This is a genomic window from Bacillus sp. FSL K6-0073 (assembly GCF_038006085.1).
GTDB lineage: Bacteria > Bacillota > Bacilli > Bacillales > Bacillaceae_G > Bacillus_A > Bacillus_A cereus.
This window is the reverse complement of the sequence record NZ_JBBOUN010000003.1, coordinates 317,698-373,558: the sequence shown is the minus strand read 5'-3', so window position 1 is coordinate 373,558 and position 55,861 is coordinate 317,698. Positions and strand designations below refer to the sequence as shown.

Below are 55,861 nucleotides of genomic sequence, written 5' to 3'. Positions count from 1 at the left end.
GTTGTAGATTTGGAATCAGCTTATTACACATTAACTCTAATAATTCCTTTGTTGTACCAATGTATAATTCAAATTCATTATCGAAACCATCCAATAAAGAATCTACGGCTGTAAAACGAACAATGTCTTTTCTACTTTCAATCTTCTCTGTATTATCAATTAAAAATAATACAATAATCTTTTTATCTTTATCTTTATAGTAATACTCGCTTGATTGTAAAAAAGAACGGTAATGATTCCACTTTTCTTTCAGTTGCTTTTTACTCTCTGTAGCCATATCCATTTCTAAGAAAAAATCAGTATCAAATATTTGAATAAGCCCATCTGGTCGAATGTTTTTATATTGAGATACATATTTCTCATCGAAATATCTCCATTTAATATCACTTTCTTTTGTCTTTTCTTTAAAATCTAAAACAAATTGATTTAAATGAATTTGATGATTGATTAAACGTGGATTCATCTTTAGTTCTCCTGCACGGTAGTAACCTCTTTTAATTATTTTTCGTTTAGGGTCTAAGATATCGGTTGGAAGGTCAAACTGATAACGAACAATTTCAACACCTTGAGAAGTTAAGAAAACAGCTTGATTTGTTAAATTAAATTCAACACAATCAATAACCTCTAATTCGATTAAATCTAAAAACTTTGTCTCCATAAACAATTCAAAAGAATCAATTGTGTCAGAGAAAAAATATTTATAAGCTTGACGTATTGTTAAGCATCTCAATAGATAGACATTATAAAGAAAATCTAAATCTTGAGTCTTTAGCTCTTTTGCTATTTCGTAAGTTGAAGGTTTCAAAATCATGCACCTCTTTCATTTTGTTCTATATACTATTTATACTAAAAAAAGCCCTATCTCATAACAGAGACAAGACCTAATTCATTAACTAAAGTTTGTTAAAAATTTAAATTAAGTTTTCAATGAATTTAATGAAAGCTGATTGACATCAACATTAGTCAATGATAAGATATTTATGAATCACAGGTGAAAAATAATGAAAAAATCAAGAGTTTTTTACATATTTGTAAAAGTACATATCAATTTTTTCGAGGATACTTTTCGTTGTTTCTAAACCCATCCTCTTTAATTGGTAGTCTAAATTAAAACCTTCATATCGTTTTTCGACAATCTCAGCGATTTTTTCACAGATTGCATAACGATTATTTTCATAACCAGGCTCGACTTCATCTATTGCAGTCTGAATTAATTTTTTTGTACCTCTTGTTAATTTTTCTTGTTCCATAACTTCCATTTTTCCATTCTCCCTTCAAAATGAATGGAAATGCGTTATGGATGAACTAAATCCTACAAATAAATTATAACTTTTTCATAGACTAAAGTCAATGAAATTTCTCTAAAAATTAAGGGGGTTATTTGAATGGCTATTCAAGACCAATGGAAAGAATTAAATAACGAAATACAAAATGATGAAAATCATATTCTAAAAGATATTGTTGAAACAATTAATGACTCTTTAAGGGACCCTAAAGAAGAAGATGTTCAGTCTTTAAATGATAAATTCGATGAAATAGAAGAAGAATTAAAAAAACTATATAAAAAGACAAAATACTCTCAAGTAGAAAAAACAATCAAAACATATATAAATGACATAAGAGATACTGTATATAGAAAGAAAGGTATAAAACTATCTAAATGGGATGCTTTTGTACTGGAAGCGAAAAGGTATAATTGGGAATGTGTATTAGAATTAATAGACTTAGTAAATATAATAGATAATAGTTCAGATGAAAAAGTGGAAGACTATGTAAAGAGGTTCGAACAAAAATATAAAGAAGATGTAATGCCGTTTATAGAGAGAAATTTATCTCCATTTAATAAAGATTTAGTGAAAAGGGAATTCAATAAAAAACAAAAAGGTTATGCAAATCTAACTAAGAAAAATGACCAAGAGAACTTTGGAGCATTACTTAAACATCTAAGATTATCAAAAGGATATGCTTTAGAAGATGTGGGAAGACTTTCAGGAGTATCTGCTTCTTATATACATTTGCTTGAAAAAGGACAAAGACAAAGCCCTACACTTGAAACTGTTGAAAAACTGGCTGAAGGTCTTGAGGTACCTGTACAGTATTTCTTCAAAAACAGAGGACAAGGTAACGGTGCAAACGATACTGCTATGACAGGTTTTGCTGAAATGGTTATTCTGCAAAACTTCACCTTAAATGGAAAGAAAGCATCGAAAAAACAAAAAGAAGCTATAGTTTCCTTGTTTAATGGAATCATGAAAGCGGAATGGACACCTGAAACGAAACTTGCAGAAAGCATGGAATTGATTCAAAAAATTGAGGAATTCATTTCTCTAATGGACTAATAATCTCTGCATGGTTTTTTACGAAACTTTTATTTTGTAAATCTAATTAACATGTTTTTAAAATGGATTCTTAAACAAAAGTGTTGAAATTTGAATACTGAAACATGAGAAGTATTGGCATTTGCCGATACTTCTTTTTTTTATTCCATATAGAACATACCTCAATCAATAATCCTCAATAAATTTTCTTCTTTTTAAATAGTATGTTAATAAAAGTATGAAAGTTGGTGAAATCCATGGAAAAGGTTTTATTAGCGATTGGACATAGACAAGTTGAAGATTTTATAAAGGCAAAGTCAAACGGTGAGTATGCAATTGTAGGTACAACTGTGTATCGTGGAGGGATTATAAAAGCGATAAAAGAAAACAAACCTGATGTTATTGTGTTATTTGAATCATTAAAAGGGAATGAAAATATTTCAGACATTATTTATGAAATTAGAGCAAATTACAAGAATGTAAGAATTATTTTCGGTTCCAACAAACGTGAGCCAGGGGATGTACTGTTAGCAACAATTGTAGGGTATGGTATTTATGACATTTTATATGGAGAAAAAATAAATGCGAATGAGATTATCCGATTAATAAAAGAAAAGAACGAGTTTTCGGATGTGTTTCATTTACGCCCTAAAACAACAGTAGACGAAAAAACAAATCAAAAATTATATGATGCACCTACAAAAGTAATAGAAAAGCCAGTAATCAAAGAAATATATTTGGACAAAACGAATCCAAATGAATATGGGAAAGAAGAGGATGAAGCTCCTAAAGAAACAAATCTGAAAGTCGAAACGGAACAAACTATGGAAAAAATCACTGAAGATGAAAGTGTGAATCTTGAAGAAACGAAATCAGAATTAATCGGTGATGAAGTGATTGACATTGAAGGTGAGGTTATAAATCTTGAAGAGGAAGTTTTCAATCTTGAAGACGTTGAAAAGAAAGAAGAAAACATTAATCTTGAAGAAAAGGTAGTGGAAGAACATGAAATAATAGAAGAACCTCTTCCAGAAAGAAATCCAGAATTAGATAAAAAAGTGGATGAGAAACTTCAGAATATCAATGAAAACCTAAAGGAAATGAAAAAAGAAAAGCCCGAAAAAATTGGATTTTTCGCAAGGTTAATGGGTGCAAAAGAAAATACAGAAAAAAATACTGAGCACGAAGTTCAAACAATACAGGAACCAATCATTGAACAAAAACCAACTGAACCTGAAGTGGAAGTTAAACCTGAAATCATTCCAGAGCCTAAAATCGAAGTGCCAATTCCAGAACCTAAAATCGTTACAGAAACGATAATTAAGGAAACAATTATGCCAGTTCATATGAAACAAAAAATCCTAACATTCTTAGGAAGTGAACAAGGTGTAGGAAATTCTCAAATCGCCTTTAATACAGCACTACATTTGGCGAAAAGTGGCTTTAGAACAATGTACATTGATTTTAAAGAAACAGGCTCAACAGTGGAGTACTTATATCAATTAGGTACATTCGAAAAAGGTTTAGATATTGCTTTGCGTGGCATGGAGAATCAAAACTATACACAAGTTGAAGATTCTATTATTTCAATGAGTAGCATTATCAGTAATACACCGAAAAACTCTATGATGCTGAAAAACTACAAACAGTTTCCAGACTTGTTAGATTTACTCTTTTACTCAGAAGATTATGTTACAAAAAAAGATAAAGAAAAGGAACAAATCAATAGTGCTTGCTTAAAAGATTTATTCATGTATTTCATTATTCAGAAAAACTATGATTTCATCATTTTAGATGTTCCTTCTGATTTAAAGAATGAATTCACGAAGATAGCCATGGCCTATAGTACAAAAATATTCTTAACACTAACACAAGATGTATCACACATTGGAGGATGGTTAAGAAAATTGCCCGAACTTACTAAACGAATAAATTTAGATAAAAAAATATATTATATTATCAACAAATACGAAAAAGCAGAATTAAACCAAAGGGATATTTCAGAGTGGATGAAAGTAGACATCCCTATTACCATTCCTTCTCTGAATAAAGATTTTATTAATGCAAATTATATTGGTCTTCCTGTTTTATTGTATTCAAAGAACAAAGAACTTAAAAAAGCTTTTGCTTCTATTGAGAAGATAATATTCGAATAAAGTTAAAAGGGGGAAGGATATATGAAAACTAAACAAGTAGCAATTACGATTGCTCAAATGGGAGCGGTTATTCTATTTGCAGGAGGGTTTTATTACTTCACACAAAAACAAATGGAGCCAACAACAGTATGGCAATTTAATCGAGATATCCCTGCTAATACGCAGATTACAGAGGGTGATTTAGTAAAAACAACTATTCCTGCTCAAGCAGTAACAAAAGGATTTGCTCTTTCACCAAAAGATATCGTTGGTAAATACAATAATTCAAAATTAGTTACGGGTGAATATGCATTGAAGAAAAAATTAGTTGATAAAAAGAATATCGACCCATTTGAAAGTATGGATTTAACAAAATATCGAAAAATTTCACTTCCTATTACTTATATTGATGGATTAGGTGGAAATGTGAAACGAGGAGATAAAGTAGACCTTGTATTTGTTGGAGAAGGTGAAAAGGCAGGAGAAGGTTCAGGAAAAGGATTTAAATATTCAAAAGCTTTCTTACAAGATATTCTTGTCTATAATGTCACAACAGATGATGGTTTCCGTTACACGGATAGAAGTGAGGGTGTGAAAGGAGACGAAGCAGGAGATATGCAAGATGGTAAAGACATTCAATCTGGTGGAGAAGGTGGTAAATTATCCACTGTAACATTAGCTGTAACGCTTGACCAAGCTGAACAAATTTCTGCTCGATTAAAATCTGGAAACATTCGCATTGTGGGACGATTTGACGATAGTCAAAACTATGACACAGCAGGATTTATTGTGGGTGAATATGACAAAGTATTCTCTGGAGAAGGTTTAGCTGAAAGCAATAAATAGTTAACAAATTTAATAACGGAGAGTCATTGTATTCTCCGTTATGTTTTTAATACAAAGGGGGAAGTAAATTATGAATAAAGTTCTATTAGCTACAGGTCATGAAGCTCTTGATAATGTAATTAAAAAAATAAAAGAGTATGAATTTGTCGGAAGCATTGAATATAAAAGGGACTTAGTAGAAGCGTGTTCTTTCTATAATCCTGATATTGTTCTTATCTCAGATTTTCTAACGGGAAAAGAATCTCTGTTAGAAGAAATGATTATGGTAAAACAAAAACACCCGCAAATTCGAATTGTTTACGTGACAAAAACATTAGACATGAAAAATGTAGAACGAGTAAATCAATTAGGAATGTTAGTACTATCTGGTATTTATGATATCTTAACAGAGAGCAAGTTAAATGCAGTGTTAATTAAACAATTATTAGATAATCCTCGAAATAAAGAGAGTGTAGATTATTTACTTCGTAATATCAGAAGTGCATCAACAGGTAATACAGAAGATATAGAAGTAGAAGCGATTGAAGAAACAGAAGAATACGATATTGAAAAATACGGATATAAAAATGTATATCTTGTTTCATCTATCAAACCTGGAACTGGTAAGTCATTTGCTTCTACGAACCTTGCAACGACAATTGCAAAGTACGGAAAGAAAAAAGATGGGAAACCACCAAAAGTTGGATTGATTGAAGCAGATTTACAAAACTTATCTGTAGGTACATTACTTCAAATTGAAGACGATAAACACAATTTAAAAACTGTAATGGATAAAATAGCGACTATTATGACAAGTGATGGAAGGCTCATTGAAGATGAAGCAAGAATTGAAGAAGTAAATAAATATATTAAAAGTTGTTTTAAATCCTATTACCCTTGCAAAAACTTAGAGGCATTAGTAGGGTCACAATTAACAATGAGTGAAATCGAAGATATTAAACCATTCCATTATGTTTATTTAATTGAAGCCATCGTGGATGAGTATGATGTTATTATTCTCGACACAAACTCCTCATTAGCTCATGTCACTACATATCCGTTGTTAAGATTGTCGAATACTGCTTACTACATCATTAATCTGGACTTTAATAACGTTCGAAATAATGCTCGTTATAAAGAAACCCTAAAAGATTTAGATGTGTTAGATAGAGTGAAATACATTCTTAATGAAGATATTGAAGACACTGGAGCATCTAACGAGAATGAAGGAGAGAAATTAATCTTCACTTCTGAGCATTTAAGTCAAACTGGTTTTGATGTAGATGTGAAAATACCATTGCTACCAAAGAATATTTTCTTAAATAGATTATATGAAGGGACACCAGTAGTATTAGATAATAACGCAAATACATTAAAGGCACGATTAGAATTTGCAAAATTAGCTAACCAGATTTGGGAAATGGAAAATTTACAATTCTTAGAACAAGAATATGAAAACTTAGACAAATCGAAAGAACGAAAAAAGCGTTTCTAATTGAAACGTCTTTTTTTTATGTCAAATAAGGTAAACCCACTTGTTTGTTATATTTCATCCCCTTTTTATCTACAACAACAATAGCAAATAGAAAAAAGGGGGAATTTGAAATGGCAATGGAAACAGATTTCAAATCACTAAGAAAAGACTTACAACGGGTAAAAGGTACAAAATATACTTCGGGAGTGTTAGGATTTGAAGATGCTTTAGAACTCGTTAGGGGGGAAGTAGCGAAGAAATTAACAACTGAGATGGATGAACAAAAAGAAGAAACAAAAGAAGATGCCATAATTAAAGACAAGAAATATCTAAGAAAGCGAAAAGAAGATTATAAAAAAAGAATTGAATCTATTGTATATGGTCAAAACATAAAAGTTAGAGGTTATGAAAATAACATAGAGTTATTCATTGCAGAAATGGTTGAGGAATTTTCGGGATACTCAATTTTAGCTGATGCTCAGAACAACCCTGGTGTATCGGATATATTCTGCCTTCAATGGAATAAAATCTATGTAGAGCAAAATGGTGTCAATGTTAAATATCATAAGACATTTAGAAGTGCAGAACATTATAAAGCGTTTGTTGATAGATTGGTTCGAGAATCAGGAAACGAGATTAACAATGGTAATAAGAAAATTGTTAACTTTGAGCTATATGGTGATAGATATACTGCTACATCTAAGGCGGTTTCGCCTAAAGATTTCTCGTTAACAATTCGTAAACATAAAGAAGACCAACTGCAATTGAAAGATATTATTGCTTTCAATGTAATGAGTCAAGAAATTGCAGACTTATTAGGTACGATAATTTTAGGTGAATGTAACGTTATTTATGGTGGATTAACAGGTTCAGGGAAAACAACATCTATTCGTGCTTTATTAGACCACTATGTATCACAAGCAAATAAAAGAATGTTAGTTTGTGAAGATACGCAAGAGCTATTCCCAAAAAATGACCATACATTAGAGTTAGTATCCGTAAGAAATGATGACCCTAAATTAGAAATTACATTGCAAGAAATTATCTATACTGCATTACGTTTAAAACCAAAATATATTTGCGTTGGTGAGGTTCGTGGCTTAGAAGCGGAAAGTGCGGTAGAGGCTATGGAAACAGGTCACAGTACAATATTTACCATGCATGGAGGTAAACCTATGAACATTGTAAATAGGCTTGTAACAAAATATCTGAGCGCTATGCCAACGTTAGGCATTGATGTAGTAGAGCGTATTATAGGTAGTGCAGTTGATTATATCGTATTACAAGATGACATTCCTGACATCGGAAGAAAAGTAACAAGTATTACAGAGGTTAGCTTTGACTTCGAAAAAGGTAGAGTCGCTTTAAAAACGATTTTTGAATATGACTTCTTAAAAGGAGACTTTGAAATGGTCAATAAAATCTCTCAAGAAAAAGCAAAAAATATGCTACGAAGAGGGGTGAAAATTGAGACGTTGAAACCACTTGTTGAGGGATGGTCTGAAGAGTTAAAAATTGCATAAACATGTCTTACTAAAAGAGAGCTTGTTCTTTATGACAAGCTCTTTTTGTAGAACGATATTCGCCAATGAAAGACTATTAAATAATTTTCAAAATGTAATAATAAAATAAAGAGATGCTGAAAAGGAACATGAGCATAAAAAATAAAAGGTGGTGTTGTATATATGGGATATGCGATAGTTGTATTTACAGTTTTTATGTTAGCCATTATTTTCATTTCTACCAAAGAAAAAATGAAAGAAGATAAATCAGTGTTAACAATGAGAAAATCTCAAGCATCTTCAAAGTTAAGGGAAAATGCATTGAAATTAAAGTTAGAAAGAATGGTAGAAACAAAAGCGAAAGTTTCCACAAAGAATACAGTAGAAACGATGTGTTTACAAGCGGGGTATAAATTGACATATGGTGAATTTAAATTAATGTCGTTCACATCTGCTATTGTACTACCAATCCTTGTACTGGTGATGACATCAAACCCAATTTTAGCTTGCTTATTTATTATGGTAGGGTATATGATTCCTGGTCAAATTATTGCGTTTATTAAAAATAGACGATTGAACATGATTGAAGAACAAGTTGGTTCATTTATGAATTTAGTCGTAGAACGTTATAAAGCCCAAAATGATTTCCCTAAGTCAATAAAAGAAAGTCTATATGATTTCAAGGGGCAAGAACCTATGTACAGTGAAATTAGACAAACTGTATTAGATATTGAGTTAGGGATACCAACAACAGATGCAATGGATAACTTAGCAAGACGTACAGGAAATAAATATTTAGAAAGATTATCTAATTATTATCAAATTGCTATGACATTAGGGACAGAGGATGCAAGAGAAAACTTATTAGGTGAAGCATTCCAACAATTTGAAGAGAATCGAAAAATGAAATCTACTCTAAGAAAAGAAATAGCAGGACCTGTACGAGAAGCTTATATTATGGTTGCGGCCATTCCTCTGCTTATTAGCTATCAAATTGCAACCTCTGATAGTTATGTAGATTTTATGTTAAACACGACACCAGGGAAAATTGGTTCAACTGTAATTTGTGCAATCATTATGGGGTCTATTTGGTTCATTAATAAAAAAATTGGTGCACCATTAGAGTAAGAAGGGAGATGTTTTCGATATGGTAATAATGAAGTATATTTTTATGATTTTGGGGACGATATGTTTTCTGTTTTTTATTCGAAATGTTTTCATGTTCCTTTTTCTAAATGAAAACCATTCAACACATAAAAAACGGTTAAAACAACTACAATTCAATAATAAGGAAGAGTTAACAAATGATGAGCAAACAAGAGCGTTTATTGACAAAGTAACCAGACCTGTATTGAAATACGTTGTACCTAAAATGAAAGTTAGAGATAGTCAAGAATTAGAAAAAGATTTAAAGTTAACGAAATGGGATAAATACTTTAATGCGAGTCAATATATCGCAATGAATATTACTTTGAAAATTATAGGTGTAGTTGCTCTTATTGTACTAATACCTGTATCCGTTCCATTCGCATTAATATGGTTCTCTGCCTTTTTCTTCTTATTTGGATTTCTGTTTAATAATTCAGTTACAGAAGCGAAAGAGAAATTGCTTGGAGGATTTCCAGATTTCATCCGTATTACAAGAGGATATTTAACAGCAGATATTTCATTTACAAAAGCTGTTGAGGGTAGTATTCCATATGTAGGTGACGCATGGAGACCGCTTCTTCAGGAGTTTATTGTAAATTGCGATATCCATTCTGTAGAAAAAGCAATTGATAGATTAAAAGACCAAGTTGATGTGTTTGCGGTAAAAGAATTATTATCTCTTGTACGCTTAAACTTAGAACAAGGTGTTGACGTTAGAGAAAGTTTCGAAAGACAGATTGATAAAGTAAGAGAAATGCAACTGGAAGCCATTATGAATAAAATTGCGAAACGACAATTGTTAGCGATGGTATTACAGGGACCCCTATTACTTACATTAATTGGTGCTTTTGGATTACCAACATTCTATTCTATGACAACTCTATCATCTATGTAAGTTATGTATTAGACAAGGTTCGGACAATAGTTCGACCTTTTTTTGTTATAGATGTTATCTATTTACAGTAAGATGCATTAGTAAAAAATAATTAAGGTTATAAACGATGGTAAACAGGTATTGAACAAGTTTCAGACGGTTTAATCGTTATAAACAAGATATAACTTTAATACAATAAGATAATAAATTTGAGAGGGGATGTTGCAATGAATAACTTAATGAATCGAGCAAAATTTGTATTAAATGGAGAAGATGGTGCGTCAAACGTAGAGATTATCGTTTGGATTTCAGTAGTATTAGTATTAGCAACTGCATTATTTATCTTTAAAGATAAAATCGTTGGCTTCTTAGGAAAAGCAGGTGGAACTGTAGATAAACTACAAGTTAAGTAGTTTAATATAAGCCATAAAAATCACAAAGAAGAAACAGAGGTGATAGAATGAACAATTTAATGAATCGAGCAAAATTTGTATTAAATGGGGAAGACGGTGCATCTAACGTAGAGATTATCGTTTGGATTTCGGTAGTATTAGTATTAGCAACTGCATTGTTCTTATTTAAAGACCAAATCGTTGGCTTCTTAGGTAAAGCGGGCGGAACTGTAGATGGCTTAAAAGTAGCTTAATACAACGTAAAAGGAGCGTATAGGTATAACGCTCCTTTTTTTATAGGAAAAACGGAAAGGGGTGCGAATATGAGTAGATTGAAAGAGAAGTTAAAAGAACAAAAAGGATTTGGTTTGTTTGAATATGTAATAGGCTTATTAATTTTTGTTGCTCTTATATGTTTCTTATTTGATGTTGTTACGATTACCTATAAACAGTATGTTGTATCACAACAAACAAATGTCATAGCACGTCAGTTAGGTGTACAAGGAGGAATTACGAATCAAGTACCAAAAGGCTTCCCAGGTGGAGATAAAGCGTATGTAGACTCAAGAGAGCTTGTACAACAAGTGAATGACCATCTTGAAGGAGCTGGTATAAAAAGCAATGAATGGGACCTAAATTTAATTCGATATGATAAAAATGGAAGAGTTGTAGAGACAAAGAAATTAACAACAGCCACAAATTTTAAAGTAGATTATCAATCTGCAATGGATATTGAGTTGACTTATAAATATAAATGGAACGTTTGGGGTCAAATCATTCCTGGTACATCAGATGAAAAAGAAGCAATACAAAAAAGATACGTAACATCCGAATTTAAGTATAACTACGATGTTTGGGAAGGTGAAAGAAATGAGACGAATTAAAAAAACATTAAAAAATACAAAAGGTGTCTTCTCTATCCTAATTGTAATAACTGTATTTATTGTTCTTTTAGCGATTACAGCCTTTTCAGATATAGCATCTAAATCGTGGGCTGTGAATGAAATCCAGTCTATTATGGATACATCAGGGATGAATGCATTACAAACAACTGTAGATACAAATAAATTACGTGATGAGATATTCTCCATTGATAAGGAAAATGAAATAGACACTGAAATCAATTCTGTAAACTTAACAGATTATGAAAGAAAAATATCTGCTAAATATAAAGAAGAAATTCGAAAACACGTAAAAACAAACAAAAACATTGTTGCTTTAAACGTTGAGCAAGTAAAAGTGGATTGGGGCAATGATACTTGGGGATTAGGAGAAACAAAAAAGAAACGTCCTCAAATTGTTTTAGATACAGTGAGTAAAGTCAGAATTAAAAATAGTTCATATTTCGATGATTTAGGTGGCTTATCAAAAGATATGTATAATGCACGTAATGGTTCAAACTTCACAGTAACATATAATGGTCAAAAGGAAGATGGTACTGTGGAATTAATTATTAGAAGTGTTACAAGAATGGTATACAGATAAAAACATCATGTGAAATGGTGTTTTTTTTATTAGACAGAATCAAACAAAAATTAGGTATGTACTTACTTCTAAAAATCTACTATAAAATAAAAGTTTTAAGGAGGGGATTTTGTGCCTGAGATACAACAATTCTTATTAAATATTAAAAATGAAATATTATATGTAAACAGTCATATATTTATTGTAGCCATATTGTTCTTATTTTTATTTATAGCGACTTATACGGATTTAAAAAACATGAAGATTTATGATAAGTTTAATGCAGTGTTTTTTGCAACTCGATTATTAATAATTATTCTACCGTTTGGAATTACTTATCAATGGACCCATTTAATTGGTGGTCTGATAGGAGGTTTGTTCCTATTAATACCTGCAATGGTATTAATGCATAAAATGGGTGGAGATATCAAGTTCATGTTTATATTCGGGATGTATTTAGGGGGCTACTACACAATCGTCTTATTATTGTTATCTTGTCTCATTCACTTTATTTATTCTATTGTATCTATATTTATATTTAAGAAACAGAACAAGAAAACAATGGTACCATTCGCACCGTTCTTCTGTATTTCGTATAGTATCTTAACTTTAGTAGGCTTTCTATATCTCTAATATATAGCATTCGGTTGTACTTTTTTTACAAAAGTCATCGGATGCTTTTTTTATGAAATGTAGTCTATATAAATTACAAAATTTTTATTTTTTATATTTGAATAAAACGATTACATACTGTAAAATAATCCCTATATATAAATATAATGTTTTAGAACATGGGGGAGAAAAATGAATAAAAATGAACTCTTAGAAAAAATGAAGGAAAGGAATAGATTGTCAAAATCGGAGAATCAATTAGCTGTAGATACATTTATTAATATTATCTATGAAGCATTGCAAAATGGAGAAAAGGTATCTTTAAAAGGGTTTGGACAATTTGTAACAAAAGAAAGAAAAAGTAGGAGCATTAGAATCCCCTCTTCAGAAAAACAAGTAAGAGTTCCTGCAAAGGAAATCCCTGCGTTTGAGCCAGGTGAAGAATTTAAAAGTAAGGTGGAAAGAATAATTGAATGAAGCGTAATAGAACTTAATAGAGCATGAAACGCCTCTTTTTCTTATTGACTATATGATATGATTTTTATATAAAAAAAGAAGGGCGTGAAATTCATGATTAATATTGTGATTAGTAAAATGAGTTTGAAAGATAAAACATATATAAAAGTTTTTTATGTTATGAATGAACATCTTATCCATATTAAAGTTTTGGAGAAAAAAGATGATACCTATAAATCGGTTAGTGTGGAAAGTTTAGGTAAGACGACAGCATTAAAATTGTTAACAGAACCAAAAGATGATGTTCATGTAGACCCAGAAGAGTTAATAGATGTGTATGAGTACATGGATTATGCTTTTGAAAAGGCAAAGAGCGAAATAATTCACTATGTAAACAAATCTGATTCATTAGAGTTACTATCGTTTCATGAAATTGGAGGGAAATATTTTGCATTAATTGATGACCAAAACACACCAGTTCATAAAATCTGGGAAATTGGAATTGATGCATCTGGGAAATTCGATAGAATTTCACCCGTTCCTTATTCTCATATTCATGTTCTGACTGAATTGTTATTACCTGAATTACTACAATATGACAAGAGAGTTGTATTACATGTTTCAGATAATATATACTTAGGAATCATGAAAGAGGGAAAAGACGTAGTGGCATGTATTTACTCTGTTAAAAACAATCCGACAGACGATAAAAATAAAATGATTTTTGCAGATGGTGGGTTTGCCTTTAAGGAAACTTCAGAGGGATTCATGAGATATACAGAATTCCCTGAGAAAATCGAGAAGAAAATTGAAAAGAGCTCTAAAACATTAATGAATTTCTTAATTGAATTATTTGAAAGAAAATAAGAGCAAGGTATTTCCCTTGCTCTTTTACTTATTAATCATATCTCTTACATCAAAATAATCTATTCCAAAAGAAGCTAATTCTTCCTTCGAGATAATATAATTTGTAGTCGTATTTACATCAACACCACTTTTTTTAAATGAACGAGTTGCGATTCTTCTTGGTTGCCGAGATAGAGATGCAACGAATTTTTTTAAATTAATTACATGATATTTGTGCATGGTGTTTCGATATTCCTTAAGTAACGCTTGTCGCTCCTCTTTATCTGTTAAAGAAAAGATATAAGCTTCTAATGGGATTGCTTTTACTTTCTCCACTATGTATCAGTCTCCTCTCAAGTAAAAAGTGCTCTATAAAAGAGTACTACTTATTTACTTTCTTTGTTTTCTTTATTAGCTTCTTCTTTTTTCGGTTCGACTTTTTCTTCTACGACTTTACCATTCTTGTCTACTTTTTCTGTTTTAACAAGGTCATATAGTTTGTTTTTACCGAATGCTGTATCCATTGTATCCTTGAAGATTTTCTCATCAGTTGAACCAATCCATGTATATGAAATTTTTCCTGATTCATCAATGAATACAAAGCTTGGAACGAGTTTTAAGTTGTAATTTTTAACAATAGATAAATTATCTCCGTTATCTTTTCCTGCAATAGAATTTTCGTTTACTTCGATATTCAAATCTTTAAAGAACTTCTCAACATCTTCTTTTGAATCTTTTGGGAAGATAGGTAGGAATACTACATCTTTATAAGATTCTTTTACTTTTGCTACAGTAGGTGAACTCTCTTTACATACTGGACAATCATCTCTCATAAAATCAAGAACAACTTTTTTTCCTTTTAATTCGGATAACTTAACCGTTTCCCCTTTGATGTTCTTATATTCAAAGTCAGGAGCAGTCTTACCAATAGACGTCAAAGCAAAGTCCATTGCCAATTTATCAGGGAAATTTCTTTTGAATTCATTCATCCCTTTTTCGCTATAAGAAAGAAGAATTTCTTCAGCAGGTTTAGAATAGTCCACAGATACTTTTCTTTCTTTATATGTTACTTCTTTTTGTGTTTCCTTTTCTTTAGGTGCTTCTTTTGATTGACATCCACCTAACATCATTCCAACAACTGCAAACGCCATGAGTCCCATAAAAGACTTACGAAATTTCACATTATCAACTCCTTTTATTATGTAACTAAATTTTAACATTATCATTAACTATAGTCAATAAAATTGATAGATTGATGATTCTTACTACCCTACTCACATATAATATAAAAATTATAAAAACAGGTATTTATATAAATTAAATTTATAAGGAGTGGGATTTTACAGTGGAGAAATTACCAAACAAAATAGAAGGTTACATTGCAGAATTAAGGTTAAATGTTGAGGGATATCGTCTTCTTGGAAAGAATGACCAGTTTCCGATTTTTTCAAAATCTGCGGATTTCTTTTGTAATGGAGAAATTTTAGATTATAAAACATATTACAAAAGAATATTAGAAAAAGGATATGGGGTTATATACAATGACTACATTATTTTTAAGAAAAATGCAGGTTCAATTGCATATAAAGATTTCATTAGAGAGTACAACTCTAAAACAAATGAAGGGAAAAGTTTCATGAATGGAAAGCTATATGATGCTTTGTTCGATATATACAACTTTGAAATGATAAAAGGATTGTTGTTATCAGCGAAAAATGGTTTCATGAGCGTGAACCAACTAAGAGAAAAGTTAAGTCAATTTGGTGACCCAACAACGATGAATAATCTATTAGAAGAGTGCTTACAATAGCACTCTTTTTGTTGTTTTAGTTATTGTTTTTGTATAGAACATTGTCAGTCATATTTACTATAGTTAATGAATAAAATATGGTTTATTGTAAAATTAATAACTTTGGAAGAGGGGATAAACCATATGACACACTTAACAGAAATGGAAAAAGAAATTATTGCAGTAGAAAATGAGAGGCTTGTTTATTATGTAGTAAAGATGTTTGAAAACTCTCAAATTGACCCAGATGAATTGGTAAATGCAGGGATGGTAGGGTATGCAAAGGCCTTGAATGCATTTGATACAACTCGTGAAGTGAAATTCTCTACATATGCTATTAATTGTATTAAGAATGAGATTTTATTCTTTTTAAGAAAAGAAAAGAAACATAGATTAAATAATGTTTCTTTAAACACTGTTTTATCTGTTGATAAAAATGGAAACGGATTTCATTTAGAAGATATTGTTGCTGAGAAAAATAATGGAGAAAAATCTTTAGAAGATAGAGTAGTAGAAGATGACCACAAGCGTTTGATTCGAGAAGCGATTAAGATGTTAAATCCAGAAGAACAATATATTATGACGTATCGTTATGGTTTAGATAAAAATGGAACAGAAAAGACACAAAAACAAATAGCTGAAGATATTAACATGAGTCAAGCGAATGTATCTAAAATCCAAAAACACTGCTTGATGAAAATTAAGAGATTAATTAAAGAAGAAAAGGTTGCCTAATAATATTTTTATTAATGTACAGTAATAATAAAGTTACTGTATTTTTTATGTTCTTAACTATTCCTGTTTTTTTTAAGGGTGATTTTTAATAAATAAATTAAATTCTTGAATAAATAAAATATCTTGTATATAGGTTTATGTTTCGGAGGGGTTTTTCTTTTAAAAAAACAGGAGGAATTTAATCCTCCTGTGAGTTACGGAATGCCAATTTAAATGTAATGATGTACGGCATAGTAAATAATAACAATTCTACGAATATACGTCCCCACCCTAACAAGTAGTAGTAGTGAACGAATAGAGAACTGTTGATGTACAGTGGAATACCTACGAAGAATATGCCACCACCACCAATATAGATATTACCTAAAGCCAAAATGATTAGACCAATGATATATCCGTTTAATTCTTTTTGAGACTTTATTTTTAGTTTCTTAACAAAAAAGTATAAACATCCAACTTCAATCGTAATACAAATAATAGATATCATTCGATGAGATTCAAATGGAATAAATAGAAGCCAAAATGCTATGGTCATCAATAAATAATAGCTTGATAATAAAATAAAGTTATTAACATGCCGTTCTTCGATTTTGCTAAATATGTTAGTCATATTTTTCACCTCTTATAAAAACAAGGAAGCTAATAGCCCCCTTGTTTACTTTTTACTGTTTCCAGTATCTGTTTTTGTTAGTTTTGTAATTAACTCTTCCAGTTTTTTTGAAGTTTCTTTCAGTTCTTTAAGAGTTTTTTCTGATTGTTCATTCGAATACTTTGCAGTAATATACGCATCAATATGTGTTTTTACAACAAGGGCAAAACGTTTGAGGTCATCACCTTGCATTGGGATTCTAACCAGTTGTTCAGGGCTTGTGCCATAACGAGGTACAATTAAGCCTTTCTCATTTTTTTCCCCTTTACCAAGTTCTGCTTGGAAAAGGAATGGAAGTTTAGAACCTGGTAGTAACTTTAGAACACGGGATTCACTCATTCCATCTTCACGTTCTTTCCCACGTTGTTTTAATGATTCAGCAGGTGTTCCACCCATATCATCAAAGATTTTACCTGGATACTTCGCACCTTTTGCTTTTTCATTCTCAGCTAACTTATGGATTTTTCCTGACATGATATCTGCGGAAAGAACTAAGAATTTATCAATATCCATATAAATTGGAATTTTGGCTGTGTAGCGTTCTCCTGCTTTTTTGTTTTGGTCATAAGTAATGAAATTCATATAGACCTTTCCAATGTCAAATCCTGTGTTTAGAACCTCCATGAAACAATCTCTTCCATCGAATCGAATAATTTGTAACGGATTAGTTTCTCTTGCCATTGTTACATCAGCTCCTCTAAATATTAAGTTTTTTATCAATATGTAAAAGTAAAATTGGTTTAAAACAATTCATTTACTATAATTGATTTTATTATTTTTCTTTGACAATAGTCAATGAATTATATAATCTTATTATAGTTTCTGATTCATGAAATTACAAGGGATTATTTTATAATTTGAGGTGTATTTTAGTGAACTATTATGAAGATGAAATAGCTTTATTGCTAAAGGAAGAGCTAAGTATTATGTATGGTATCAGTAATTTTGATGTGTTATATCGTTATGTTGTATTGCGATTTGGATGTGACAGTATAGATGATAAAAAAAAGAAAGAAGAGTTTATATATAAAAAGAATTTTATTCAATTCATATTGAATGAGTTACAGATTGAAGTTAAAAAGGATAAAGTTAACTATAAAGGAGAGTTTATCTCTATCAATCCAATTATAGGTAGTTGTTTTGCAAACGCTATTGAAGATTGGTGTTTTTCATCAACGTTCTATCCTGTTACAACTGAAGAAGGCATATCACAAGATGTAACTACGTATTTGTCTGATTTGGAAAAAGACTTAGTGAAAAGGGCTAAGAAGAAGAACAGGAAATATAAGAAGGAAAGTGATTACTGGTATCGAGTGAAGTACGAATATTTGATGTTATTAAATGAATTGTTTCAAGTGCAAATTTCAAGTCCAAATAGAATTAGAGGATTTGCCTGTGTTGATGATAGGTTGTCAATTGAAACCTTAGAGAGTCGTTATATACAAATGTTTATATCTGATATTCAATATAGTTCAAATGTCGAGTTGATAACAGAAGCGATGTTAGAAGAGTATATGAAGCGTAATTTATCGTTAGTAGAAAGTGGACTTAGATTAATTGCTACTCAATACATGCTTCCAAAGGGACGGGTTGATATCTTAGCGAAAGATTCAAACGGTGTGTATGTAGTTATTGAATTAAAAGTAGAGGAGGATACTGACATTGTATGGCAGAGCCTGTATTATAGAAATGAAATTAAAAGAATAAAGAATGTGAACAAAGTTAGGTTCATAACCATCATGCCGAAATGTGAGAACCATATTTTCGATTCTTTACAATTTGTTGGTGGTGTGGAAATTTTTGAGTATATTCCAATGATAAAAAATGAACAATTAATTAAGATGGACTTAAAGAGGAAATCTACTTGTACCGAAAAAATAGCTTAACTATAAAAGAAAGTGGTGTTTTACTTGTTAATACCTAATGATTATCATACGTCTTGGTCTGAATTTATAGAGGTACGTAGGGAAGAATTGGATAAAATTGAGGAGAAGATTGGGCATGACTATACACCCTCCAATCCTAATCATGTATTAAGATTTTTAAATTTAGATTTGAACAAAGTAAAAGTGATTTGGTTGGGACAAGACCCTTATTTTGTAGAGGGTATCGCAACGGGAAGGTCATTTGAAGATGGAGCATTAAAAAGTTGGGTAGGTAATGCACCTCAACCTGCTTTGAGAAATATTATTAGAAGTATTTACGGAAGTATTAAAAATATAGATGCATATAAGAAAATCTTAAAATATAATGAAATAAAAAAAGAAATAAGTAACGGGAATTTTTTAATAGAAGAAACACCTGAGAAATGGTTTGCATCTTTAGAGGAGCAAGGTGTTTTATTTTTAAATGTATATTTAACTACGAAGATAGGAAAAGCAGGGGAGCATGAAGGGATATGGAAAGCATTTGCTATGGATTTGTTAAAATATATAAATAGTAAAAATGATGAGATTGAGTGGTTTTTGTGGGGAAATGATGCGAAGGAAATAGGTAGTGAATTGGTATTAAAAAATAAACATGAGGGTAGACATCCCACGTATACTTCTGAGGGATATGAAGATGATATTCTATATTTTAATGGTTTTGAGAAGACAAAGCATATGATTAATTGGCTTGGAAAATAGGAAAAGAAGCAGAACTAAAATCTGCTTCTTTTTTGTCTTTTAATCTACAAATTCAGCTAAATTCTCATTAATTAGTTGGTAAATCGCTAATGATAAGAATCCAGATAAGAGAATAAATACGTAGAAGAATAATTGATTCCATAAAAGTCCTGCTCCAATAGCGCATCCAATAGAAAAAATGAATAAGATGAAGCATGTAAATACTGTGGATTTTGTATGTTTTTTTATTTCATCAGGTAGGTGACTATGTACCTTTAAAGTTTTTGTTAAGTTAATAAGTGTTAAAATGATTGCCATGCCAGAGATGGCAACTAATAGTACGTTAATGACAAGTATCAGCATATTTCATTTCCCCTTTCCTTTCATATTTATATCCTTATTATATGATTTTATTATAGGGTTAAATCTTGTATGTTGTTTGAGTACAACCTGATATTTCATTGACAATAGTCAATATAAAATGTATCATACGTGGTGAAGAAAGACAGTAAGGAGATGATAGTATGAGTGAAGAATACAATGGAGATTCCATAGAGATATTAGAGGGATTAGAGGCGGTTCGTAAACGACCAGGTATGTATATTGGTTCAACGAATACTAAAGGTCTACACCATATGATTAAGGAAATCACTGATAATTCCGTGGATGAAGCAGTAGCAGGATATTGCGATGAAATTATTACTCGGATACATAAAGATAACTCTATTTCTATAGAAGATAATGGTCGAGGAGTCCCTGTTGATGTACATCGAAAAGCAGGATATTCAACTGCAAGGGTGATTTATACTATCCTTCATGCAGGTGGTAAATTCGGTGGGAATGGATATAAGGTGTCTGGTGGTTTACACGGTGTAGGTGCATCTGTAGTGAATGCATTGAGTTCTTATTTAGAAGTGGAAATACATAGGAATGGAAAGATATATAAAGACCGCTATGAAAATGGTGGGGTTCCTGTTATACCGTTAACTGAAAATGGAGAACTTCCTTCAATTGGTGATACAGACAGACGTGGTACAAAGGTTCGTTTTTTACCAGATGACACAATCCTTGAAACTACAGAATGGAATATTGAAACCATTGAAAAGAGATTACAAGAATCTGCATTTTTAAATAAAGGATTGAAGTTTGTTTTTATAGATGAAAGAACAGGATATGAAAAGACCTTCTGTGAAAAAGATGGAATTGGTGGATTAGTGAAGGAAATAAATCATTCAAAACCTACATTAACAGATGTTATATCTTTTTCAGGTGTATCGAAAGATATTGAAGTTCAAATCGCTTTTCAATATGTACAAGAATATAACGAACATCTTATCAGTTATTGTAATAATATTATTACCCCTCATGGTGGAACTCATATAGTTGGCTTAAAATCAGGTATAACACGATTAATTAACGGTTATGCAAAAGAACTTGGTCTACTAAAAACGAAAGACAACACGATTGATGGTGCTCATATCCGTACAGGAATTGTGGCTGTAGTGTCAATTCGTCATTCGAACCCACAATATGAGGGGCAAACAAAAGAAAAGCTCGGCAGTACGGATGCGAAGGGTGCTGTAGAGGAAGTCATTAAAAATGAAGGCTCCAAGTTCTTTGACTTACATGTAGAAGAAGTTAAACGAATTATTGAAAATGCAATGAGGGTGTCCAAGATTAGGGAAACAGAAGAGAAATCGAGGGATAATAGTCTCCAAAAGAAAGATGCCCAACTACAGACGAATGGAAAATTAGCATCTGCTTCTTCAAAAACACCTGTAAAAAAGAAAGAGATTTACCTTGTAGAAGGTGATTCGGCAGGTGGGACAGCAAAACAAGCAAGGGATAGAAAAACGCAAGCTATACTTCCTGCAAAAGGTAAGATTATTAATGTGGAAAAAGCCAGAATTGATAAAGTTCTATCAAATGAAGAGATTCAAAGTATTATAGTTGCAATTGGTGGGGGTCACGGGAAGGCCTTTGATATTTCGAAAGTTAATTATGGTCGAGTTGTTATTATGACAGATGCCGATGTAGATGGTGCTCATATTCGAACGTTATTGCTTACTTTCTTCTATCGTTATATGCGTCCTCTTATTGAAGAAGGGTATGTTTGGATTGCAGTGCCACCATTATATAAGATTGTACATGAAGAACAGCAAGGTAGAAAAAAGGTTGAAACAGAGATGTACGCTTATTCAATTGAAGAATTAGATTCGATTATGAGTACAATAGGGAATAAAATAAAGGGTATTCAACGTTATAAAGGATTAGGGGAGATGTCTGCAACCCAATTATGGGATACGACATTAAATCCCGAAACAAGAAAGCAAATACAAGTAAGGATAGAAGATGCGAAAGAAGCAGATGCTGTAACGGAACTATTGATGGGTGATAAGGTAGCGCCAAGAAGAGAGTTTATTATCAGTGAAGCTCATAAAGCGAATATAGATATTTAAAAGAAGGAGGAGAAATCTCCTTCTTTTTTACTAACAGCTATTTACAATTATATAATCGTCATAATAATATATATATGTATACAAAAACTGTAAGTGTAACCTAATTAAATAAATAACATTTTTAAGTAATAAATAATTGACTAATGAATGTTATTGAGTTACAATGAAATCAAGTTAGAAAAGCAAAAACAAAATTTAAAACTTTTTAGTAATAAATAATTGACTAAATAATACTAAAGAGTTATAATAAAGTTAAGATAAGAAACACGGAAACAATAAGGAAATTTAATTTTAATCAATTAATTATTATAAAAATATATTAAGATAATATAGGAGGAAACGAAAATGAAAAACATCACAAAGGGTAAAGTAGTAGGAACGGCATTAACAACAGCATTAGCTTTCGGAACATTAGGGGCTTTAGGAACAACTGCTCATGCAGACCAATTAAAAGATGCAGAGGTAAACTTACCAAAGACTGAAATCGTAGCTCCACAACATGCTCAAGTAGCACCAGTGAAAGAAGTAAAAGAAGAAGCGAAAGTTAAAGAAGTGAAGGAAACTGCTAAAGAAGTAAAAACTGAACAACCACAAAAGGCAGAAGCGAACAACGTGGTGGAAAATAAAAAGCAAGAAGTTAAGCAAATGGTAAAGCAAGAAACAAAGCAGGAAGTTAAGCAAGAGGTAAAACAAGATGCGAAGCAAGAAGTAAAATCAATTGCTCCACAAAAAAATGTAGTTGCACCTCAGCCGAAGGTAGCACAAGCACCACAACAACACACTGTTAAAGATGTGAAGTTCGTAGACCACTTCTATCGTGTGCAAGGTCAAGACCCGAAACGTCAACCTATTGAGAAATTTGTTGTAAGTGGTTTAGGGAATGGTGTAACAGCGAAAGTGTTATATTCATTTGAAGCTAATGACACTGAATATGTAAAAATTGAAGTAAAAGATGGATTCGGAAATACTATCACACATGATATTCCTGTTTCTGTAAATACAATGCCTGTCATTACGTTAGACAAACATAGAGTGCTTGTAGAACAAGGTCAAGGTGTTAATGTCTTAAATGCGTTAGGTGCAAAAGGTTATGATGAAGAAACTGGTGTTCTTAATATTAAAGTTACTGGTAATACAGATACATCGGTATTAGGTGAACGTTCACTTAATTTAAAAGTTACTGACAATACTAATCTATCGGTTTCTGAAAATGTTATTATGAACGTTGTTCGATTTAAAGGTGTTCTACAAATTGAACAAAACGAAAATATTAATTACATTGATGCTACTCGATTTGTTGAAGGTCTATCTAACACAGCTCGTGCAATTATCACAAATGTTGATGAAGTGAGTGGTATGGTAACTGTAAAAGTAACAGACGGTGAAAATTCAATCTCAAAAGCAATAAAAGTAACAAAAGCTCATGTAAATGAAGAACCAAGTATTAGCGTTGAAAATGACTATGTATTTGCAAAACAAGGTGAGGTTAAAGATATTATTGCATCAGCGAAAGTAACGGCAAGTGACCGAGAAGATGGAGATTTAAGCAAATCAATTAAAGTAAGTGGATTTGACCCTCAGGCTTCAGGTGTACAAACAGTAACACTTACTGTAACTGATAGCGAAGGTGCGACTGCGGAACGAAAAGTGTATGTTCGCATGATTAATTTCGTAGACTCAATTAAAATTGAAAAAGGATTTAGAGTGGAGAACATCGCTAATGAAAAATTAGTTACAGGTCTAAAAGGTTCCGACGGTGTTTCTATTAAGGATAATGGAAATGGAACAATTACAGTTTCTGTAAGAGATAATGCTTTAAACACTACAATTCAATCTGTTGTAAAAGTTGAAGTAGAAGGTAATAAAGAAGAAGACAAAGGCACTAACGAAGACAAAGGTACAAACGAAGATAAAGGAACAAACGAAGACAAAGGCACTAACGAAGACAAAGGCACTAACGAAGATAAAGGTACAAACGAAGATAAAGGTACAAATGAAGATAAAGGTACAAACGAAGATAAAGGTACAAATGAAGATAAAGGTACAAACGAAGATAAAGGTACAAACGAAGATAAAGGTACAAACGAAGATAAAGGTACAAATGAAGATAAAGGTACAAACGAAGATAAAGGAACAAACGAAGACAAAGGCACTAACGAAGATAAAGGTACAAACGAAGACAAAGGAACAAACGAAGACAAAGGCACTAACGAAGATAAAGGAACAAATGAAGACAAAGGTACGAACGAGGACAAAGGCAACAAAGATGATAATGGTACAGTAACAGAAGATAAAGGTACGAACGAGGACAAAGGCAACAAGGATGATAATGGTACAGTAACAGAAGGTAAAGGTACGAACGAGGACAAAGGAAACAAAGACGATAAAGGCACTGTAACAGAAGACAAAGATACACAAACAGATGGTGGTTCTGTAACGGGAAATAAAGATAATAAAATTGAAGACAAAGTAATTGCTGAAAAAGAAAACAAAGAAACAGTAACATCTACTAACAATGAAGGTAATGAAAAAGTTGCTGAAAAACAAGTGGATAAAAAAGAAACTGTTAAAGATGAGATTAATAAACCTACTGATAAAAAAGTAGAAAAAGATACAAAAGCGACATCTAAAGAAACTGCGAAGGAAACGAAAGCAGAAGCTAAAGATAAAAAATTACCAGAAACAGGCGGTGACCAATCTACAACTATGGGAAGTTTAATTGCAGGTGGATTAGCAATACTTGCAAGTGTGGTTATGAGACGTAAATCAAAAAAACAAAACTAATTCGGTAAAATAGATGAAGGTAGTCCAGTAAATGGGCTACCTTTTTTGTGTTTAATTGATTTAAGAATGGATTATGTATTTTAATAGGGGAGGTTTTATAGTTATAAGTTTTATTGACAATAGTCAATAAAAATATGTTATAATTGTTCTATCTTTCGGGCATATTAATTTGGTTTTATAAGAGTTCTATAGAATTATGAATAAAAAATATATGTAATAAAATGTGTTAATAGATAGCAAGTTATATGGAGTAACTTGTTGTAAAAATAAAAGGAGTTGATACAATTGGGAGGAAAAATTGAAACTATATCATATTCAAAAGAAATGAAGAGTTCATTTATAGATTATGCTTTGACTGTAGTTACAGATAGAGCATTGCCAGATGTTCGTGATGGACTAAAACCTGTACATCGTAGGATTTTGTATGCGATGGGTGATTTAGGAATGTACCCTGATAAGGCTTATAAAAAATCAGCACGTATTGTTGGGGAAGTAATTGGTAAATATCATCCACATGGAGACTCGGCAGTATATGAATCAATGGTAAAGCAAGCACAGGATTTTGTGAAAAATGCTCCACTTGTTGATGGGCATGGTAACTTTGGTTCGGTAGATGGTGACTCTGCGGCCGCAATGCGTTACACAGAAGCGAGGTTATCTCCTGTAGCAATGGAAATGATACAGGATTTGTCGAAAGGTGTAGTTGATTTTAGAGACAACTTTGATGCATCTGAAAGAGAGCCAGTTGTATTACCTGCGAAAATTCCAAATCTATTAGTAAATGGAGGGGTGGGTATTGCGGTTGGTATGGCTTACAGAACACCACCTCATGGTGTAAATAGTGTTGTTGATACATTGATTGCATATGCAGATAAACAAGATATCGATATAGAGTCATTAATTGATATAATAGAAGCACCTGATTATCCGTCTGGAGGTATTATTACAAATAAGAATGAACTGAGAGACTTATATAGAACGGGTATTGGCAAGGCGGTAATAAGAGCCAAAATAGATATAGAAGATGCGGGATATGGCAGGACGAATTTAGTGGTAAAAGAAATTCCCTATCCGTATTCAGGTTCTAAAACGAATTTGATTAGCAAGTTAATAACAATGGTAATTGAGAAGAAGTTAGAAGAAGTTGTGAATGTAACAGATGAAAGTGATAAAGATGGCATTCGAATTGTATTGGAAGTGAAAAAAGGTGTAGACATAGAAAAACTATTAAATAAGCTTTATAGCAAAACACCTTTACAAACAAGTGAGTCTTATCAATATTTAGTTTTAGTGGATGGAGTTCCAACTACAATTAATTTAATAGATTACTGTAAGCATTATTTTGATTTTCAAAAAGAGATAACAAGAAAGAGATATGAATATCTTCTTAGTAAAGCAAAAGTTCGAAAAGAGATTTTAGAAGGGTTAGTCAAAGCGGAGGAAATGATGGATACCATCATTGAAATGTTAAGAGGGGCTAAGAAATCGAAAGAAGCAAAAGTGTGTTTAATGGAAGGGAATACTGAATCAATCTCGTTTAAAACAAAGAAGCATGAGAATCTTGCTAAGAAATTCGCTTTCACAGAAAAGCAAGCACAAGCAATTTTAGATATGCGTTTGCAAAAACTAATCGGATTAGAAGTTGAGCAATTAAATAAGGATTATAAAGATGTACTTACTGAAATGGAAGATTATGAATTGGTTTTAAGTAGTGAAAAAGAGATGTTAAAAGTTATTAAGAAGTATTTAAGGGGTTTTAAAAAGGATTTCGGAAGAGAGAGACGAACTGAAATTCAAGAAAAGAAAACAATTGAATATGTAGAAGAAATAAAAGAAGAAGATGTATGGGTATTGATTGATAAGTTTGGATACACAAAGTCAGTAGATACAATTTCTGTTGAAAGAAGTTCAGAAGAAACGTTGTCTGAGTATAAACAAGAGATTCTAACAAAAAATACATCTAAGCTTTCAGTTTTTACAAATCAGGGACGACTATATCAAATTAAATTAGCGGATATCCCTAAGGTGAAAATAAAAGACAAAGGTGTACCAATTCAACGATTAGGAAAAATGCAAAAGAATGAGTATCCATTATACATTACAACAAATACTGAATTAGAAAAAGAAAGAGTAATCATGTTAACAAAGACAGGTTTGATTAAACAAACGTTATGCAGTGAATTAATTTCAAGTCGTTCAGTTGTAGTAGCGACTAAATTAGAAGAAGATGATGAAGTTATTCAAATAACTCCAATTAAGGAAGTAGATGAAGATGTTCTTGTGTTCTCGAAAAAAGGTTATATCTTACGATTTAGCATTAATGAAATCCCTGTTCTGAGGAAAAATGCAAAAGGTGTTAAAGCTGTATCGTTTATGGAAGAGGATGTAATTGAAGGGTTTTACATTGTAAATGATAGCAATGAAGATGTGAAACAACTAAATGGAAAACAGATACAACTATCGAAGGTAGAACGAAAGACGAGGGGTAAAAAAGGTATTAAGTTTTAGTGCGTAATAAAAGGGTTTGTCTCTTAGAAGGTAGAAAAGAGATGAACCCTTTTTGCGTTGACTATAGTTTGTGCAAATAGGATAATTTAAGTAAATAAATATGAAATTAGAGGTGCAATAATGAATAAAATTACAGTAAAAAATACAGAAGATATTAAAAGTTTATATGCGGAAATGTTGTTAACTCCATTAATGATTTACTCGGCATTACATAGTGGGAACCAATTAGAATTAAATTGGAATAATCAAGATGGATATAATCGTATTTTGGATGTTTTATCACGACACATTACAAAACAGGCATTTAAAAAATACAGCAAGATGGAAATGCAAGAAAAAGGATTTGAGGATGTTTATATTTCAGCTTGCCTAAGTAAGGAATTACTTCAACAAGTAGAGGAAATGTCTCCTCTTGTTCAAATGATAAGTGATAGGTTGCAGGAATTTTTTGAGTCACAAAAACAACTGGATATTGAAACGTTTATTCTATTTAATACTTCTGATTTAAAAAGAAGTGCTGTTTTGTTTGTAAATAGTATGGAGAATGCTTTAACAAGTTTTGAAAAAGATGCAGAAGAAGAGCAAGATGTTTCATTGACTTGTTTTCAAACTTTAATAAACAAAGGAAAGTCGTTATGTGCATTTGAACGTTTAGAATTATTACTTGTAAATGAACGAGTGGAAATAAAAGATTCAGATGGTGATGTTTATACGGCTGATACAATGAAGGAATGTTTTGGGATAGAGTTGTATGATACCAGAGTGAAAATGAATTCGCTAATTCATGATTTGAGTTTTGTTACGGCACTTGCATTATTAATGGAGACAGAATCAATTACTATTTCTTATGCAAACCCAGAGTTTTTAGATTTATTAAAGACATCATTTGATGAATTTGGATTAATAGTAGAAGTGCAGGTTAATGACTAAAATTATTGCATGTGGAATAGACCAAGGTTTGGCGAACTTGGGATATGCATTTATTGAATATGATATAGATACAAATCAATACATGAAACTTGATACAGGAACGCTAAAAACAAAATCCAGTGAATTGTTAGAAGATAGACTACTTACAATCTATGAAATGATAAAAACTTACAATCTTAAATATAATACAGATATCATAGCTTGTGAAAAGCTATTTTATAATCCTAAACAAAAAAATGACAATAGAAATAAATCTGCATCTATTATGACGACAAATATGGTTACTGGTGTTGTATTTCTTGTAGCAGGAGAATTAGGCTTATGGATTAAAGATTTTGTTCCAGGTACAGTGAAAAAACACGTTGCAGGGTATGGGCGAGCAACAAAAGAAGACCTGCAAAAAGCGATAGAAGATTTTTGTGAACAACATGGGATAAAAGCCAAAACAAATCACGAAACGGATGCGATTGGTATAGCTTTAACAGCCATTAAAGCATATATCAAAGAATTTGTAAAAAAAGGAGCGTGAAAGTATGGATAGAACAAAAATGAAATATTTATTTCAAAAGCATAAAGATAAATTACTTGTAGGATTAAGTATAGCTGTAACGATTGGGATTGGAACTGGTGTGTATTTTGTTTTCTTTCATGACAATGAAACTAAAAGTAATAATGAAACACTCTTTGATAAACATATTAAACTGGCAGATACGATTGTCACAGGAGACAAAAATGGGAAGGTGTCTTTATTGGATACAAAGAGTGGAGATGAATTAGACAATGTTTCTTTAGGAGATGGGAAAGGGAATGAATTTAAATTTGCAAGAAGTAAAAATTTAGAATCTGTGTATGCATACAATCAGAAAAATCACACGTTCTATGAAATCACAGTAAATGAAAAGCAGTTACATAAGAAAGAGATTGTATCTGTTTCAGATGCTTTAGTGGATTTTGATTCATTCCAATCAGATGGAAAGAACATTGTATTCTTGTCAAAAGATAAAAAAGAATTAACGCATGTCAAAGATAAATCAACGTATAAAAAATATCTATCTACTGAAGAAGTAAGTGACTTTTTAGTTGATAAAGGACAGTTGGTATTTGCTACAAATAGTTTCATTCATAGTGTTGATTTAAAAGATGAGAAAGAAAAGAAAATTGAAATTGGTGATAGTACAACAGGTTTATTTGCAGTTAAAAACGAGATTATTGCCTATAACAAATTCGGAAATGGAAAAGAAGACTCCATTGTGTTACGTTTACGAGCAGATGACTTATATGTAAAAGAGATGCATAAATTTGAGTCTAATCGTGTAGAACCATTAGTCCCAGATGGAGATGATGAAACACTTATTTATTCGCAAAAAGTAAATGAGAAAACACATCCAAAACAACTCATCCAAGTTTTAAATAATAAGGATAAGTTTAAGAAAGATGTACGACCATTCCAGACTCCTAATAATCGTAAGATTGTTGATTATGAAAAAAGTAACAGTGTTGCTTCGAAGGGATATGTGTATTCTAAAAAAGGAACTCGTTTAGAAATTACAGATATTCGTGGCGAGAAAATTGCATATACATTAGATGTTCCGAAAGAATTTGCAATGCCTATCATTCAATAGCAACAGGGAAGACAAGTAGAATATATCGCTTGTCTTTTTTTATTGACTTTAGTCAAAAAGTGATTTATCATTAACTTTAGTTATAAAAAACTTATAGATAAAATACAATACATATAAGTATATAAATTAGGTATTTTTATAAAATCAAATAAAATCTGAGGAGTGTTATTTATTATGGCAGAGAGAAAATATTATTCATTCGTATCATTTCGAAATACTGAGGAAAACAAAGCGTTTGGTGCAATTGAAGGTTACATTACAAAACCTGTGGAATTAGAGGATACTACTAATGGCAAGAAGGTAGCTAAAGTTTCAATGGTTTCTCAAAATGTAACGAAGAAAATTGGTAAAGCTTTAAAAGTCGAAGTACAAGAAAAAGACAGCGAATTTATCAACATTACAGGTTGGGAACAATTAGGTGAACGTATGTCTAAAGCAGTTCAAAAAGGTGACACTGTAATCTTTACTGGTGATTTAAAAAGTCGAGAATATAATGGCAACAAATATTTCGATTTAACAGCTTGGGATTTCACGATTAAACGTAAAGGTAACGGAAATCAAAGTTCTAATGAAGAGCCATCGGATAACAATATTGGTCAGCCGATTGATATTGCTGATGACGACTTACCATTCTAAGTAAAAGGGATGTACAAAGGAAAGAGAGTAAGGACATGTCCCTTGCTCTTTTCTTTTGCTTAATTTAAACAGGAAACGTTAAGGAGAGGTAATTATTATGAAAATGAATAGAGAAGAATTTATTGAAGAAGTTATTGCGAAGGTGAAACAACTTCCTATTTCAAGTGTGATGGAAACTCGCATTGATGTAGTGAGACGTGGACATTCATTTCAAGCAAAATGTCCATTTCATAATGACAATAAATTAGGTTCCTTTTCAATTAGTAATAAAAAAGGAATATTCAAATGCTTCTCCTGTGATGAAGGAGGAGATGCGGTAAAATTTATTGCGAAGTATGATAAGATTTCATTTGGTGCATCAGCAATTAAAATTGCACTGGAATTTGGTTTGATTACAAATGAAGAATATAAAGAAGCGTTTGGTGATAAAGCAGAGGTAGATGTTGCTGAAACAGTAAGAAAAACTTACATTGCATCTATGGATAAAGTGGATTATGAAGAAGAAAGAGCGGATATTGAAGTTCTTCATAATGTATTTTCTGTATTTAGCAAAGGGATTTCTTTATGTGAAGGACATGATAAGTTAACGGAAGAACATAAAGCTTATTTGAAAGGAAGAGGCTTATCGGATAAGGATATTGAAGAAGATGGTTATTTTTCTTTTCCTGGAAGACATTCTGCTTTCTTAGTAAACTTTTATAATGCGATGTATGAAGAGTTTGGTTATACACCAGAAATTCTGAAAGACATTCCAGGTTTCTTTTGTACAGAAAACTGTAAGATGGACTTTCAAACAAAGGATGGAGAAATTACGGTTCCGATATATGCATATAGAAGACAAGAAGGTATCTGTATCCCAATGAAGAATGCAAAAGGTCAAATTGCAGGAATTCAAATTCGTTTAGATGAAGTGAAGGATAGTTCCAGACGTTATATTTGGTTCTCATCTACATTTGCAGATGCAGAAGATAAAAGTAACATGTACATCAATGGAACAGGTGCAGGGGCTCCTTTAGATGTTGTTTATCCACAAAAGATAAAACATACAACATTGTTTATTACAGAAGGACGCTTTAAAGCAAGAAAGATAGCAAGTACATATGGATGTATTGCTATTTCTGTTCAAGGTATTGGTAACTGGAGAAATATCGAACAAGAAATCAAAGATATTGAGGAAAGAACGGGATATGATATTAAACATATTTGCATCGCTTATGATGCTGACATGTCATATAACATAAACGTCTATAATCAATTCAAGAAGATGACAGATAAATTAAAAGAAGAGTTTGATAAAAACATATATGTTTGTATGTGGGCAACTGAATTAGGAAAAGGGATTGATGATATTCTTGAGAATGATAAAGGGAATATGATTGACAAAATGGAAAAAACTCAATTTGATAGTTACTATGCTCAATATGTGAAAATGGTAACTGACAAAGAAGGGAAGAAAGCTTTTAAGGAAAAACCCAAGCCTTTATTAAAAGCCTACTTTGATAGAGAAGTCCTACCTAAATTCAATAAATACAAAGATATTGTGTAGACCGCTAATCTTATGCGGTCTTTTTTTTATTAAAATAAAATATTATGTTCATAATAAAAAACATTCCGTTATTTATTATGTTTATTAGTAAAAATATAAAATAGTTGGTTTATGAATTGTTATACAGACAACACTATTTTAATAAAATAAGTGGAATATATAAAACAGGTAAATGATGAATTTTAACTTAGGAGGCTTAGTGTTTTTTATAACAGGTATTCAGTCAATTCTTGAAAATCCATCAATTTCAAGTGAATTTAAAACAATTAAAAAGGGGAATTTTATTTTGATGAATGTAAATACGAAAATTAAAGAACTAATTGTAAATACTCTAAAGGAAGAAAGAGAGATATGTTTAGATAGAGCGAAAGGGTATAGTCATTTTATTAGTTCTCACGTATTACGTAAAATAGTTGCAGTTAATCCTTGTGTTTTAAATGGGATTAATTACTTCATTAGCACACATATTCATATGAATTAAAGTGATTTGCAAGACTATAAAACTATTATAGTCTTGTTTCTTTAGAAAGATGTTTATGGTGTATAATAATAAAATCAGCGGGTATAAAGGAGTTAATTAATATGAGTTATGGTGCTTTTAGAAAGAGTATAAATTCAACGAGAATTGAAAATGATTTTATCGCATTGAAGACAATACAATCTATTGAAGAAAGAGATAAAGCTCAGGAAATGGTTAAATTTAAAGTTCCTTTGTTTGATGAGGTTGTTGAAATTTGCGATGAATATGGAATTAATCCTGAAAACATGTATGTTTGTAATAATATTTCGAATCCATATTGGTATTGGGATGGAATCATATTTGTTTCTGTGTTTCAAATAAGTAAACAAGCATTTGAGATGTTTGAGATGGATAAACGAGTTAAAGTAAAAGAAGATATGGTCAAAAAGGCTTATGAAACAAAAGATTTTTATGAGGTAATTGCTTTTACAGAAGATTTTTTGAAGCCTTATATATTAAATGATATTTATAGAGAAGTACCTTGTGAAGAGAGATATGAACTATTTCGAGAAATATATACTTATATAGATTACAGTCATAAAGTCATAAAAAAAGAAGTGATAGATGAGGCGATTTCTTGTCAAACAGAAGCATTTAAGAAAGATTTAATGCTGAAATTGAATTCGTTAAGTAATAATGATTTCATCACAGTTTATAGAGGAGAAGGGACATATTCTATTTCTTATGAATCTGCAATGAGTTGGACTACAGATATTAATGTGGCCAGAAGATTTGCAGTAAAAGGTAGTGTATATAAAGGTGAAGTATTAAAGGGAAATGTAATTGATTATATAGAAGATAGGAATGAATCTGAAATACTGGTGTACCCCTCTAATGTTATGAACATAACTGAGGTTACAGAGAAAAAAGAATTTGATGTTATGAGAGAATTAAACTTAATGCAAGATGAAGGATTTACGGATGAATTCGCTATGTATAGAGATACTTTTGTATTGGACGAATATTATCACAACCCATCGAGTGTACATGGTCCATTACATGTGAAACGAGTTTTACTTCATGTATTATCTTTAGCTCGTACTTTAAAGTTATCAAGTGTAGAAAGAGCAATTTTAGCGAATGTAGCTGTTTTTCATGATATTGGTAGGACTCATGATGACCATTGTACAAAACATGGAGAATGGAGTTTGAAAAAGCATGAGGAACTGATTGAAGGGAATTTTCCGTTTATTGGAGTGAATTATGTTACACCACGAACGGAAGGTCGTATGGATTATGATATTGAGTTTTTAACAGATGAAAGTATAGAAATTGTTAAGTTTATTATAGAGTATCATTGTAAAGATGATAAATTAGCGAAAAAGCACTTAAAGAAATCTAAATCTATTTTGAAAGAGAATAAAGAAATGGCTTGGAATCTTTATGAATGCTTTAAAGATTGTGATGCTTTAGATAGAGTTAGACTTGGTGATTTAGATGTAAGTTATTTAAGAAAAGAAGAATCAAAAGAAAGAGTTGCATTAGCCCATCAATTATTAACGGGTATTCGTTAAGAGAGATAGTTTATCTCTCTTTTTTTATGTCCTCGAACAGAAATGATATTGAAGGGAGAGATGGGATGTGTTATTTTTGACTAAAGTCAATAAAAAAGAAGGTAGTGGGATTAGATGTGGCCTTTTAGAAAACAAGAAACTTCTCAAGTTCAATGGAAAGAACGAGTGAATATTAAAGACGATGAAGTAGATGAGTATGAAGAAGATGATGATAAAGAAACATTGTCTTTCCTAATTCATTTCACGAAAAGTAAAGTGTATGTGTATGTTGCAGATGATGAGTTCTATGAAGATGAAGGAGTCATGAAGACATGTGGTAAGGATTACTGTGTGTATCGCTTTATGGGAGAATGTGTTTCCTTGCAAAAGAAAGTCTTGGTTTCAAGAACTGATACAATTAATGAAGTTTTAGATATGTATGATTTGAAAGAGTCAGAGAATACACCATATAAGATTATAGAAATTGAACCATATCAGGATTACGATGATGAATAAAATGAAAAATAGAAGAGCATACTGATTTTATGGTTGAGATGGAATGCATGTCAACCTTACATCAAGAATCGACAGAAAAAAGAGACTGTAGCAAACTACGGTCTCTTTTGTTTATTTGATATAAGAGTGCATTTCCATCAATGTCATTTCTGTATTCGTTGTTCGATTCAAATAGACAAGTTCTGCATTTGTCCTGTTAACTTCCTTCATAATTTTCTCGTAAAATGTATGATTAAAGTAATGTGTATTTACAAACACATAGTCCATGTTTTTAATAAATGAAATACTCTTGTTTAAACTATCAACATCTATTACTCGAACGTGAGGTAAAGACTCTCTTATTTTTAGTTGCCAATTCGGATGACCACCAAACACTGCTATTTTAACTTTCTTTAATGAATGGATAACGTCATCAAGTTTTATAGTATCTTGAGGGATGTCACTATTCATGCCATAAATAAAACTTCTTAAAGAAGAGAGTTCTTTCTTTTCTTTAGACAACGTTTCAACATCTGACTCCAGTCGAGCGTTGTATTTCTCTAATTCTTTTACTTGTTTTTCCAGTGCTAAACGTTGCTCTTTTGCCTCTTTTAATTTGAATTCCGTTGTTTTCTTTAATTTCTTTAAAGATTCTTCTTTTTCTTTTAATTTTTTCTCTTTTATTTTATTAGCAAGGTACGTTTCTTCTTGTTTATCCTCTAAATATAGTTTTTTAAGGTCTTTATACATTTTTGCCATAGCCATCATGTAGAGGTATGCAGGTAACAGTAATTCGAATTTATTGGAAACATTCTCGTTTTCAATGTCTGCAATTAATAGCTCTTGGAATGTTAATTCCATTTCTTCTCTTGATAAGAAAACTTTATTTTGTATTTCTACAGGGTCTAAATCTAATGTTTCTATCCAGTTACCCAGTAACATAAAATAAGAGTTCATTTCTTCTTCTTTTTCGGGTAAAAATTTTCCTTCTTTTTCACTTATTCTTTTTAGATAATTCACTGCCAACCAATGGAATAGGGATTGATTGGCATCTATTTTTGTTGTTCCAAATTGCTCCATGCATTCTTTTACACCTGCTTTATTCTTTGCTAAGAAAAATTTTTTAGACTGGTAAGAATGAGGACTGTTTAGCATTTCATCATATGTACTTAAGAATTCTTCAGGTATCAAAGCTCGCTTTTTCCATACGGATGCCAAGTAAATACAAATGGCAACAGAGTAAATGAAGTCAACAGTGTACGGATTATTCCCCCCGCTTTTTTTCATAATATAATCTGTGTAATCAAGAAGGTTAAATTCAGACCTTTCATTTACAAATCTATAAGCCCTACTATATCCCTTTTTAATAATGGTTATGAGAGGTTCCATCTTTCTTTCTTCAGAAATGTTTCTACTATCATTTTTACAGTAGGCATAAATCCCAATAAGTTTTCTTAATACAGCTTCCGTTTCAATAAGGTAAATCTTTAATAATGGTTCTTTTGAATAAGGACTCTCTTTATACGCCTGATAATATTCCCATTCATTTTCTTTGTATTTTGCATGAATAAGAGAATGTGCATTTGGAGCAGAAGCTAAGGCAATAAACATGATGAAGTCAATATCAAGTTTATTTCGTTGCATATAATAATAATCATTTAATAGGGGGTTCGTTCCGTCATTTAAATTTATGTGCATGTAATCATCTCCAGGCAATAGTCATGATTTCATTGTATGAAGAAGTGAGACGTTCGTCAAACCAAATAAAAAAGCCGTTAGTTACTCTGGACTAACAACTTTATATTCATGTATAGAAGTGTCAATATTCTTTGTGATTTTATCTGTGATGTTATTTGTATGACTTGAATAATGGATGACTAAAAACATGGAGAATGCAATGACTAAAGAACTGATAATCATAGATTCAATTGAAACATAACCTTTTTTATTTTTTAATGTATTCATTTTATCACCTCTCCTTTTATTGTTTATATATTATATGCGATAAAATCTGAAAAAACAGAGATTTAGGATGAATATATTTCTATCATTTAGGAAACTACTAAGCACTCATTACATTGACTATAGTTAATAAATTTAATACTATAATAGTATACTGTTGAAAGAAAGGAGGCGGTATAGATGAATCCGAATGTTGCTATTTTTGTGATGATTGGTTGCTGTATTGGTTCGTTATTAATGGGGTTTATTTTTGGCTATTTAATATGGGGATTTAAAGCAAGCGATTTAAAAGATGAATTAGAGGAAGAACAACGATTAGCGAAGATTGAAAGAGATAAACAAATTGCTGAAGTGGAACAATTAAAGAAATTGAAACTTGAAGCTGAAACAGCGGTTTCTAATCAGGTTGAAAAGATGAAAGATATGGAGATTGAAAACAAAAAGTACGAGAAAGAGTTATCTGAAGCGAAATCTCAACTTTTCGTATATGAAAAGTTATCACAACAAAATCAAAAATAGAGTGACTACAGTTGTAGTCATTTTTTGTAAAGAGAGGTGTTAGAGATGAATAAACAAATGTCTATTAATCAAAAAAGAGATTTAGACTTAGTGAGGCGAATTCAGTACCAATTAGAACTATATGGAATTCGAAAGGATATGTCTCCAGAAGAGCTGTCTGCATTGTTAGAGGAATTGGCAACATTGTCAGTAGATGTTGTTAGAGAGATGAAAGAGTTAACGGAATAGAATTTTTATATGGAGGAATGGATAAATGGTGAGGAACTCAAATGATACAGTGGAAGCGGGAATGATATTTTTCGCGTGTATGATAGTTTTTGCTTCAGTTATAGTTGGGTATCTTTTTTTAACGAAATTGTTAGACGAAGAGAATAAAAAGATTGAATATAAGCATGAGCAATCACGTAAGAATGCCGAAATATCTGAGGAATTACTGGCGAAAGAACTAAATACAGAAAAGAAAAAGTTTATACTTTCGGATAGAGGTGGAAATGTTTTAGATAATTCTTATTCAAGCCATTGGGTAGACAAAGACCTATCAGGAAATGTGAAGACCGATGACGGTGAATACATCGTGTATTTTGACACAGAGCAGATAAAAAAAGAAGATGTAGAGATGTACAAGCCAGTGAAAATAAAAAAGATAGTCAAGGAGGGGTAAAGTGGATGAAAAACTAAAAAAAACGCTAAAGGAAATACATGAAGTACATCAAAAAAGAAAGAAACAAAAAGAAAATCAGAACAAGTTTTGGAATAAGTATGAAGGGACAATTCAATTCCTAATTATTTTCTTTTTTACATTCATAGTGCCATGCATTGTTGTTTATGGAGCCCTTCATCTTATTGAATGGATTAAGAGTATAATACATTTCTAATGAGAATAATTTTTCTGCACGTTCAAAATAAAAAGCCTTATAGTTGTGTATAAAAATAGACCATTGTTTTCATATGGTCTATTTTTTGTGAAAATAAAATTGACTATAGTATAAATAAAGATATATAATTGACTATAGTAAATAAGAATGTGAGGGATAGAAATGTTATACGATTCATTAATTGGTAAGAAATTTGTAGAAGTAAAAAAGAAATTGCTAAATAGTCCTGATTTAAAACGATTTCCTTTTATGATTGCATTTGAATTAATGAAGGATGGTTTCGTTTGTATTTCTGAAAAAGACGGTATGAAATATACCGTTTTAAATGGTTGCTTAAATAAACAAAATGAATTTGGTGCTTGGGAAGTTAGTTTGTTGTCCGTGTGGCAAGCGGATGGACTCTGGTATATAGAGCCAAAAGAGGATTTGACTGATGAACAAGAAAATAAAATTGAATCACTCTTTTCTTCAAGGGAGCTGATTCGTCCTCATATTTCTGATGAATCAGAATTAGATACTATGACATTAAAAGAATTGAAGGTCAAATTAGCAGAGATGAATATCTTATTTCATAAAGGAAAGTTAATGAATGTAACGGACTTTGTTTCTGTAAAAATGCAAAAAGAAATTATCGAAAAGTTAATTTCTAACATTGAAAATGATAAAAGCAAATGGGACCAAATCAAGAAAACCGCATAAAGGGAGTTTAAATAGATGAAAAATATTACAATCAAGCAACTGCATGAATTAGATTCTTATGATTATGCATGGTTTGCTATTAAATTTATGGGGCATAGGAATTATAGAAATCCAGAATCTATGGATAAGCAAGTTTCCAAATCTTGTACACCGAAAAAAATGAAGGAATTCTTAGAAAGACAAGGTGTAGTTTCATTCGAAGAGTCAGATGATATTCATTCTCTTTGGGAGAAAGTAAAAGAAACTATTAAGCAACTAAATAAATAGAAGGTTTGTAAATTATGAAAAAGTCGTCAAATATGGGGTCGAGTAAATATGAATATAATCCTGAAAAATTTGAAAAGGATGTTCTGAATAATGAAGAAAGATATCATGAAAAATCACAGGAGATTAAAGAGGAGCTTAGTATATTACTAAAAAATGAGCCTTCTCGAATGAACGAAACATTCTCCATGATGCTTCAATCCTTAAGAGAATTAAAGGAAGAATATCATTTATAAAAATAGAAAAGGTGGTTGTAACGATATGAATATTGAAGTGGTTATTAATGAGGTACCTCTTACAGTTGTTGCTGATTTTGAAGGTATAAAAAAAGGCTTGGAATTAAAGAAGGTAGAAGTACAAGAGTCAGAAGAACTATTTATGAAATTACATGAAGTTGATGAATATGCAACGAAAGAAGAATCTTTACGTGATATTGAAAAAATGCTGAAATTTGTAAACTCTCTTGAGCATAATGAAGACGTATTGATTGAACATGTTCGTGATGTTCGAAAAAAGAAAAACGGGAAGTTTTGGTTGAATTCAGGGACAACACTTTCTCGATTAGAGTGTGTAACAGAGTATTTTACAGATTATACAAATGCATGGAGCACACCGCAATTAAGACTCGAAGTAATTGATGCGGATACCTGTGAATTAGTCTTTCGGAATCGAACAGAAACATTATAAAGGTGGAGTGAGAATTCATGGAACAAGGACAATATAAACATGTAAATGCATTGGTTGTGGAACGTTGTTTAAAATGGACAAAAAGAACAATTCCTAACAATGACCAAGGACTTCCTTATTATGCAGAGTTTTGGGTAGATGAAAAAGGTGACAAGATGGAGCCTACAAACTTCTGGAATCCTGCCTCTAATGAAGGCGATGGTATAAAATTCGCATCCATGTTATTGGGCATGGGGTATATGGTTAATACATACAGGATTAGGGAACATCATACCATTGTTGAAATAGTTGAGGATAGGGAAGGTGGACAGAAGTGGACAGCAGAAGCAACTGTTTGGCAATTGGCTCTGTGTTTATGTGCATTGAAAACAAAAAATGTAGATGTCTCCGCATGGGAAGATAAAGAAAAGAAAGGCATTGAATATGGGATTGAGCTTTGTCAGTAATGTATTAAGAGAAGAAAGGTACTTTTCCTAAGATACGATGAAATAGAAACTTCTACGAGATGAATAATAAGAACAGTAGCTTTCTTTATGTATATAAAAGGAGCAAAGAATTATGAGAGGGAATAAAAAAAATACAGTTTATCACTCTGTTTTTTATTTTGATAAAAAAGAAGAGTATGGAGTAGAAGTTAGCTTTGAACCCTATGGACTTATCTATAGGGTTCTTTTAAAAACATGTAATGTCTTCAATAAAGAAGATAAATCACATCATTTTTACTTACTACGAAATCCATTTTCTTCTCAAATATTTACAGAGAGAATTCAAAAAAAAGTAAGTTTGCATCTAAGAAAACTTCATTCTCATTATAAAAAATGGGGGGTTCCAGAAGATATAGTTGGGTTTCCATGGAAACAAGGGGAATAGAATTAAAAGGGGTGAAAGTTATGAAGATAACAACGTTCAAAGAGAAACGTTTCATCTGTAAGTTTTGTGGTAGAGAAATGAATGTCGCAGAAAGAGAATATAGAGCCAATCAATTTTGCTCTCACTGTTATAAAGAGAGGTTAGTTGCTTCAGGTGCTATAGATTTGCGAGATAATCATCAACATCTACAAATGGATGCAAGTTATTCAGAAATTGTTCCAGTAGATGAAAAGAAGATATGGTGTAAAGATAATTGAGAAGATGTTGCTAAGATACTTGTCATAAAATAAAAAATAAATTTAGGAGAGATTTCATATGTTAGTAAAATTACCAGCTAATGTGTCAGCAAATTTACCATTTAATGTGTTAGCAGATTTACCATTTCATTTATTAAAAGAACTACGAGTAAAACACTTTTCTCATAATGACTATGATGGGGTTGGTTGTGGCATTTTAACAAAATTAGCATTTAAGAACAGGAACGTTCGTTATTTAGATTATAAGCGAGTAGATGAGGAAGTTCAGAGGTTTATCATCAATGGCTCTTACAAGAAATATGATGTTGTTCTTATCACAGATATTTTTATTAGTGAGGAAAACTGTAAGGCGTTAGATAAGTTACATAAGAATAAGGATATCATTGTCATTTATATTGACCATCATGCAACAGAGAAGCGACCATGGATTCTTGAATATGAATGGGCATTGATTGAATCAGAGACATCTAAAACGAGCTTTTCTACACCTGTAGATGAAAGAATGGACGCTAAGACATCTGCTACCTCATTGTTGTTTGAATACTTCATGTCTCAAAATGTAAAGTTCAATGCTAATCTAAAGGCTGTTAAGAAATTTGTTGAATCTGTTCGAAGATATGACACTTGGGAATGGCATAAAGTGTATAACGATATTGAACCGAATAGATGGAATGCATTACTTTATTTATATGGTCGTACAGATTTTGAGGCGATGGTGTTGGAAAAATTGAAGACAGAATATACATTTAATCAATCGGAGTTAACAATTATTCAAATTGAAGAGAAACGAATTGAGAATTATATTAGAGGAAAAGAACAAACAATCATTGAAAAGAATATCTTGGGTCATACAGCAGGAGTTATTTTTGCAGAACAGTATCATTCTGAATTAGGAAATGTTTTGGCTGAAAGAAGACCTGATTTGGATTTCATCATTATTATTAATCCATCTCGAACAATTAGTTATCGAGGGGTGAAGGATGATATTCATATTGGAAATGATATTGCCTATGTATTCCGTGGTGGTGGACACCCACAATCAGCAGGTTCTCCAATTGATAAATATCTAATAAACACATTTATTGATATGTTATTTGGAGAGACACAAAAAAGAGAGAACTACCCATTGTCTGCATAGGCATTGGGTTTCCTTTTTGAAGATAGATAGAATAAAACTCTGAAAATCTAAGATATTTCTCTGTACAAAATGGGTAAATAATGAGGATTTATCGACACTGAAATTAGGAAATTATGGGGAGAATATGAATTATGTTCAACTTTTTGTTATTAAAATGATTATGATAAATCCAAACATGTCTTATCGAATATATGCTTATAGAGAACTTTTTGTTATTTTAAGGTGAATGCTTCTGGATAGATTGTCTTGCATTAATTTATATTAAAACTTCATGTTATTTTCACTAAAAGAACTGTTATATGCAGTTCTTTTCTTGTATATGATAATGAGAATTCATCGAAGGAGGTTTTTTGTAATGGTTAGAAATGATTTATTTCACGAAGGTGATGTATTAGTAGTAAAAAAAGAATTGCGGGACTTATTGGATTCAATTGAAATTATATATTCTGGTTTTGCAGGAACAGATTCAAATGGTCACCCATTATTTAGAGATATGGATGGGCAAATACATCCGTACTCTGTATGGGAGAGAAAATAAAATATGAAATATTGAAAGGCTCACTATAATTTAGTGAGTTTTTTATTTATGCCTGAGTAGTTATAGCTTATTGGTTAGCAATCTAAAATAAAGAGACAGATTATAAAAGAGGTATTGAAAATCAATTATTTAAAAAGGGGAGTTTATAAAATGAATAACAAAATGTTTGATGTAGAGAAAATCATTGCAACTGTTAAAGAAATCGGTATGGAAGTAGAATTTAATTTGGATAATCATGGATTTTATTTCACGTTAGAGAATGGTGAGATACAAATTATTTCGTATGATGATGTTGTATTGGGCCTAAATTTATTAGATAAACTAAACAAGCTGAAAGAGGATGATAAGTCATTAGAATTCTTTGGTACTATTACATTACAGGAGCCATCTTATTTTAGATTTGTAAAGTACAAAGAAGAAGAGAAGGTTCATGTGTGTGCAAATTATAAAAACGATAAGATTGAAGAGTTTGAATCATTTAATGTAATGGAAAAGAAGTTAATGAAATGGATATTAGATATCTTTGAACTAAAGGAATGTTGTACATGCAAAAGATTGTATAGTAGAACATGTATAGGTTATGAAGATAACTTATGTGAAGAATGTTATTGGGAAGAGCAAGAAATATTAGAGGGGATGGAAGGTGAAGAGGAATAAGAACAGAAAGTAATAGATATGTAATATTATTTTATTATTGATATAATAAGAGAAGATAAATAAAAAGGAGTTTTATTCTATGAAAAAAAGTAACCAAGAATTATTACATATATTAGACTATGTGTTTGAGCATTATATTGATGCGGATATTACTGATGAAACAAGAGAAGAAGTTAAATCAGGATATAAGCAAATTAAGGGTATGATAGAACAGGCTGATAAACAGGAGTTTCTGCGAAGTGTGATTGACGGAAAATGGTTTCAAATAAAAACAGAAAATAAACGAGTTTTCCTTGTAAAGATACAATTGGTTCATCCTGTGACATTAGGTGGTATAGGTAAAGAAAGAGAGTTAAAAACTTTATGGTTATCAAAAGAAGACCCTGAAGCTATGGCATTTAGCGATGTAAAAGAAAGTTCTTTTGAGTTCAACGAAGGAGTTTTAACAATCCATGAAGCATCATCTTATAATTTTGGTTCGATGGAGCCTGGTGATGATTGTATTTATGATGAAAATGGAGTGTTAGATGAATTTAAACTACAGAATGTTGTAGTTAGAAATAGTCGAGATGGTTTTGTTTATGAACCGGAATTTATTGAAGTGTGGAATAGATTAAAAGAATCTAATCTTGATGGGATTCCTGTATTAAAAACTAACTAATAGGAGAGTAAAAAGTGTGAATATTAGTTTCGCACTTTTTTTATAAATAAAAATGCAAAGAGGTTGGACTATATGGAACTACAGGCGAATCATGTACAAGCATTAAGATAAATAGACGGTGGAGCAACAATATTTGATTTTTTTCTTGCTAAAGACCTAAGAGAAGTACAAAAGGTAGATAGTGAATTGTTAACGATTGTAGACAAAATGAATGAACTGAGTAAGATAACAGGAATTACATATAATGGGGCAGAACGTCTTCCTTATTTTGAGGCGATTTCAACTCAAAAGGGTAAGGATGTAATCTATAAATAGTATCTTTGATTATATATAAAAGAGCAGATAAAATGTCTGCTCTTTCTTGTGTTTATGCAATTTGTTTTAATTCATGAGAGTGGTTCCATGAATATACATAGTCATCATCATTCTCTTTAAATCCCATTCTCATCCAGAATGATTCTGCTTCAGATAAAGAGTAGAGTAATAGTGTTTTGCTTGCAAATACACCTTTTAAAAACTGAACGATAATATTTCCTATACCTTTTCCTTGATGTTTGTTTGCCAAAAATAAATTTTCGATGACTACAGTGTTTTCTTCATCATGAAAGAACAATAAATTAAACGGCATGTCATCTTCTCCATAATTCTTTTGAAATAGCATAGAATTGTATTGTTTTAACTGAAGAAAGCCAATGAATTTTCCGTTTAAATAAATCACTGAAATATTTTTAGATGAAACATCTTCCATAATCCTTCTTTGTATAAATTGAAAAACCTCTTTATCGAATTCTAAATCTAAATTTAAAGGTTTTAATGAGAGTCTTCCTTTTGTAAATGAATGAAAATTATGGTTGAATACATAAGTCATGATGGTATCTCCTTTTTATAGAATCTAATTGATTACCTGTTTTATAAGTTCTATAAATCATATGTATTTATAAAAAGAAATATAAAAAACAGACCCCGAAAAGAAGAGTCTGTCTGTTGGTTGTTTTTCTTATAGTTCTGTATGAGTAATGGTCCCTGTTGAATTTTTTCCGCTTCTATATTCAGTGGTATTACTTTCACTAAATGCTACCTGTGGTTGACTGTTTTCTGGGAGAATATATCGGATAGAAAAGTCACCATTCTCTAAGTGTTTAATAATAAGTTGTTTTTCTTTTACATCTGGTGAACTGCAAATGTCAATATAATAGTTAGATTCAGAAAAAGTAAGATATCCGTAATGTTTCATCTTGTCATTATCTGTAAATTTCGTGTCATTGGTTAATTCGTATGGAACTAAAAATTGATAAGTTCTTTTGTCTTGATTATCCGAAATGATATAAGAATGCTGAATGTCTGTATAAGTTCGCTCTTTCCCTTTAGGAATTGTGTCTAAAACTTTGCGAGTTAACTCACGAGTCATTTTATCGTACTTTGTATAATTGTTTATTTCTTTTTCTGCATCGTTAGATAGTTCATCTCCGCATCCACTAATAAGTAAGAGGGATAGGGTTGAAATGGCTAAAAATAAGGATTTTCTTTGCATTGTTTAAAATCTCCTTTATTAGATTAATGGATACGTGTTAATAGCATGGGTAGTTGCTATTTTTCCATTAGAAACTGTATACTTAAGTGTTTGCGTAGAAGTGAGTAGCTTCTCATTTTTTTCAGGAACCAGATATTGGACAAAATATCGAGATTCTTCAATTCTTTTAATTATAAGCTTTCTTGTAGTTGCTTCTTTTGAAACAAGAATATCAATAAATGCTTTGGATTCATTTACAGTTAATTCTGTGTAATGCTTGCCTTCTGTTTTATCTGTTTCTTTCGCTTCTCCCGTAAAATCATAAGGAACTAAGAATGCGTATGTTTTTGTACCATCTGAATTTACAATTGCTGAAGCATTTCTCACATCTGGGATTTCTTTGGTTTCTCCTATAGCAATACTATTCAAAATAGCTTTTGTCATAGTCGCTGAAATGTTTTCAAATTTTTGATATGTAATATCCTTTTTCTCTTCAACGGGTGGTTTGTTATCTATCTCGGTGGAGATAGAATCACATCCGTTCAGAGCAAGTAATGTACCAATTGAACAAGCGTATACCATCAATTTTTTTAGATGCATCATAATTCCCCCCTTTTTTTATTTTTATTGACTATAGTTAATATGATATCATATAATTCAGATTGAATACATAATGGATTTAAAAAACAGAAGATAAAAGGTAGGGAAATACGATGAAAGAATTAGGACGGTATTTTTATCAGGTGTTTAGAAAATTAGTCTTTGAATTAAGTAAACGTGGATATACGACAACTGCTTATAAGGCAAATGCAGAATATAAGAGAAGCCCAAATAAATTCCCATTTATTGCTCCCTCTACACTGTATGTATTAGTGGGAACAGAGGATTCAAGAGATAATAATTGGATGGAGGTAGGAGTCGCTGAACAGCCGTTTATTGAATTGCTTTCGTATGTGATTACTTCTAAAAATAAAAAGAAAACATTTATGAAACTATTAAAAAGATTAGATGAAAAACCAACACCAAATAGATTTGTAAATTTACTACATTTTTTTAAAGCTCTAAAATTTTCATATGAAAAAGAAACGGGAAGTTTAGAAGAATTTGAGATTTTACAGATTGATAATGTTGCACTGCATAACCAAGCCAATGCGAGTGTTGTTCGCATGAAATTAGAGAAAGAAAAAGCGTTATATCAAGCTTGTTTAGATAAAGCGGAGTTTCACAAGCAAAATATCAAGATGTATGAAGCAAGTTTATTGAATGGGGTTAAAGAATGAATATAATTCTATTGATATAATACCGATAAACTGTTGATTTCTACTTAACAAGCATTAATGTTATTTCTTACTTCGGCAAAGATACCTCTACTTTTATGAAACCCTATAGCTAAATTGTGGCAGGTACTATTGAAAACTTGAAACGTTATAGCTATATGGTGGCTACAACTCTTGTATTCGAGGGTATAAGATATAGGGTTCATTATAAACTCTTATATTCTTTCTATAATAAAAAGAAAACATTATAGAAGGGAAGGGATACTATGAGGAAATCACCTGTTGCAACAACATTGAAGTGGGTTACATTTGGAGTAGAAGCCTTTTTTGCTATTCCGATTGTAGGTGGAACGTTTATCTTGAGCTTCTTATGGATACCACTATTTATTGCTTTGCTTTTACATATTGCAACAATCGTTATGTGTAAAAAGGAAGAAGGTTCGATTGGAGGTAATGTGGTAGGTATTATTGCATCTGTTTTAGGAGCCATTCCATTCTTAGGTTGGCTATTACACCTAATGACAGCAATTGTCCTATTGATTGAAGGTATTAGAATGTCAAAATCAGAATAAAGCATGAAAAAAGCAGGTTGTGATTTAATTTCATGACCTGCTTTTCGTAGTGAATGATAAAGATTACATCTCCATCATTTTTAGTAACTCTGGTCTTTTACGCCAGTTTATCTTTTTAATTGTTCCTGCTTTTGTGTCAATTTTGAATAGGAAACCTTTACTTGATTGAAGTTTTTCACGGTATTGATAAAGAACTGTCTCTAACCAACTAACATCTTCATCTGCAATGATATGTGTTGCACACATTGAACACATCCAGTAGAATTCATGTTCTTCTTTTTCGTAAGCCTTTGTTAATCTTTGTTTATCATGAACCTCAAAATCATCCGTATGTGACTTCATTACCATTTTTACGATAGCTTCCATTTTTTCGAATAAATTGTTCATTATAAAGCGCTCCTTTGAAAATGATTTTAATAAATACCTGTTTTATATAATCTATACATCTTATATAATCCTTATATTTTATATTCCTAAACTTTATATATATTCATGTATGTATTATACGATTATTAGATGTGATATCAAAATAATTCAGCTCTCACCTTTTTGCTATGGGGAATATTCTTGCTAAACATGATAATAGATGAGAAAGAAAAGTAGAATAAGAAGAATTCATAAATTAGGTATATATGTACGTATCAAATGATAAAGGGGAGATTAAAATGTTAATAGTGTATGCTTCAAAAACTGGAAATGTAAAAAGATTTGTAGGAAAGACAGGATTAGAAACTGTGCAAATTAGTGACGAATTACTTGTTAATGAAAAATATGTACTTATCACTTACACAACTGGTTTTGGTGCAGTTCCAGAAGAGGTATTAGCCTTTTTGAAGAAAAACAGTAAGAGTTTAGTAGGAGTAGTAGCGAGTGGTAATCGAAATTGGGGAGATATGTTCGGAGCAAGTGCAGATAAGATTTCAAAACAATATGGGATTCCTGTATTGATGAAATTCGAAATGTCAGGTACAAATAATGACGTAGAGATGTTCAAAACAAAAGTAAGAGAAATATCTCATGACGTTTTACAAGAAGCGGTTTAAGAAAAAGACTTCATTCTCTTTTTAGGGGAAGAAGTCTTTTTTATATTGAACAATTAGCTATTAATGAAATTCTTAATTTTCTCAACGGACTCTTTCTGATAAACAGTAATACTGGCAGTTGCGTATTTGTGTTTTCGAAGATATTTCTTATCAATATCTATTATAGATGAAATGGAATCCACTAACGATTCATAGAAAAGTAGCTCAGAATTAATGGTCAAATATCCCCGTTTGGATGCAAAGCTTGAAGCACCTTTCAAATATCCTTTCAGAAAAGGTACTAAAAATTCTTCTTCAAGAGGAGGAAATGTCATGTTTCTTCTAAAATTTAATCCTAATTTCTTTAGAGCATTATACAATTTTAAAGAACAAATTCTATCTTTATAACAATTATCTGCTGAGACATAAAGTAATTCTTCTGTCTTTTTGTTTGTCAAAGCCTGAAATATTTCTTCTAATATCGAGACCCTGTCTTTTTTTACAACCATGGATAAGGAGTAAGAATTATAGTGCTCCAGTAGGTTTCCAGAACTAAATACCAATCCTAATATATAAGCCTTATAAGTTGAGTCAATTTTCTCAAAAAATTCTTCATCTACTTCATATTTTCGAGAGGATTCACTATATGAGCGAATTTCAACTCCTGCGTCATTTAAGTAATTCAATATGGCTTGCCTGGATACACCTGTCTTATCACTAATATAAGTCAAGTCATATCCTTCTTGATATAAGGATTTAAAAGTAGGTAGTAAATGCATCAACTCTTTTTTTCGACCTTGCATCTCTACTCCTTTTTCAGTACGTAGAATTTTGCCAACAGATACAGCCGAAACGTTATATTTTTTCGCAATAGCAGATTTGCTCCATCCTGATAAATAAAGTTCATACCATTCATCAGCATATTTCTTATGAGGAGCCTTTTCTCTAAAGGTAACGACACCAGTCAGATGCTTTCCTACAGTTGCTTTCGACACACCATGTTTTTCACCAATTTTCCGAAAGGATGCTCCTGCTTCGTATTCTTCTTTCCATATATTGATTAATTCAGCCGTTATATCCTTTTTTGTCATACTTTCAACTCCTGGTATACATCACTAATTAACTTTATTCATATAACTACACAATAAAATCATCAGATTATCTGAGATTAATCATAATGCATTATAACTCCTAATTCAAATACATAGAATACAGAGATTATACAAAACAGGTATTTTTAAAATTTGATAAAACAGGAGATGTTTAATTTTATGGTAACTTTATTTCATTGTTCAAATCGTGTATTTGATGAATTTAAAATCAGTAAGGAATTAGCGGTATATAAAGAATGTGAGCTAACAGAAGGCTATGGTATTTATATGACTGAAAACTTCTCAGTAGCAAGTCATTATGGGGATTTTGTTTATTCAGTTGCTATAAAGGAAGAAGATGTTTTTGATAGTACATCAAAAGAAGAAATACAGAATTTATTAGATAAGGTAGAAAAAGAGGTTAGAATCAATTTAGCTGATTATATGGATGTGGATGATGTGATTTTGGAAATTTTAGAAGGTGAAGCATCTGTAAGAAAGTTGTATAAAGAGTTGAATTTGCGATTAGATAGCAATGAATCTTTCTTTTCAGATTTTGAAGACAGAATTACATATGAATCTGATTGTATTCAACGACAAATTGAAGATGTTGTAACAAATAATCTGAATAAAATAATTAAATATTATAGTAAGACACAGGGAGACGTATATATTTGTCATAAGAATCCAGAGGTTTTAGAGATTGTTAATGTGCAAGAAAAAAAGCTTATTGCATAGTAAAGTGGAATTAAAATATATAATATGTAAATAAAAAAGGCATTCGCTTATTGCGAGCCTTTTTTGTTTTTCGTTCAGGTTTTCATCCCTTATTTTGCATGTATAGAACAAAAGACATGATTGCCAATTGTCGTTACATATGCTCTTGTACGTTCCATCCAGTTATGAGGAGCGTATCGTGGGTCATAGAAGTATACAGTACCTTCAGGTAAATTCCTTACACCTTTGTCGAATACTTCTGCTACTGCACGTTTTGTTTCTTCACTTGGCGTTCGTTTGTAAATAGCACCATCCATCCAAGGGGAATACTGTTTAGGAGCTTTAATGACTTCCATCACTGTATCAGGAAACTCTGTTTTATCGTCTACTCGATATGCAATTGTTGTTGCAACAGCTACTTTTCCTTCATATGGCTCATCGGCCGCTTCAGCCTCTACCAACTTTTCTAACCAATAACGCTCGTCTGCCGTCATCTCGATAGAAGCTCCTTTATTAATAATAGTAGTTTTTGAAACTTCTTTTTCTTTTAGTAGAGTTTCAGAGTTTGGTTCTTGCTCTACAGCTTGTGTTTTTTGAACTTGTTTTTTCTCTTGAACTACTTTTTTATCAACTTTTTCAACATTTTGATTTTCTTTTTTCTCTTCAATATGTTGTTCAGGCTTTGGAACCTCTACATTATCGGTTCCTTGAGTGGTATCTTCTGGTTGTTTTACTGGTTGTGGTTCAGTTTTTTGCACTTCTGGAGCAGGTTCAGGTGGTGGAGGTTCAGGTTTTTCATGATTAATATCACATTCAACAGGAAGAGGCTTTACCACCTCGCAACCCTCGATAGGCATATATTTTTTAACCATATAATCCTCGATAATATCTTTACCTTCATCACTAATCTCGCAACCTTCTATAGAAGTATGTTTTTGCATAAATGTTTTCTCTACATTATTTATGGGTTCTTTTTTTACAGATTCATGATTAATTGGTTCTTTTGATTCTGCATGAACGATATGAGGGAGTGTACATAGTGAAAATAGACCACATAATAACCATCTTTTTTGTAATTTCATTATTACCATCTCCTTTCTATGAATTAAAAAATCCATACTTTAAGGATATGTGTTTTATTGACAATAGTCAATAAAAAGTAGGTTCTACCATGCGGAATGTTTTGGGATAAAATGCAGTACATTAATATGTATAAAAAATAAAGATTGGGGTGACTTCATGAAAAAACAGTTTATTATGCAATGCTTTAAACACGCTATTTATGTATTATCATTCTTTTTTATGTTCTTAGCCTTTCAAGGAGCAATTCCTTTGTACGAGAAGTTATTCCGATTTGGTATTGTATTTTATTTAGTGGTTTTATTTAATTTATTTTTTGATAAAAAACCACCAACATATTTTGCCATTATACGATTCTTTTCAGATGAATATGAAAAAGAAAGCAACGAGGAGTATTTGAATAATTTAGTATCCATTTCTCACTGTGCATTAAGTGGAATGGGACAAGTACGTCAAAATAATTTATCAACAGAGGAAAAGAAAAGGGAATTTGATTTAAACATAAGAAAAGTCGAAGTGAGTTATGAAAGGATTTGCGAATTAAAACCTCCAAAAAAATATGCTGAGAGACATGATGAAATTATGCAGGATATTAAGGGCTTCTTATCTTTATATCAAAAAGACGAAATGTACACAGAAAGCAAGTAAGGAGGTGATACTATGAACATGATTATTGTATTCATCATTATAATTGCCGTTCTTGCTATAATTGGGTTTATCGTGAAAGAATTTGCGAAATTAGCTTTAGTCGCTATGGCGATTGTGATTTTATTTGGAGCGGGGTTTGTTTGGGGACCAAAAGACTTGAATGAAAAATTAGGGTTATCGGAGCTTTTAACAGAAGACTCATCGCGAGAAGTAAATACATTCGCAACGGAATTTGATAAGAAACGAGAAGAAAATAAAATTGTTGATACACAACACATTGCAGATAAAGCAACTGAAACTGGTGAAAATGTAATGACAAAAACAAAAGATAAAGTGGTAGAACTGTTTCATTAATGAAAAATTGAATATAAGTATAATGAAATGTATATGATATAGGGTCATGACAAACAAGGTGCCAGGAGCGAATGAACGGAACGTCAAAATGGTTCTGACGCTCCTGCTCAATGTATTGTTATAACAGCCGAAAGGGGGAGACTTCATGAAAAGAAAAAGAACGATAAAATTTTCAGAGGTAGTTCCTATGTTGTATCCCCTAACAGGAATTACAATTATTACATTTGATTTATTTACAAAACGAGAAAACGTAGTCATAGAATGTTATGGATTAGCATTTTTTTTATTTATTTTCAGAATGGAGTATCTGACATTTAAAGAAAAACGCATGACAAATAACACGAAGATGAACAGCACTTAATTATATAAGACGAAAGTAAAGTCAGCTAAAATGCGGGCTTTTTTTATTTGCTAAAAACAATAATTCATTGAATATCTCCTATGAAATTTAATTAATATAAAGGGAATATAAAAAACAGGTACTTTAATAACTTGAATCAATACTTAAATGTTAAAATTTGACATTTTTATTTTTGAGAGTTAGAATGAAGTTATCTTCATAACTTTGGTTTAATCATCAAACAGGTATTGAAAATTAAAAAGGAGTGTACATAATGAAAACAGTTAACACAGTACAAACAGAAGAGATTTTACAAGGATTACAAGATGATGGAGTAAATGTAACTGTAGAAAATGTAGATGAATATTTACAGAAACAAGGTGTTTTAGTAAAAGTTCATGTGGGACGTTTACGTAACTATGTAGAAGTTACACCTGGATTATTTGGGGTAGATGTAAGTCAATCTGAAGAGTTGGGTTCTTTCTTTAAGAATTATATTCGAAATGGAAGATTGAATTTCATTCCAAACGATTATGAGAAAAAGCTAAGAAGCATTGAAGCAAAAGTGAGAAAAATGAAAGCAAGTATGGCAATTGGTTATGATAATGAGTATTTACCAATTGAAATATATAAAGATTTTTCAAAATACGTCAAGGAAGCAAGAGTTGAGTATTTTGAAGTGAGAGACAATATCTTAGCTAACTGGATTCAATTGATTAAAATCTTTGAAGAATCATTAGAAAGTAGTTTGGAACAAATGGGAGCTTTAAATAAAGAAGGCATTAAAAGAAGTATTATGAGTCGTATTCCATCAGAGGATAAATACGCTGAAAGCTTTTATTTACGAACAAGCTTAAAAGCATTTCCTGTTATGGCGAATGTAAACTTATTTGATGATGATGTGGCAGAAGAAGTAAGAGAAAGTCTTCGTCAAGAAAGTGTAAGAAGTGTATATGAAATTATGGGTAATGTATTAAATGATGCATTCCAAGTTGTAAACCGTTCATTGTGTGTTTACGAAGAGAATCATCGTGTAACAAAAACAACATTAAATAGTATTAAAAATAATTCATATCAAATTAAGAAAAAGAATTTATTTAAAAATGCTTTTGTAGATGAGATTGCGAATGATATGTACACTTTATCTGGTACACCTCAATCAGACCTTTCGGAAGCGGGGGAGATTTTGTTAGCTAAAATTTATGGGTACGCTTATGAAATTGGTGTTACAAATGAAATCGACCTGAAGAAGAGTATCTTATCTGAAGAGGAACTGGAGATTTTATGTAGTACATTTAGTCAACAAACAAAAGAAGCAATGAGCATGTAAGAATATAGTTAAAAGACTTTGACATCTGTCAAGGTCTTTTTTGTCGTCGCTGATTAAACGAATAAAATCACTCAACTTTTCTATAATGAATTAAATAAATTTTCAGATTGGAAAAGAGGTGATGGGTATGAATCATTGTGTGCTTTTTTCAACGATTTCTGCATTGTCTTATAGTGGTTATATTTATTCTTCAATGAATTGTGCATCTATATTTACGCAATTTGTATTTCTTTCAGTTAGTATTGTCCATGTATTGTTTGCGGTATACTTCTTAATTAAAGAAGCTCAAATGAATTAAATTATATTGACTATAGTTAATTAATGTTTTACTCTTAATATAGATTGAATATATGGAGAGTGAATAGGATGCAACAAAAATTAAACAAAATTCTTGAAGAAATCAAAGTAGAAACAGATAAATGGAAGTTAAAAGCTTTACATGAAGAAAAAGCATCTATTTTAGAGGAGTTAAAGCCTTCCACAAAAGAACGTATTATTTACTTTGAGGAATCAGAAGTGGCATTTGTTCCAACTGGATTTACAAATATGGAAGCAATTATTGATGCTATGCAAACCGTTCCTGTATTAGTGGACCGAAGAAGTATCCTTGAATACAATGCGGTGCAAAGACATCCCATTCCATATGTAATTGTAAAACATCAAAACAAATACTTCTTTATTATTCGAGAAGGTAATAGTGGTGAAATTCGATTGATTGGAAAAATGGGGATGCTTGGTGGTCATGTAGGTGAAGAAGATATCCACGTAAGCAATAAGGATGTAGACCTGTTTAAAACGATTGAGAATGGTTTGTATCGAGAGTTAATGGAAGAAGCGGGTATTACTTCAGAAATGATTGAATCTATTCATTTAGAAGGGTTAATCAAACTATCTGGCGGTGTAGAAGATGACCATTTAGGATTTGTTTATATGGTAGAATTACGTACAGATGATATTCAAAGCCAAGAAGAAGGCGTGATTAAAGGGCTTTGGGTAGATAAAGAAGACCTACCATCTATTAAAGACAAGTTAGAAAATTGGTCTAAAGTTGTATACGAAGAAATTCTCCAGAAGAAATAAGCACTGATAGTATCCGTACAAGAGACTGCAAATATTGTTTTGTGGTCTTTTTTACATGATAAAAGTTTTATAGCGTGAATAAATTTTGTGGATAATTAGAATGGGAGAGTGGAGTTTATGAAATTAAATGAACAGCAAATGAATTTATTAGTAAAGATACATAGCAATAAAGACCTCTTGGTAGGTTCTCCTAAGTATTTGGCGATGGATGATGATGGAGAGTTAAGGTCTTATGTAGGAGGTATTCCTACTAAAAACATGCATGGTTTTTGGGGAGATTCTTGGAACGCTATTCCGTTTGATTCATATTCTCAAGCAGATGCAGATATTTTGTCTTTTATTCAAGTGAATCATGACGTTCCGTTCGATGTCGAAAAAATGCTGAGAACTGGTTTAGTAAAAACAACGAATTCGCATCCTTTATTAGACGTACTTAACGAGTGTCAACTCAAAACGTATAAGAAAGAAAAGAGTGATATAGGTGGTTTTATTGAAGAATGTCTTTGTTATGATGAGGTAACAATTTTAGGGGATGAAGATAAGTTTTTCCCTGATGGATGTAAATCGAATGTTCACTTTTTTGATAAAGAAATTTTTCAGAATTCGCTTAGTAAAGGAGTAATTATGTTACTATCTCGCTCAAAATTAATTGTTGTAGATGCTACTTTGCAGAATCAAGAAAGTTCAATAACATTGAAAAATGCTAAGGAACTAAATCGAATTGGTCATTCAATTATATTGATTGAAGAACAAGAATAGATAAGTATTTTTCTTATCACAAAGGTCTTACATGTATTGTATAAGACCTTTGTTTGTAATAATTAGATTTACATAGTAGCTTGTCGTTTTAAAAGTGTGGTTAGTCCATCTAATTGATTAACCACAACACCATCA

At 31.3% G+C, this 55,861-nt stretch carries 71 protein-coding genes (2 of these 71 running past the window's edge); 55 read left to right on the top strand and 16 right to left on the bottom strand.

Annotated elements, in window-relative coordinates:
* Positions 1 to 811 carry the 5' portion of a replication-relaxation family protein gene (locus tag MHB52_RS33500; RefSeq protein ID WP_340768922.1) on the bottom strand. It extends 494 nt beyond the left edge of the window, so 811 of the gene's 1,305 nt are visible here — the first part of the coding sequence; the start codon lies at positions 809 to 811; the stop codon falls past the left edge of the window.
* Between the two features lie 199 nt (positions 812 to 1,010).
* The gene (locus MHB52_RS33495; protein ID WP_061662796.1) at positions 1,011 to 1,259 is read right to left on the bottom strand and encodes a hypothetical protein; all 249 of its coding nucleotides are present in this window, start codon (positions 1,257 to 1,259) and stop codon (positions 1,011 to 1,013) included.
* A gap of 126 nt (positions 1,260 to 1,385) precedes the next feature.
* Here MHB52_RS33495 and MHB52_RS33490 point away from each other — a divergent pair, with 126 nt between their 5' ends.
* The 14 genes from MHB52_RS33490 (at position 1,386) to MHB52_RS33425 (ending at position 14,068) form a co-directional block, all read left to right on the top strand.
* A complete protein-coding gene (locus MHB52_RS33490) occupies positions 1,386 to 2,339 on the top strand; it encodes a helix-turn-helix domain-containing protein (RefSeq protein ID WP_061662797.1) in 954 nt (317 codons plus the stop codon).
* A gap of 236 nt (positions 2,340 to 2,575) precedes the next feature.
* A complete protein-coding gene (locus MHB52_RS33485; RefSeq protein ID WP_061662798.1) occupies positions 2,576 to 4,474 on the top strand; it encodes an AAA family ATPase in 1,899 nt (632 codons plus the stop codon).
* A 21-nt stretch (positions 4,475 to 4,495) separates the two neighbouring features.
* On the top strand, positions 4,496 to 5,299 hold the full coding sequence (gene cpaB / locus MHB52_RS33480) for a Flp pilus assembly protein CpaB (RefSeq protein WP_061662799.1): 804 nt from the start codon (positions 4,496 to 4,498) through the stop codon (positions 5,297 to 5,299).
* A 70-nt stretch (positions 5,300 to 5,369) separates the two neighbouring features.
* Positions 5,370 to 6,773 carry an AAA family ATPase gene (locus tag MHB52_RS33475; protein ID WP_061662800.1) on the top strand — a complete coding sequence of 468 codons (1,404 nt, stop codon included), beginning with the start codon at positions 5,370 to 5,372 and terminating at the stop codon, positions 6,771 to 6,773.
* Between the two features lie 110 nt (positions 6,774 to 6,883).
* Positions 6,884 to 8,275 (top strand): CpaF family protein, encoded by a 1,392-nt coding sequence (locus MHB52_RS33470; RefSeq protein WP_061662801.1) that lies wholly within the window; start codon positions 6,884 to 6,886, stop codon positions 8,273 to 8,275.
* Between the two features lie 162 nt (positions 8,276 to 8,437).
* Positions 8,438 to 9,382, top strand: coding sequence for a type II secretion system F family protein (locus MHB52_RS33465; protein ID WP_000540082.1), 945 nt, complete (start codon positions 8,438 to 8,440; stop codon positions 9,380 to 9,382).
* Between the two features lie 19 nt (positions 9,383 to 9,401).
* The gene (locus MHB52_RS33460; RefSeq protein ID WP_253703234.1) at positions 9,402 to 10,298 is read left to right on the top strand and encodes a hypothetical protein; all 897 of its coding nucleotides are present in this window, start codon (positions 9,402 to 9,404) and stop codon (positions 10,296 to 10,298) included.
* A 206-nt stretch (positions 10,299 to 10,504) separates the two neighbouring features.
* Complete coding sequence (locus MHB52_RS33455) at positions 10,505 to 10,690, top strand: hypothetical protein (protein ID WP_001061354.1); 186 nt, start codon at positions 10,505 to 10,507, stop codon at positions 10,688 to 10,690.
* A gap of 47 nt (positions 10,691 to 10,737) precedes the next feature.
* Positions 10,738 to 10,923 carry a hypothetical protein gene (locus MHB52_RS33450; protein ID WP_061662802.1) on the top strand — a complete coding sequence of 62 codons (186 nt, stop codon included), beginning with the start codon at positions 10,738 to 10,740 and terminating at the stop codon, positions 10,921 to 10,923.
* Positions 10,924 to 10,992: 69 nt separating this feature from the next.
* Positions 10,993 to 11,553, top strand: coding sequence for a hypothetical protein (locus MHB52_RS33445; protein ID WP_000088659.1), 561 nt, complete (start codon positions 10,993 to 10,995; stop codon positions 11,551 to 11,553).
* On the top strand, positions 11,540 to 12,154 hold the full coding sequence (locus tag MHB52_RS33440; RefSeq protein ID WP_001252699.1) for a hypothetical protein: 615 nt from the start codon (positions 11,540 to 11,542) through the stop codon (positions 12,152 to 12,154). The genes MHB52_RS33445 and MHB52_RS33440 overlap by 14 nt, the downstream gene beginning before the upstream one ends.
* A 111-nt stretch (positions 12,155 to 12,265) precedes the next feature.
* A complete protein-coding gene (locus MHB52_RS33435; protein WP_061662803.1) occupies positions 12,266 to 12,766 on the top strand; it encodes a prepilin peptidase in 501 nt (166 codons plus the stop codon).
* A gap of 171 nt (positions 12,767 to 12,937) precedes the next feature.
* A complete protein-coding gene (locus MHB52_RS33430) occupies positions 12,938 to 13,222 on the top strand; it encodes an HU family DNA-binding protein (protein WP_061662203.1) in 285 nt (94 codons plus the stop codon).
* Positions 13,223 to 13,315: 93 nt separating this feature from the next.
* Entirely contained in the window at positions 13,316 to 14,068 is a 753-nt protein-coding gene (locus tag MHB52_RS33425; RefSeq protein WP_061662204.1) for a hypothetical protein, read from the top strand.
* Positions 14,069 to 14,092: 24 nt separating this feature from the next.
* Here the strand turns inward: MHB52_RS33425 and MHB52_RS33420 are convergent, their stop codons facing one another.
* Complete coding sequence (locus tag MHB52_RS33420) at positions 14,093 to 14,383, bottom strand: hypothetical protein (protein ID WP_061662205.1); 291 nt, start codon at positions 14,381 to 14,383, stop codon at positions 14,093 to 14,095.
* Between the two features lie 50 nt (positions 14,384 to 14,433).
* Positions 14,434 to 15,228, bottom strand: coding sequence for a TlpA family protein disulfide reductase (locus tag MHB52_RS33415; RefSeq protein WP_253703026.1), 795 nt, complete (start codon positions 15,226 to 15,228; stop codon positions 14,434 to 14,436).
* A gap of 164 nt (positions 15,229 to 15,392) precedes the next feature.
* Here MHB52_RS33415 and MHB52_RS33410 point away from each other — a divergent pair, with 164 nt between their 5' ends.
* On the top strand, positions 15,393 to 15,857 hold the full coding sequence (locus tag MHB52_RS33410) for a hypothetical protein (RefSeq protein WP_061662206.1): 465 nt from the start codon (positions 15,393 to 15,395) through the stop codon (positions 15,855 to 15,857).
* Between the two features lie 123 nt (positions 15,858 to 15,980).
* The gene (locus tag MHB52_RS33405; protein WP_061662207.1) at positions 15,981 to 16,571 is read left to right on the top strand and encodes a sigma-70 family RNA polymerase sigma factor; all 591 of its coding nucleotides are present in this window, start codon (positions 15,981 to 15,983) and stop codon (positions 16,569 to 16,571) included.
* Positions 16,572 to 16,749: 178 nt separating this feature from the next.
* Here the strand turns inward: MHB52_RS33405 and MHB52_RS33400 are convergent, their stop codons facing one another.
* Both MHB52_RS33400 and MHB52_RS33395 read right to left on the bottom strand, forming a co-directional pair.
* The gene (locus MHB52_RS33400; protein ID WP_061662208.1) at positions 16,750 to 17,181 is read right to left on the bottom strand and encodes a hypothetical protein; all 432 of its coding nucleotides are present in this window, start codon (positions 17,179 to 17,181) and stop codon (positions 16,750 to 16,752) included.
* A 45-nt stretch (positions 17,182 to 17,226) separates the two neighbouring features.
* The gene (locus MHB52_RS33395; RefSeq protein WP_061662209.1) at positions 17,227 to 17,901 is read right to left on the bottom strand and encodes a hypothetical protein; all 675 of its coding nucleotides are present in this window, start codon (positions 17,899 to 17,901) and stop codon (positions 17,227 to 17,229) included.
* A gap of 191 nt (positions 17,902 to 18,092) precedes the next feature.
* Here MHB52_RS33395 and MHB52_RS33390 point away from each other — a divergent pair, with 191 nt between their 5' ends.
* Positions 18,093 to 19,106, top strand: a complete 1,014-nt coding sequence (locus tag MHB52_RS33390; RefSeq protein ID WP_061662210.1) for an endonuclease NucS domain-containing protein — start codon at positions 18,093 to 18,095, stop codon at positions 19,104 to 19,106.
* Positions 19,107 to 19,130: 24 nt separating this feature from the next.
* A complete protein-coding gene (locus tag MHB52_RS33385; protein WP_061662211.1) occupies positions 19,131 to 19,847 on the top strand; it encodes a uracil-DNA glycosylase in 717 nt (238 codons plus the stop codon).
* Between the two features lie 39 nt (positions 19,848 to 19,886).
* Here the strand turns inward: MHB52_RS33385 and MHB52_RS33380 are convergent, their stop codons facing one another.
* On the bottom strand, positions 19,887 to 20,189 hold the full coding sequence (locus MHB52_RS33380; protein ID WP_061662212.1) for a hypothetical protein: 303 nt from the start codon (positions 20,187 to 20,189) through the stop codon (positions 19,887 to 19,889).
* 161 nt (positions 20,190 to 20,350) lie between these two features.
* On the opposite strand from MHB52_RS33380, the gene MHB52_RS33375 reads away from it, so the two are divergent.
* The 11 genes from MHB52_RS33375 (at position 20,351) to MHB52_RS33325 (ending at position 34,840) form a co-directional block, all read left to right on the top strand.
* Positions 20,351 to 22,285: a DNA gyrase/topoisomerase IV subunit B gene (locus tag MHB52_RS33375; protein ID WP_061662213.1), complete on the top strand. Its 1,935-nt coding sequence runs from the start codon at positions 20,351 to 20,353 to the stop codon at positions 22,283 to 22,285.
* 345 nt (positions 22,286 to 22,630) lie between these two features.
* Positions 22,631 to 25,069: an LPXTG cell wall anchor domain-containing protein gene (locus MHB52_RS33370; RefSeq protein WP_340768904.1), complete on the top strand. Its 2,439-nt coding sequence runs from the start codon at positions 22,631 to 22,633 to the stop codon at positions 25,067 to 25,069.
* 285 nt (positions 25,070 to 25,354) lie between these two features.
* Positions 25,355 to 27,577 carry a DNA gyrase/topoisomerase IV subunit A gene (locus MHB52_RS33365; RefSeq protein ID WP_061662215.1) on the top strand — a complete coding sequence of 741 codons (2,223 nt, stop codon included), beginning with the start codon at positions 25,355 to 25,357 and terminating at the stop codon, positions 27,575 to 27,577.
* Positions 27,578 to 27,697: 120 nt separating this feature from the next.
* On the top strand, positions 27,698 to 28,507 hold the full coding sequence (locus MHB52_RS33360; protein ID WP_061662216.1) for a hypothetical protein: 810 nt from the start codon (positions 27,698 to 27,700) through the stop codon (positions 28,505 to 28,507).
* Positions 28,500 to 29,036, top strand: a complete 537-nt coding sequence (locus MHB52_RS33355; protein ID WP_061662217.1) for a crossover junction endodeoxyribonuclease RuvC — start codon at positions 28,500 to 28,502, stop codon at positions 29,034 to 29,036. The genes MHB52_RS33360 and MHB52_RS33355 overlap by 8 nt, the downstream gene beginning before the upstream one ends.
* Before the next feature lie 4 nt (positions 29,037 to 29,040).
* Complete coding sequence (locus tag MHB52_RS33350) at positions 29,041 to 30,129, top strand: hypothetical protein (protein WP_061662218.1); 1,089 nt, start codon at positions 29,041 to 29,043, stop codon at positions 30,127 to 30,129.
* A gap of 174 nt (positions 30,130 to 30,303) precedes the next feature.
* A complete protein-coding gene (locus MHB52_RS33345) occupies positions 30,304 to 30,765 on the top strand; it encodes a single-stranded DNA-binding protein (RefSeq protein WP_000840826.1) in 462 nt (153 codons plus the stop codon).
* Between the two features lie 97 nt (positions 30,766 to 30,862).
* Entirely contained in the window at positions 30,863 to 32,311 is a 1,449-nt protein-coding gene (locus MHB52_RS33340; RefSeq protein WP_061662219.1) for a CHC2 zinc finger domain-containing protein, read from the top strand.
* A gap of 199 nt (positions 32,312 to 32,510) precedes the next feature.
* Positions 32,511 to 32,792 carry a hypothetical protein gene (locus tag MHB52_RS33335; protein ID WP_253703031.1) on the top strand — a complete coding sequence of 94 codons (282 nt, stop codon included), beginning with the start codon at positions 32,511 to 32,513 and terminating at the stop codon, positions 32,790 to 32,792.
* Positions 32,793 to 32,893: 101 nt separating this feature from the next.
* Positions 32,894 to 34,345 (top strand): HD domain-containing protein, encoded by a 1,452-nt coding sequence (locus MHB52_RS33330; protein ID WP_061662220.1) that lies wholly within the window; start codon positions 32,894 to 32,896, stop codon positions 34,343 to 34,345.
* 114 nt (positions 34,346 to 34,459) lie between these two features.
* Positions 34,460 to 34,840 (top strand): hypothetical protein, encoded by a 381-nt coding sequence (locus MHB52_RS33325; protein ID WP_061662221.1) that lies wholly within the window; start codon positions 34,460 to 34,462, stop codon positions 34,838 to 34,840.
* A 111-nt stretch (positions 34,841 to 34,951) separates the two neighbouring features.
* Here the strand turns inward: MHB52_RS33325 and MHB52_RS33320 are convergent, their stop codons facing one another.
* Both MHB52_RS33320 and MHB52_RS33315 read right to left on the bottom strand, forming a co-directional pair.
* On the bottom strand, positions 34,952 to 36,517 hold the full coding sequence (locus MHB52_RS33320; protein ID WP_253703034.1) for a hypothetical protein: 1,566 nt from the start codon (positions 36,515 to 36,517) through the stop codon (positions 34,952 to 34,954).
* 81 nt (positions 36,518 to 36,598) lie between these two features.
* A complete protein-coding gene (locus MHB52_RS33315) occupies positions 36,599 to 36,784 on the bottom strand; it encodes a hypothetical protein (RefSeq protein WP_061662223.1) in 186 nt (61 codons plus the stop codon).
* A 177-nt stretch (positions 36,785 to 36,961) separates the two neighbouring features.
* Between MHB52_RS33315 and MHB52_RS33310 the strand changes: the two genes are divergently transcribed.
* The 15 genes from MHB52_RS33310 (at position 36,962) to MHB52_RS33240 (ending at position 44,261) form a co-directional block, all read left to right on the top strand.
* Positions 36,962 to 37,300, top strand: coding sequence for a hypothetical protein (locus tag MHB52_RS33310; protein ID WP_061662224.1), 339 nt, complete (start codon positions 36,962 to 36,964; stop codon positions 37,298 to 37,300).
* 45 nt (positions 37,301 to 37,345) lie between these two features.
* The gene (locus tag MHB52_RS33305) at positions 37,346 to 37,528 is read left to right on the top strand and encodes a hypothetical protein (protein ID WP_001041490.1); all 183 of its coding nucleotides are present in this window, start codon (positions 37,346 to 37,348) and stop codon (positions 37,526 to 37,528) included.
* A 25-nt stretch (positions 37,529 to 37,553) separates the two neighbouring features.
* Positions 37,554 to 37,961, top strand: coding sequence for a hypothetical protein (locus MHB52_RS33300; RefSeq protein WP_061662225.1), 408 nt, complete (start codon positions 37,554 to 37,556; stop codon positions 37,959 to 37,961).
* Between the two features lie 376 nt (positions 37,962 to 38,337).
* On the top strand, positions 38,338 to 38,874 hold the full coding sequence (locus MHB52_RS33295) for a hypothetical protein (protein WP_061662227.1): 537 nt from the start codon (positions 38,338 to 38,340) through the stop codon (positions 38,872 to 38,874).
* 15 nt (positions 38,875 to 38,889) lie between these two features.
* Positions 38,890 to 39,141 carry a hypothetical protein gene (locus MHB52_RS33290; protein ID WP_061662228.1) on the top strand — a complete coding sequence of 84 codons (252 nt, stop codon included), beginning with the start codon at positions 38,890 to 38,892 and terminating at the stop codon, positions 39,139 to 39,141.
* Between the two features lie 14 nt (positions 39,142 to 39,155).
* Positions 39,156 to 39,374, top strand: coding sequence for a hypothetical protein (locus MHB52_RS33285; protein ID WP_061662229.1), 219 nt, complete (start codon positions 39,156 to 39,158; stop codon positions 39,372 to 39,374).
* A 25-nt stretch (positions 39,375 to 39,399) separates the two neighbouring features.
* Positions 39,400 to 39,825: a hypothetical protein gene (locus tag MHB52_RS33280; protein WP_061662230.1), complete on the top strand. Its 426-nt coding sequence runs from the start codon at positions 39,400 to 39,402 to the stop codon at positions 39,823 to 39,825.
* Positions 39,826 to 39,842: 17 nt separating this feature from the next.
* Positions 39,843 to 40,271 (top strand): hypothetical protein, encoded by a 429-nt coding sequence (locus MHB52_RS33275; RefSeq protein WP_061662231.1) that lies wholly within the window; start codon positions 39,843 to 39,845, stop codon positions 40,269 to 40,271.
* Between the two features lie 112 nt (positions 40,272 to 40,383).
* Complete coding sequence (locus MHB52_RS33270) at positions 40,384 to 40,695, top strand: hypothetical protein (RefSeq protein WP_061662232.1); 312 nt, start codon at positions 40,384 to 40,386, stop codon at positions 40,693 to 40,695.
* Positions 40,696 to 40,715: 20 nt separating this feature from the next.
* Positions 40,716 to 40,952: a hypothetical protein gene (locus tag MHB52_RS33265; protein WP_061662806.1), complete on the top strand. Its 237-nt coding sequence runs from the start codon at positions 40,716 to 40,718 to the stop codon at positions 40,950 to 40,952.
* A 58-nt stretch (positions 40,953 to 41,010) separates the two neighbouring features.
* Positions 41,011 to 42,090, top strand: coding sequence for a DHH family phosphoesterase (locus MHB52_RS33260; RefSeq protein ID WP_061662233.1), 1,080 nt, complete (start codon positions 41,011 to 41,013; stop codon positions 42,088 to 42,090).
* Positions 42,091 to 42,445: 355 nt separating this feature from the next.
* The gene (locus MHB52_RS33255; RefSeq protein ID WP_061662234.1) at positions 42,446 to 42,628 is read left to right on the top strand and encodes a hypothetical protein; all 183 of its coding nucleotides are present in this window, start codon (positions 42,446 to 42,448) and stop codon (positions 42,626 to 42,628) included.
* Positions 42,629 to 42,778: 150 nt separating this feature from the next.
* Positions 42,779 to 43,285: a hypothetical protein gene (locus MHB52_RS33250; protein WP_061662235.1), complete on the top strand. Its 507-nt coding sequence runs from the start codon at positions 42,779 to 42,781 to the stop codon at positions 43,283 to 43,285.
* Positions 43,286 to 43,364: 79 nt separating this feature from the next.
* Positions 43,365 to 43,946, top strand: coding sequence for a hypothetical protein (locus MHB52_RS33245; protein ID WP_000749492.1), 582 nt, complete (start codon positions 43,365 to 43,367; stop codon positions 43,944 to 43,946).
* Between the two features lie 186 nt (positions 43,947 to 44,132).
* Positions 44,133 to 44,261 carry a hypothetical protein gene (locus tag MHB52_RS33240; RefSeq protein WP_257142900.1) on the top strand — a complete coding sequence of 43 codons (129 nt, stop codon included), beginning with the start codon at positions 44,133 to 44,135 and terminating at the stop codon, positions 44,259 to 44,261.
* A gap of 52 nt (positions 44,262 to 44,313) precedes the next feature.
* Here MHB52_RS33240 and MHB52_RS33235 read toward each other — a convergent pair whose 3' ends face one another.
* The 3 genes from MHB52_RS33235 to MHB52_RS33225 form a co-directional block, all read right to left on the bottom strand.
* Positions 44,314 to 44,814, bottom strand: a complete 501-nt coding sequence (locus tag MHB52_RS33235; protein WP_061662236.1) for a GNAT family N-acetyltransferase — start codon at positions 44,812 to 44,814, stop codon at positions 44,314 to 44,316.
* A 129-nt stretch (positions 44,815 to 44,943) separates the two neighbouring features.
* Positions 44,944 to 45,477, bottom strand: coding sequence for a hypothetical protein (locus MHB52_RS33230; RefSeq protein ID WP_061662237.1), 534 nt, complete (start codon positions 45,475 to 45,477; stop codon positions 44,944 to 44,946).
* A gap of 18 nt (positions 45,478 to 45,495) precedes the next feature.
* Positions 45,496 to 46,059: a hypothetical protein gene (locus tag MHB52_RS33225; RefSeq protein WP_253703036.1), complete on the bottom strand. Its 564-nt coding sequence runs from the start codon at positions 46,057 to 46,059 to the stop codon at positions 45,496 to 45,498.
* Between the two features lie 110 nt (positions 46,060 to 46,169).
* Between MHB52_RS33225 and MHB52_RS33220 the strand changes: the two genes are divergently transcribed.
* A complete protein-coding gene (locus tag MHB52_RS33220; RefSeq protein ID WP_061662239.1) occupies positions 46,170 to 46,736 on the top strand; it encodes a hypothetical protein in 567 nt (188 codons plus the stop codon).
* A gap of 263 nt (positions 46,737 to 46,999) precedes the next feature.
* Complete coding sequence (locus MHB52_RS33215) at positions 47,000 to 47,305, top strand: hypothetical protein (RefSeq protein ID WP_061662240.1); 306 nt, start codon at positions 47,000 to 47,002, stop codon at positions 47,303 to 47,305.
* Positions 47,306 to 47,368: 63 nt separating this feature from the next.
* Here the strand turns inward: MHB52_RS33215 and MHB52_RS33210 are convergent, their stop codons facing one another.
* Positions 47,369 to 47,692, bottom strand: coding sequence for a hypothetical protein (locus MHB52_RS33210; protein WP_061662241.1), 324 nt, complete (start codon positions 47,690 to 47,692; stop codon positions 47,369 to 47,371).
* A 278-nt stretch (positions 47,693 to 47,970) separates the two neighbouring features.
* Between MHB52_RS33210 and nrdI the strand changes: the two genes are divergently transcribed.
* Positions 47,971 to 48,348: a class Ib ribonucleoside-diphosphate reductase assembly flavoprotein NrdI gene (gene nrdI / locus MHB52_RS33205; RefSeq protein ID WP_061662242.1), complete on the top strand. Its 378-nt coding sequence runs from the start codon at positions 47,971 to 47,973 to the stop codon at positions 48,346 to 48,348.
* A gap of 53 nt (positions 48,349 to 48,401) precedes the next feature.
* On the opposite strand, the gene MHB52_RS33200 is transcribed toward nrdI, so the two are convergent.
* Positions 48,402 to 49,418: a hypothetical protein gene (locus tag MHB52_RS33200; RefSeq protein WP_061662243.1), complete on the bottom strand. Its 1,017-nt coding sequence runs from the start codon at positions 49,416 to 49,418 to the stop codon at positions 48,402 to 48,404.
* A 180-nt stretch (positions 49,419 to 49,598) separates the two neighbouring features.
* Between MHB52_RS33200 and MHB52_RS33195 the strand changes: the two genes are divergently transcribed.
* Positions 49,599 to 50,156: a hypothetical protein gene (locus tag MHB52_RS33195; protein ID WP_061662244.1), complete on the top strand. Its 558-nt coding sequence runs from the start codon at positions 49,599 to 49,601 to the stop codon at positions 50,154 to 50,156.
* An 89-nt stretch (positions 50,157 to 50,245) separates the two neighbouring features.
* On the opposite strand, the gene MHB52_RS33190 is transcribed toward MHB52_RS33195, so the two are convergent.
* Positions 50,246 to 51,217, bottom strand: coding sequence for a cell wall hydrolase (locus tag MHB52_RS33190; protein ID WP_061662245.1), 972 nt, complete (start codon positions 51,215 to 51,217; stop codon positions 50,246 to 50,248).
* Positions 51,218 to 51,374: 157 nt separating this feature from the next.
* On the opposite strand from MHB52_RS33190, the gene MHB52_RS33185 reads away from it, so the two are divergent.
* The 7 genes from MHB52_RS33185 to MHB52_RS33155 all read left to right on the top strand — a co-directional run bounded on the left by MHB52_RS33185 (position 51,375) and on the right by MHB52_RS33155 (position 55,726).
* Positions 51,375 to 51,863: a hypothetical protein gene (locus tag MHB52_RS33185; protein ID WP_061662246.1), complete on the top strand. Its 489-nt coding sequence runs from the start codon at positions 51,375 to 51,377 to the stop codon at positions 51,861 to 51,863.
* Between the two features lie 12 nt (positions 51,864 to 51,875).
* Positions 51,876 to 52,217 (top strand): hypothetical protein, encoded by a 342-nt coding sequence (locus MHB52_RS33180; protein ID WP_061662247.1) that lies wholly within the window; start codon positions 51,876 to 51,878, stop codon positions 52,215 to 52,217.
* Positions 52,218 to 52,362: 145 nt separating this feature from the next.
* Entirely contained in the window at positions 52,363 to 52,578 is a 216-nt protein-coding gene (locus MHB52_RS33175) for a hypothetical protein (protein WP_061662248.1), read from the top strand.
* A 253-nt stretch (positions 52,579 to 52,831) separates the two neighbouring features.
* On the top strand, positions 52,832 to 53,887 hold the full coding sequence (locus tag MHB52_RS33170; protein WP_000859801.1) for a hypothetical protein: 1,056 nt from the start codon (positions 52,832 to 52,834) through the stop codon (positions 53,885 to 53,887).
* 127 nt (positions 53,888 to 54,014) lie between these two features.
* The gene (locus tag MHB52_RS33165; RefSeq protein ID WP_170951652.1) at positions 54,015 to 54,185 is read left to right on the top strand and encodes a hypothetical protein; all 171 of its coding nucleotides are present in this window, start codon (positions 54,015 to 54,017) and stop codon (positions 54,183 to 54,185) included.
* 68 nt (positions 54,186 to 54,253) lie between these two features.
* The gene (locus MHB52_RS33160) at positions 54,254 to 54,967 is read left to right on the top strand and encodes an NUDIX domain-containing protein (protein ID WP_061662249.1); all 714 of its coding nucleotides are present in this window, start codon (positions 54,254 to 54,256) and stop codon (positions 54,965 to 54,967) included.
* A 117-nt stretch (positions 54,968 to 55,084) separates the two neighbouring features.
* Positions 55,085 to 55,726, top strand: a complete 642-nt coding sequence (locus MHB52_RS33155; RefSeq protein WP_061662250.1) for a hypothetical protein — start codon at positions 55,085 to 55,087, stop codon at positions 55,724 to 55,726.
* A gap of 68 nt (positions 55,727 to 55,794) precedes the next feature.
* Here MHB52_RS33155 and MHB52_RS33150 read toward each other — a convergent pair whose 3' ends face one another.
* A protein-coding gene (locus tag MHB52_RS33150; RefSeq protein ID WP_000957072.1) for a hypothetical protein crosses the window boundary here: on the bottom strand, positions 55,795 to 55,861 show its end. It continues 191 nt past the right edge of the window; 67 of the gene's 258 nt are visible here — the last part of the coding sequence; its start codon lies beyond the right edge, outside the window; it ends in the stop codon at positions 55,795 to 55,797.

Excerpts from the sequence above, each read along its gene's own strand:
- MHB52_RS33175 (WP_061662248.1), top strand. The coding sequence starts at position 52,363 with ATGAAAAGAAAAAGAACGATAAAATTTTCAGAGGTAGTTCCTATGTTG.
- MHB52_RS33495 (WP_061662796.1), bottom strand. The coding sequence starts at position 1,259 with ATGGAAGTTATGGAACAAGAAAAATTAACAAGAGGTACAAAAAAATTA.
- MHB52_RS33215 (WP_061662240.1), top strand. The coding sequence starts at position 47,000 with ATGAGGAAATCACCTGTTGCAACAACATTGAAGTGGGTTACATTTGGA.
- MHB52_RS33275 (WP_061662231.1), top strand. The coding sequence starts at position 39,843 with ATGGAACAAGGACAATATAAACATGTAAATGCATTGGTTGTGGAACGT.
- MHB52_RS33490 (WP_061662797.1), top strand. The coding sequence starts at position 1,386 with ATGGCTATTCAAGACCAATGGAAAGAATTAAATAACGAAATACAAAAT.
- MHB52_RS33300 (WP_061662225.1), top strand. The coding sequence starts at position 37,554 with ATGGTGAGGAACTCAAATGATACAGTGGAAGCGGGAATGATATTTTTC.
- MHB52_RS33295 (WP_061662227.1), top strand. The coding sequence starts at position 38,338 with ATGTTATACGATTCATTAATTGGTAAGAAATTTGTAGAAGTAAAAAAG.
- MHB52_RS33235 (WP_061662236.1), bottom strand. The coding sequence starts at position 44,814 with ATGACTTATGTATTCAACCATAATTTTCATTCATTTACAAAAGGAAGA.
- MHB52_RS33355 (WP_061662217.1), top strand. The coding sequence starts at position 28,500 with ATGACTAAAATTATTGCATGTGGAATAGACCAAGGTTTGGCGAACTTG.
- cpaB (WP_061662799.1), top strand. The coding sequence starts at position 4,496 with ATGAAAACTAAACAAGTAGCAATTACGATTGCTCAAATGGGAGCGGTT.
- MHB52_RS33190 (WP_061662245.1), bottom strand. The coding sequence starts at position 51,217 with ATGAAATTACAAAAAAGATGGTTATTATGTGGTCTATTTTCACTATGT.
- MHB52_RS33455 (WP_001061354.1), top strand. The coding sequence starts at position 10,505 with ATGAATAACTTAATGAATCGAGCAAAATTTGTATTAAATGGAGAAGAT.
- MHB52_RS33245 (WP_000749492.1), top strand. The coding sequence starts at position 43,365 with ATGAAAAAAAGTAACCAAGAATTATTACATATATTAGACTATGTGTTT.
- MHB52_RS33325 (WP_061662221.1), top strand. The coding sequence starts at position 34,460 with ATGTGGCCTTTTAGAAAACAAGAAACTTCTCAAGTTCAATGGAAAGAA.
- MHB52_RS33470 (WP_061662801.1), top strand. The coding sequence starts at position 6,884 with ATGGCAATGGAAACAGATTTCAAATCACTAAGAAAAGACTTACAACGG.
- MHB52_RS33320 (WP_253703034.1), bottom strand. The coding sequence starts at position 36,517 with ATGCACATAAATTTAAATGACGGAACGAACCCCCTATTAAATGATTAT.
- MHB52_RS33185 (WP_061662246.1), top strand. The coding sequence starts at position 51,375 with ATGAAAAAACAGTTTATTATGCAATGCTTTAAACACGCTATTTATGTA.
- MHB52_RS33165 (WP_170951652.1), top strand. The coding sequence starts at position 54,015 with ATGAATCATTGTGTGCTTTTTTCAACGATTTCTGCATTGTCTTATAGT.
- MHB52_RS33330 (WP_061662220.1), top strand. The coding sequence starts at position 32,894 with ATGAGTTATGGTGCTTTTAGAAAGAGTATAAATTCAACGAGAATTGAA.
- MHB52_RS33230 (WP_061662237.1), bottom strand. The coding sequence starts at position 45,477 with ATGCAAAGAAAATCCTTATTTTTAGCCATTTCAACCCTATCCCTCTTA.
- MHB52_RS33350 (WP_061662218.1), top strand. The coding sequence starts at position 29,041 with ATGGATAGAACAAAAATGAAATATTTATTTCAAAAGCATAAAGATAAA.
- MHB52_RS33465 (WP_000540082.1), top strand. The coding sequence starts at position 8,438 with ATGGGATATGCGATAGTTGTATTTACAGTTTTTATGTTAGCCATTATT.
- MHB52_RS33360 (WP_061662216.1), top strand. The coding sequence starts at position 27,698 with ATGAATAAAATTACAGTAAAAAATACAGAAGATATTAAAAGTTTATAT.
- MHB52_RS33180 (WP_061662247.1), top strand. The coding sequence starts at position 51,876 with ATGAACATGATTATTGTATTCATCATTATAATTGCCGTTCTTGCTATA.
- MHB52_RS33425 (WP_061662204.1), top strand. The coding sequence starts at position 13,316 with ATGATTAATATTGTGATTAGTAAAATGAGTTTGAAAGATAAAACATAT.
- MHB52_RS33445 (WP_000088659.1), top strand. The coding sequence starts at position 10,993 with ATGAGTAGATTGAAAGAGAAGTTAAAAGAACAAAAAGGATTTGGTTTG.
- MHB52_RS33340 (WP_061662219.1), top strand. The coding sequence starts at position 30,863 with ATGAAAATGAATAGAGAAGAATTTATTGAAGAAGTTATTGCGAAGGTG.
- MHB52_RS33195 (WP_061662244.1), top strand. The coding sequence starts at position 49,599 with ATGGTAACTTTATTTCATTGTTCAAATCGTGTATTTGATGAATTTAAA.
- MHB52_RS33280 (WP_061662230.1), top strand. The coding sequence starts at position 39,400 with ATGAATATTGAAGTGGTTATTAATGAGGTACCTCTTACAGTTGTTGCT.
- MHB52_RS33345 (WP_000840826.1), top strand. The coding sequence starts at position 30,304 with ATGGCAGAGAGAAAATATTATTCATTCGTATCATTTCGAAATACTGAG.
- MHB52_RS33475 (WP_061662800.1), top strand. The coding sequence starts at position 5,370 with ATGAATAAAGTTCTATTAGCTACAGGTCATGAAGCTCTTGATAATGTA.
- MHB52_RS33260 (WP_061662233.1), top strand. The coding sequence starts at position 41,011 with ATGTTAGTAAAATTACCAGCTAATGTGTCAGCAAATTTACCATTTAAT.
- MHB52_RS33290 (WP_061662228.1), top strand. The coding sequence starts at position 38,890 with ATGAAAAATATTACAATCAAGCAACTGCATGAATTAGATTCTTATGAT.
- MHB52_RS33380 (WP_061662212.1), bottom strand. The coding sequence starts at position 20,189 with ATGCTGATACTTGTCATTAACGTACTATTAGTTGCCATCTCTGGCATG.
- MHB52_RS33200 (WP_061662243.1), bottom strand. The coding sequence starts at position 49,418 with ATGACAAAAAAGGATATAACGGCTGAATTAATCAATATATGGAAAGAA.
- MHB52_RS33450 (WP_061662802.1), top strand. The coding sequence starts at position 10,738 with ATGAACAATTTAATGAATCGAGCAAAATTTGTATTAAATGGGGAAGAC.
- MHB52_RS33170 (WP_000859801.1), top strand. The coding sequence starts at position 52,832 with ATGAAAACAGTTAACACAGTACAAACAGAAGAGATTTTACAAGGATTA.
- MHB52_RS33155 (WP_061662250.1), top strand. The coding sequence starts at position 55,085 with ATGAAATTAAATGAACAGCAAATGAATTTATTAGTAAAGATACATAGC.
- MHB52_RS33160 (WP_061662249.1), top strand. The coding sequence starts at position 54,254 with ATGCAACAAAAATTAAACAAAATTCTTGAAGAAATCAAAGTAGAAACA.
- MHB52_RS33255 (WP_061662234.1), top strand. The coding sequence starts at position 42,446 with ATGGTTAGAAATGATTTATTTCACGAAGGTGATGTATTAGTAGTAAAA.
- MHB52_RS33310 (WP_061662224.1), top strand. The coding sequence starts at position 36,962 with ATGAATCCGAATGTTGCTATTTTTGTGATGATTGGTTGCTGTATTGGT.
- MHB52_RS33370 (WP_340768904.1), top strand. The coding sequence starts at position 22,631 with ATGAAAAACATCACAAAGGGTAAAGTAGTAGGAACGGCATTAACAACA.
- MHB52_RS33210 (WP_061662241.1), bottom strand. The coding sequence starts at position 47,692 with ATGAACAATTTATTCGAAAAAATGGAAGCTATCGTAAAAATGGTAATG.
- MHB52_RS33405 (WP_061662207.1), top strand. The coding sequence starts at position 15,981 with ATGACACACTTAACAGAAATGGAAAAAGAAATTATTGCAGTAGAAAAT.
- MHB52_RS33270 (WP_061662232.1), top strand. The coding sequence starts at position 40,384 with ATGAGAGGGAATAAAAAAAATACAGTTTATCACTCTGTTTTTTATTTT.
- MHB52_RS33440 (WP_001252699.1), top strand. The coding sequence starts at position 11,540 with ATGAGACGAATTAAAAAAACATTAAAAAATACAAAAGGTGTCTTCTCT.
- MHB52_RS33220 (WP_061662239.1), top strand. The coding sequence starts at position 46,170 with ATGAAAGAATTAGGACGGTATTTTTATCAGGTGTTTAGAAAATTAGTC.
- nrdI (WP_061662242.1), top strand. The coding sequence starts at position 47,971 with ATGTTAATAGTGTATGCTTCAAAAACTGGAAATGTAAAAAGATTTGTA.
- MHB52_RS33315 (WP_061662223.1), bottom strand. The coding sequence starts at position 36,784 with ATGAATACATTAAAAAATAAAAAAGGTTATGTTTCAATTGAATCTATG.
- MHB52_RS33285 (WP_061662229.1), top strand. The coding sequence starts at position 39,156 with ATGAAAAAGTCGTCAAATATGGGGTCGAGTAAATATGAATATAATCCT.
- MHB52_RS33375 (WP_061662213.1), top strand. The coding sequence starts at position 20,351 with ATGAGTGAAGAATACAATGGAGATTCCATAGAGATATTAGAGGGATTA.
- MHB52_RS33400 (WP_061662208.1), bottom strand. The coding sequence starts at position 17,181 with ATGACTAACATATTTAGCAAAATCGAAGAACGGCATGTTAATAACTTT.
- MHB52_RS33265 (WP_061662806.1), top strand. The coding sequence starts at position 40,716 with ATGAAGATAACAACGTTCAAAGAGAAACGTTTCATCTGTAAGTTTTGT.
- MHB52_RS33250 (WP_061662235.1), top strand. The coding sequence starts at position 42,779 with ATGAATAACAAAATGTTTGATGTAGAGAAAATCATTGCAACTGTTAAA.
- MHB52_RS33395 (WP_061662209.1), bottom strand. The coding sequence starts at position 17,901 with ATGGCAAGAGAAACTAATCCGTTACAAATTATTCGATTCGATGGAAGA.
- MHB52_RS33430 (WP_061662203.1), top strand. The coding sequence starts at position 12,938 with ATGAATAAAAATGAACTCTTAGAAAAAATGAAGGAAAGGAATAGATTG.
- MHB52_RS33460 (WP_253703234.1), top strand. The coding sequence starts at position 9,402 with ATGGTAATAATGAAGTATATTTTTATGATTTTGGGGACGATATGTTTT.
- MHB52_RS33485 (WP_061662798.1), top strand. The coding sequence starts at position 2,576 with ATGGAAAAGGTTTTATTAGCGATTGGACATAGACAAGTTGAAGATTTT.
- MHB52_RS33225 (WP_253703036.1), bottom strand. The coding sequence starts at position 46,059 with ATGATGCATCTAAAAAAATTGATGGTATACGCTTGTTCAATTGGTACA.
- MHB52_RS33305 (WP_001041490.1), top strand. The coding sequence starts at position 37,346 with ATGAATAAACAAATGTCTATTAATCAAAAAAGAGATTTAGACTTAGTG.